Source organism: Actinoplanes subglobosus (assembly GCF_042650585.1).
Lineage (GTDB): Bacteria > Actinomycetota > Actinomycetes > Mycobacteriales > Micromonosporaceae > Actinoplanes > Actinoplanes subglobosus.
In genome coordinates, this window is sequence record NZ_JBHSBL010000032.1 from 93,753 (window position 1) to 136,300 (window position 42,548).

The 42,548-nt window shown below is 70.9% G+C and carries 39 protein-coding genes, 1 tRNA gene and 1 pseudogene (1 of these 41 only partly in view); 23 read left to right on the forward strand and 18 right to left on the reverse strand.

Annotation, left to right across the window (positions count from 1 at the left end; genetic code table 11):
* A protein-coding gene (locus ACFO0C_RS45330; protein ID WP_378073120.1) for a dTMP kinase crosses the window boundary here: on the forward strand, positions 1 to 480 show its 3' portion. 141 nt of this gene lie to the left of the window's left edge; the window shows 480 of its 621 coding nt (coding positions 142-621); the start codon falls outside the window, past its left edge; it ends in the stop codon at positions 478 to 480.
* A gap of 49 nt (positions 481 to 529) precedes the next feature.
* Here ACFO0C_RS45330 and ACFO0C_RS45335 read toward each other — a convergent pair whose 3' ends face one another.
* Positions 530 to 1,216, reverse strand: a complete 687-nt coding sequence (locus ACFO0C_RS45335; protein WP_378073121.1) for an SDR family NAD(P)-dependent oxidoreductase — start codon at positions 1,214 to 1,216, stop codon at positions 530 to 532.
* A gap of 529 nt (positions 1,217 to 1,745) precedes the next feature.
* On the opposite strand from ACFO0C_RS45335, the gene ACFO0C_RS45340 reads away from it, so the two are divergent.
* Positions 1,746 to 2,747 (forward strand): sigma-70 family RNA polymerase sigma factor, encoded by a 1,002-nt coding sequence (locus ACFO0C_RS45340; protein WP_378073082.1) that lies wholly within the window; start codon positions 1,746 to 1,748, stop codon positions 2,745 to 2,747.
* Positions 2,748 to 2,827: 80 nt separating this feature from the next.
* Here the strand turns inward: ACFO0C_RS45340 and ACFO0C_RS45345 are convergent, their stop codons facing one another.
* The 3 genes from ACFO0C_RS45345 to ACFO0C_RS45355 form a co-directional block, all read right to left on the reverse strand.
* A complete protein-coding gene (locus tag ACFO0C_RS45345) occupies positions 2,828 to 3,790 on the reverse strand; it encodes a C40 family peptidase (RefSeq protein ID WP_378073083.1) in 963 nt (320 codons plus the stop codon).
* 338 nt (positions 3,791 to 4,128) lie between these two features.
* Positions 4,129 to 4,446: a DUF3817 domain-containing protein gene (locus ACFO0C_RS45350; protein ID WP_378073084.1), complete on the reverse strand. Its 318-nt coding sequence runs from the start codon at positions 4,444 to 4,446 to the stop codon at positions 4,129 to 4,131.
* Positions 4,447 to 4,464: 18 nt separating this feature from the next.
* Positions 4,465 to 4,893: a hypothetical protein gene (locus tag ACFO0C_RS45355; RefSeq protein ID WP_378073085.1), complete on the reverse strand. Its 429-nt coding sequence runs from the start codon at positions 4,891 to 4,893 to the stop codon at positions 4,465 to 4,467.
* Here ACFO0C_RS45355 and ACFO0C_RS45360 point away from each other — a divergent pair.
* Together ACFO0C_RS45360 and ACFO0C_RS45365 are read left to right on the forward strand one after the other, a co-directional pair.
* Positions 4,855 to 5,232, forward strand: coding sequence for a DUF6158 family protein (locus ACFO0C_RS45360; RefSeq protein ID WP_378073086.1), 378 nt, complete (start codon positions 4,855 to 4,857; stop codon positions 5,230 to 5,232). The two genes, ACFO0C_RS45355 and ACFO0C_RS45360, sit on opposite strands and share 39 nt — an antisense overlap.
* A 376-nt stretch (positions 5,233 to 5,608) precedes the next feature.
* A complete protein-coding gene (locus ACFO0C_RS45365) occupies positions 5,609 to 6,427 on the forward strand; it encodes a GAF and ANTAR domain-containing protein (RefSeq protein ID WP_378073087.1) in 819 nt (272 codons plus the stop codon).
* Positions 6,428 to 6,499: 72 nt separating this feature from the next.
* On the opposite strand, the gene ACFO0C_RS45370 is transcribed toward ACFO0C_RS45365, so the two are convergent.
* The 5 genes from ACFO0C_RS45370 to ACFO0C_RS45390 are packed head-to-tail and all read right to left on the reverse strand — an operon-like array spanning position 6,500 to position 10,107.
* Positions 6,500 to 6,796: an antibiotic biosynthesis monooxygenase family protein gene (locus ACFO0C_RS45370; RefSeq protein ID WP_378073089.1), complete on the reverse strand. Its 297-nt coding sequence runs from the start codon at positions 6,794 to 6,796 to the stop codon at positions 6,500 to 6,502.
* 54 nt (positions 6,797 to 6,850) lie between these two features.
* Positions 6,851 to 8,485: an MDR family MFS transporter gene (locus ACFO0C_RS45375; protein WP_378073090.1), complete on the reverse strand. Its 1,635-nt coding sequence runs from the start codon at positions 8,483 to 8,485 to the stop codon at positions 6,851 to 6,853.
* Positions 8,482 to 8,955, reverse strand: a complete 474-nt coding sequence (locus ACFO0C_RS45380) for a MarR family winged helix-turn-helix transcriptional regulator (RefSeq protein ID WP_378073091.1) — start codon at positions 8,953 to 8,955, stop codon at positions 8,482 to 8,484. Before ACFO0C_RS45380 ends, ACFO0C_RS45375 begins: the two co-directional genes overlap by 4 nt.
* A gap of 42 nt (positions 8,956 to 8,997) precedes the next feature.
* Positions 8,998 to 9,600 carry a class I SAM-dependent methyltransferase gene (locus tag ACFO0C_RS45385; RefSeq protein ID WP_378073122.1) on the reverse strand — a complete coding sequence of 201 codons (603 nt, stop codon included), beginning with the start codon at positions 9,598 to 9,600 and terminating at the stop codon, positions 8,998 to 9,000.
* A 21-nt stretch (positions 9,601 to 9,621) separates the two neighbouring features.
* Positions 9,622 to 10,107 carry a hypothetical protein gene (locus tag ACFO0C_RS45390; RefSeq protein ID WP_378073092.1) on the reverse strand — a complete coding sequence of 162 codons (486 nt, stop codon included), beginning with the start codon at positions 10,105 to 10,107 and terminating at the stop codon, positions 9,622 to 9,624.
* Positions 10,108 to 10,314: 207 nt separating this feature from the next.
* On the opposite strand from ACFO0C_RS45390, the gene ACFO0C_RS45395 reads away from it, so the two are divergent.
* Complete coding sequence (locus ACFO0C_RS45395) at positions 10,315 to 10,989, forward strand: response regulator (protein WP_378073093.1); 675 nt, start codon at positions 10,315 to 10,317, stop codon at positions 10,987 to 10,989.
* 84 nt (positions 10,990 to 11,073) lie between these two features.
* Positions 11,074 to 12,720, forward strand: a complete 1,647-nt coding sequence (locus tag ACFO0C_RS45400) for a hypothetical protein (protein ID WP_378073094.1) — start codon at positions 11,074 to 11,076, stop codon at positions 12,718 to 12,720.
* A 49-nt stretch (positions 12,721 to 12,769) separates the two neighbouring features.
* Here the strand turns inward: ACFO0C_RS45400 and serA are convergent, their stop codons facing one another.
* The gene (gene serA / locus ACFO0C_RS45405; protein ID WP_378073095.1) at positions 12,770 to 13,984 is read right to left on the reverse strand and encodes a phosphoglycerate dehydrogenase; all 1,215 of its coding nucleotides are present in this window, start codon (positions 13,982 to 13,984) and stop codon (positions 12,770 to 12,772) included.
* A 192-nt stretch (positions 13,985 to 14,176) separates the two neighbouring features.
* Complete coding sequence (locus ACFO0C_RS45410) at positions 14,177 to 15,097, reverse strand: phosphotransferase (protein ID WP_378073096.1); 921 nt, start codon at positions 15,095 to 15,097, stop codon at positions 14,177 to 14,179.
* A 103-nt stretch (positions 15,098 to 15,200) separates the two neighbouring features.
* Between ACFO0C_RS45410 and ACFO0C_RS45415 the strand changes: the two genes are divergently transcribed.
* The gene (locus ACFO0C_RS45415) at positions 15,201 to 16,037 is read left to right on the forward strand and encodes a DMT family transporter (protein WP_378073097.1); all 837 of its coding nucleotides are present in this window, start codon (positions 15,201 to 15,203) and stop codon (positions 16,035 to 16,037) included.
* 99 nt (positions 16,038 to 16,136) lie between these two features.
* On the opposite strand, the gene ACFO0C_RS45420 is transcribed toward ACFO0C_RS45415, so the two are convergent.
* Positions 16,137 to 17,255 carry a sensor histidine kinase gene (locus ACFO0C_RS45420; RefSeq protein ID WP_378073098.1) on the reverse strand — a complete coding sequence of 373 codons (1,119 nt, stop codon included), beginning with the start codon at positions 17,253 to 17,255 and terminating at the stop codon, positions 16,137 to 16,139.
* Positions 17,252 to 17,908 carry a response regulator transcription factor gene (locus tag ACFO0C_RS45425; protein WP_378073099.1) on the reverse strand — a complete coding sequence of 219 codons (657 nt, stop codon included), beginning with the start codon at positions 17,906 to 17,908 and terminating at the stop codon, positions 17,252 to 17,254. The genes ACFO0C_RS45420 and ACFO0C_RS45425 overlap by 4 nt, the downstream gene beginning before the upstream one ends.
* A 123-nt stretch (positions 17,909 to 18,031) precedes the next feature.
* On the opposite strand from ACFO0C_RS45425, the gene ACFO0C_RS45430 reads away from it, so the two are divergent.
* The 5 genes from ACFO0C_RS45430 to ACFO0C_RS45450 all read left to right on the forward strand — a co-directional run bounded on the left by ACFO0C_RS45430 (position 18,032) and on the right by ACFO0C_RS45450 (position 22,541).
* A complete protein-coding gene (locus ACFO0C_RS45430) occupies positions 18,032 to 18,574 on the forward strand; it encodes a hypothetical protein (RefSeq protein WP_378073100.1) in 543 nt (180 codons plus the stop codon).
* The gene (locus ACFO0C_RS45435; RefSeq protein WP_378073101.1) at positions 18,575 to 19,633 is read left to right on the forward strand and encodes an efflux RND transporter periplasmic adaptor subunit; all 1,059 of its coding nucleotides are present in this window, start codon (positions 18,575 to 18,577) and stop codon (positions 19,631 to 19,633) included.
* Positions 19,630 to 20,289 (forward strand): ABC transporter ATP-binding protein, encoded by a 660-nt coding sequence (locus ACFO0C_RS45440; RefSeq protein WP_378073102.1) that lies wholly within the window; start codon positions 19,630 to 19,632, stop codon positions 20,287 to 20,289. Before ACFO0C_RS45435 ends, ACFO0C_RS45440 begins: the two co-directional genes overlap by 4 nt.
* A 1-nt stretch (position 20,290) precedes the next feature.
* On the forward strand, positions 20,291 to 21,475 hold the full coding sequence (locus ACFO0C_RS45445; RefSeq protein ID WP_378073103.1) for an ABC transporter permease: 1,185 nt from the start codon (positions 20,291 to 20,293) through the stop codon (positions 21,473 to 21,475).
* A 94-nt stretch (positions 21,476 to 21,569) separates the two neighbouring features.
* A complete protein-coding gene (locus ACFO0C_RS45450) occupies positions 21,570 to 22,541 on the forward strand; it encodes a hypothetical protein (protein WP_378073104.1) in 972 nt (323 codons plus the stop codon).
* A gap of 19 nt (positions 22,542 to 22,560) precedes the next feature.
* Here the strand turns inward: ACFO0C_RS45450 and ACFO0C_RS45455 are convergent, their stop codons facing one another.
* The 3 genes from ACFO0C_RS45455 to ACFO0C_RS45465 all read right to left on the reverse strand — a co-directional run bounded on the left by ACFO0C_RS45455 (position 22,561) and on the right by ACFO0C_RS45465 (position 24,721).
* Complete coding sequence (locus tag ACFO0C_RS45455; RefSeq protein ID WP_378073105.1) at positions 22,561 to 23,463, reverse strand: hypothetical protein; 903 nt, start codon at positions 23,461 to 23,463, stop codon at positions 22,561 to 22,563.
* An 84-nt stretch (positions 23,464 to 23,547) separates the two neighbouring features.
* Positions 23,548 to 23,620 (reverse strand) — tRNA-Arg (locus ACFO0C_RS45460).
* An 18-nt stretch (positions 23,621 to 23,638) separates the two neighbouring features.
* The gene (locus ACFO0C_RS45465) at positions 23,639 to 24,721 is read right to left on the reverse strand and encodes an alpha/beta hydrolase (protein ID WP_378073106.1); all 1,083 of its coding nucleotides are present in this window, start codon (positions 24,719 to 24,721) and stop codon (positions 23,639 to 23,641) included.
* Between the two features lie 171 nt (positions 24,722 to 24,892).
* Between ACFO0C_RS45465 and ACFO0C_RS45470 the strand changes: the two genes are divergently transcribed.
* The 9 genes from ACFO0C_RS45470 to ACFO0C_RS45510 all read left to right on the forward strand — a co-directional run bounded on the left by ACFO0C_RS45470 (position 24,893) and on the right by ACFO0C_RS45510 (position 35,646).
* On the forward strand, positions 24,893 to 25,585 hold the full coding sequence (locus ACFO0C_RS45470; protein WP_378073107.1) for a single-stranded DNA-binding protein: 693 nt from the start codon (positions 24,893 to 24,895) through the stop codon (positions 25,583 to 25,585).
* 294 nt (positions 25,586 to 25,879) lie between these two features.
* Positions 25,880 to 26,350, forward strand: a complete 471-nt coding sequence (locus ACFO0C_RS45475; RefSeq protein ID WP_378073108.1) for a hypothetical protein — start codon at positions 25,880 to 25,882, stop codon at positions 26,348 to 26,350.
* A gap of 1 nt (position 26,351) precedes the next feature.
* Positions 26,352 to 27,371, forward strand: a complete 1,020-nt coding sequence (locus ACFO0C_RS45480) for a cobalamin biosynthesis protein (RefSeq protein WP_378073109.1) — start codon at positions 26,352 to 26,354, stop codon at positions 27,369 to 27,371.
* Positions 27,368 to 28,894 carry a cobyric acid synthase gene (locus ACFO0C_RS45485; RefSeq protein WP_378073110.1) on the forward strand — a complete coding sequence of 509 codons (1,527 nt, stop codon included), beginning with the start codon at positions 27,368 to 27,370 and terminating at the stop codon, positions 28,892 to 28,894. Before ACFO0C_RS45480 ends, ACFO0C_RS45485 begins: the two co-directional genes overlap by 4 nt.
* A gap of 108 nt (positions 28,895 to 29,002) precedes the next feature.
* Positions 29,003 to 30,082 (forward strand): M48 family metallopeptidase, encoded by a 1,080-nt coding sequence (locus tag ACFO0C_RS45490; protein ID WP_378073111.1) that lies wholly within the window; start codon positions 29,003 to 29,005, stop codon positions 30,080 to 30,082.
* Positions 30,083 to 30,139: 57 nt separating this feature from the next.
* The gene (locus ACFO0C_RS45495) at positions 30,140 to 31,486 is read left to right on the forward strand and encodes a dipeptidase (protein WP_378073123.1); all 1,347 of its coding nucleotides are present in this window, start codon (positions 30,140 to 30,142) and stop codon (positions 31,484 to 31,486) included.
* A 15-nt stretch (positions 31,487 to 31,501) separates the two neighbouring features.
* The gene (locus ACFO0C_RS45500; protein ID WP_378073112.1) at positions 31,502 to 32,977 is read left to right on the forward strand and encodes an FAD-dependent monooxygenase; all 1,476 of its coding nucleotides are present in this window, start codon (positions 31,502 to 31,504) and stop codon (positions 32,975 to 32,977) included.
* 64 nt (positions 32,978 to 33,041) lie between these two features.
* On the forward strand, positions 33,042 to 33,455 hold the full coding sequence (locus ACFO0C_RS45505) for a hypothetical protein (RefSeq protein WP_378073113.1): 414 nt from the start codon (positions 33,042 to 33,044) through the stop codon (positions 33,453 to 33,455).
* Between the two features lie 61 nt (positions 33,456 to 33,516).
* A complete protein-coding gene (locus ACFO0C_RS45510; RefSeq protein ID WP_378073114.1) occupies positions 33,517 to 35,646 on the forward strand; it encodes an ATP-dependent DNA ligase in 2,130 nt (709 codons plus the stop codon).
* Between the two features lie 1,708 nt (positions 35,647 to 37,354).
* On the opposite strand, the gene ACFO0C_RS45515 is transcribed toward ACFO0C_RS45510, so the two are convergent.
* Together ACFO0C_RS45515 and ACFO0C_RS45520 are read right to left on the reverse strand one after the other, a co-directional pair.
* Positions 37,355 to 37,789, reverse strand: a complete 435-nt coding sequence (locus tag ACFO0C_RS45515; RefSeq protein ID WP_378073115.1) for a hypothetical protein — start codon at positions 37,787 to 37,789, stop codon at positions 37,355 to 37,357.
* A gap of 243 nt (positions 37,790 to 38,032) precedes the next feature.
* A pseudogene (locus ACFO0C_RS45520) lies at positions 38,033 to 38,842 on the reverse strand (SURF1 family cytochrome oxidase biogenesis protein); the annotation flags it as partial.
* Between the two features lie 138 nt (positions 38,843 to 38,980).
* Between ACFO0C_RS45520 and ACFO0C_RS45525 the strand changes: the two are divergent.
* Together ACFO0C_RS45525 and ACFO0C_RS45530 are read left to right on the forward strand one after the other, a co-directional pair.
* Positions 38,981 to 41,683 carry a cobyrinate a,c-diamide synthase gene (locus ACFO0C_RS45525; protein ID WP_378073116.1) on the forward strand — a complete coding sequence of 901 codons (2,703 nt, stop codon included), beginning with the start codon at positions 38,981 to 38,983 and terminating at the stop codon, positions 41,681 to 41,683.
* 111 nt (positions 41,684 to 41,794) lie between these two features.
* Positions 41,795 to 42,427: a TIGR03086 family metal-binding protein gene (locus tag ACFO0C_RS45530; protein WP_378073117.1), complete on the forward strand. Its 633-nt coding sequence runs from the start codon at positions 41,795 to 41,797 to the stop codon at positions 42,425 to 42,427.
* The last annotated feature ends 121 nt before the right edge of the window (positions 42,428 to 42,548 follow it).

Genomic DNA, 42,548 nt, shown 5'->3' on the forward strand with positions numbered 1-42,548 from the left:
ATCGCGGTGATGGTCGGCCGGGCCGACGCCGAGGATCTGTTCGGCCGCCGGGGCACGCTCGTCGTCGAGTCCGTGCTCCGCTGGCTCGCGATCGCCCGGACCCTGCTGCGGCGGGCGGTCCGGCGGGAGATCGCGGTGATGGACCGGTACGCGGTGTGTCAGTACGCGAGCCTCCGCGCCCACGGTGCCCGCCCGATCGCCGAGCGCCTGGCCCGTCTGGCCTACCGGTTGTTCCCGCGCCCGGACGTGACGTTCTTCCTGGCAGTCGACCCGGAGGTGGCGCAGGAGCGGATCGAGCGGCGTGGCTACGACACCGAGACCATGGACTACCTGCGGAGCGCGGACGGCGCCTACCGGTCGTTGCGGGAGTACCCCACGTTCGTGGTGATCGACGCCAACGGCGCCCCCGAGCAGGTCACCAAGGCGATCCTGGCCGAACTGGACACCTTCTCCCAGTCCGTCGCCCAGGCCTTGCCGTAAACCGGGATCAGGCCTGCTGTAACCGGGATCAGGCCTGCTGTGACCGGGATCAGGCCTTGCCGTAAACCGGGATCTGGGCGCCGCTGATCGGGGCGGACTCGTCGGAAGCCAGGAAGAGCACGGTCCCGGCGATCTCGGACGGGGTGACCCACCGGCCGTGGTCGGCGTCCGGCATGGCGACCCGGTTCGCCGGGGTGTCGATGACGCTGGGCAGGACGGTGTTGCAGCGCACACCCTTCTTGCGGTACTCGACGTCGACCGCGGCCGCGAAAGCCAGCACGGCCGCCTTGGCGGTCACGTAACCGGCCGCGCCGGGGAACGGGGCGACCGCCGCGCGCGACGAGACGCAGATCACCGAGCCGCCGCCGGCCTCCACCAGGTACGGCAGTGCCGCCGCCGTGACCAGGTAGGTGGGCCGCAGGTTGATCGCGAGCATCGCCTCGAAGTCGGCGACCGGGGTGTCCGCGATCAGGCCGGCCCCCGCGTAGCCGCCGACCAGGTTGACCACCGCCCGCAGCGGCGCCCCCGTGTCGCTCGCGGCCCGCTCGGCGGCGGCCCGCACGTCGGCCTCGACGGTCAGATCCGCCTCCACGGCGACGGCACCGGCGGGCAGCCGATCGGTCGTCCCGGGGCGCACCGGCGCCACCACTCGCCAGCCCGCGGCCAGGAAAGCGCTGATCGTGGCGGTGCCGAGTCCGCCGTTGCCGCCGGTGACCAGAGCCGTACGCGTCGAGATCATGGAGGCAGCTTGTCACACGGTGGTGAATGTGCTGTTCCTCACTTCGCCGGGAAACCTGTCTCCCACCTGGGAATGTTTCGCGCTTGCCGAGCGTCACCCGTGCGGGCGATCCAGATGTGGCGTGGTGAGGCGCATTGTGACCGATGGTCCCGTTCAGCCCCCCGGACGCGGGATCTTCGCTGAGGCGTTTGTTTCAGGCTTGTCGAAGCCCGGCCGATGCTGCACATGAACCCCAGGAGCACGAAACCCGTACTCGGGGGTGACGAGCATCGCGTAGCGCAGGGTGATGCCCGTCGCTGTGACGATGAGAGGCCGATGGTGTTATGAAGCGCGTAGAGGGTATCCGATCGTCTGCACGACGATCACCGAGATCCCGTATTCAGCTGACGCGCACTGGGTTCTCAGCTACCACCCAGACATTCGTGACACTTTCGACCCACCAGCCGGAATCAGCGCGGCCAGCAATTTGTTGTGTAGATGTCAGCAACCGCAATGCACGAGCTGCGGACGTTACGGGAGAGGGCTGATGGACGCAGGTAATGCCCGTAACAGGGTTAGCGATGGCAATGAGGGGACCGTGGGCAACGTGGAGAAGAACACCGTGATGCGTACCGACCAGGTCGCCGAGGAGCGCGACCTCGTTGGAGTCTACCTGCACGAGATCTCCCGGACGCCGTTGTTGGACGCCGCGCGGGAGGTCGAACTCTCCAAGGCAATCGAGGCGGGCCTCTACGCCGAGCACCTGCTCGAGACGGGCGAGGTCCGACGCGGCATCAGCAGGGAAGAGCTGGAGCGTGTGGTCACCGAGGGCCAGCGCGCGAAGGACCTGTTCATCCGGGCAAACCTTCGTCTGGTCGTCTCCATCGCACGCCGCTACGTCCGGTCCGGCATGCCGATGCTGGACCTCATCCAAGAGGGCAACACCGGCCTGGTCCGCGCGGTCGAGAAGTTCGACTACGAGCGCGGCTACAAGTTCTCGACCTACGCCACCTGGTGGGTGCGCCAGGCGATCAGCCGGGCCATCGCCCAGCAGGAGCGCACCGTCCGGCTCCCCGTCCACCTGGTCGAGGACGTCAACCGGATGCGCAACGTGACCCGTCAGCTGGTCCGTGAGCTGGGCGCCGACCCGGAGCCCGACCAGATCGCGGCGGCGCTCGGCGTCACCGTCGAGCGGGTCAACGAGCTCACCCGCTGGGCGCAGGACACCGTCTCGCTGGACACCCCTGTCGGCGATGACGGCGACACCAACCTCGGTGACCTGGTCGCCGACAGCGACGCCCCGAGCCCGGAGGAGATCGTCCTCAACGCGCTCGAGCGGCAGCGCATCGAGGGTCTGCTCAACCACCTCGACGACCGGTCGGCCGGCATCATGCGGGCGCGGTACGGGTTGGAGGACGGCCGGGAGCACTCGCTGACCGAGGTGGCGTCCCGCTTCTCGCTGAGCCGGGAGCGGATCCGCCAGCTGGAGATCCAGGCGCTCGGCCGGCTTCGCGAGCTGGCCCGGGCCGAGGGGCTCCAGGCCGCCTGACCAGCGGTTCACTGAAACGATCAAGGCCGGCGCCCCCGCGGAGGGGCGCCGGCCTTCTTGTTGTCTAGCCGCCGATCGGGCTACTTGACCCGGCCGTAGCCGTTCGGGGTCATGATGTCGATCGTTCGATGCAGCACGTCCCGGCCGGCCGACGGCGCGTCGATGATCTTGCCGCCTCCGACGTAGATCGCGACGTGGCCGTTGCTCCGGTAGAACACGAGGTCGCCCGGTTGCAGATCGGCACGGCTGATCCGGGCGGTGGCACTGTACTGCGCGGCGGCGTTGTGCGGCAGGGACTTGCCCGCCGCCGCCCAGGCCGCCGAGGTGAGACCGGAGCAGTCGTACGAGTTCGGGCCGGCGTCGCCGTAGCCGTACGGCTTGCCGATCTGGTTGAACGCGAACGTGACCGCCTTGCCGGCCGAACCCGGGATGTCGGGGATCGTGCCGGTGTAGGAGCCGCTGTTCTCGGTGGCGCTGCCGTAGGCGGCCTCGCGCATGTCGTACAGCTTCTCGAGGTCGCCCTCGATCTTCTTCTTGCGGTTGGCCAGCTCGGTGACCTGGGCGGACTGCTTGTCCTGGGTCACCTTGAGCGCGGCCTTGCGCTCGGCGAAGGTCGTGGTGGTCTCGGTGAACGTGTCGATGTCCTGCTGATTCGACTTGGTGATCTGGTCGAGCACCGCGAGGCGCTCCAGCAGGGTCTCCGAGTCGCCGCTCACCAGAACCGTCATCGCGCCGGTCCGGCCCTGCATGTAGGTGGTGGTGGCGATGGTCTGCACCTTGGCCGTGGCGTCGGCCAGCGCGGCCTGGGCCGGCTTGAGGGAGGCCTCCAGCTTGGCGGCGTCGGCCTTGGTGGCCTTCACGTCGAGCCGGAGCTTGTTGTACTGCTCGGTGACGTCCTCGAGCTTTTCCGAGGCCGCGTCGATCTTCTTCTTGATCTCACTCGCGGACGGCGCCGCATGGGCGGCCGTCCCTCCCGACGTGGTGATCGCGAACGCCGTCAGCGCGACCACGAGCGCCCGGAACCGGGTACGGGGGTGTGGCACTGGTCAGGGGCCTTTCTTCCGCTTGGCCGCCTACCGGGTCGGCGGGACCGTCGGGCTGGAAGAGAGACCCTGTCCGCGTATGTATCCGGTCCGGTTGCGACGTCCCCGCGCCCCTGGGGGTGGGAGCCGGATCGTCACGCGTGATGTGGCGGCGTTGGCCGGCGCCACCCGAGGGTTTGTGGCTGCGGACCGGACCAACCGCATTAACCTATCGGCGGAAGAAAAGAAATCAAGACCTGGGCGAGTGATTTCCACCAATGGCCGGACTTGCGAGAATAATCCCGATAACGGACCGTTATTTGATCGCCGCTCAGCGTTAATCCGGCCCGATAATCGGACTATTCGCTCAGCGCCGGCTCGGCGACGGGAACCCAATGGCGGGTCACGTGGCGCTCGGCCCAGAACGAGAAGAACGGGACCGTCCCGGCCAGCATCACGAGCAGCATCCGCTTGAACGGCCACGGCACCCGCCGGGACAGGTCGAAGGTGCAGACCAGGTAGACCATGTAGAGGAAGCCGTGGACCTGGCCCACCGTCTCGACCAGCGTGGCGTCGTCGGCCGGGCCGTATTTCAGCACCATGCCGACGGTCAGCGCGAGCAGGACCACGCCGACGATCCAGGCGATGATCCGGTAACGGGTGAGGGCTCCCTGCACGACGGGTGACTCCTTGCTTTATGTGGTGATGCGGCCGGGGTAGTCGGACGGGCGCGCGCCGGGGTGGGCGGCCAGCCAGGCCAGATAGTCGTTGTAGGCGTCCAGCTCCGGGTCGGGTGTGGCGCCCTCGGCCGGCTCGACCGTGACACGGACCGGGCGGCCCAGGGTGACCGGCGCGCCCGGGACGGCGGGGGACGGCGGGGCTGGGCGCTCCGCCGCGGTCAGCGGCTCGCCCGCGGCCTTGCGCTTGGCCAGCTGGACCTCACGCCACCAGATGAAGACGACGAAGCCACCGAAGACCGGCCACTGGAACATGTAGCCCCAGCTGATCGAATTGCCGTCGGCGGCCCGGCTGTATTGCCACCAGCCCAGGGCCAGGCACCCGGCGGCCAGGACGAGCGCCAGGAGATGACGGGCCATCCACGCCGGAGTCCACAGCCCTTTCATGCCCCTGAGCCTACCGGCGGGTTTGGCGGCGGCCCGCACGGGCAAGCGGTGCAATCGAGTGGAGCCGACACAGACGGGAGGCGCACGACGATGAACGCGCGGAACGACGAGGGGGCTTCGGTGATCTTCGACACCGGAATCGACCCGGCCGGCCTGACCGACGACGACCTCTTCCGGGAACTGGCCAGCCTCTACCGGACCCGGCTGCACACCCTCCGGCACGGCCCCGACGCGGCACTGGAGAACCACTTCCGGCGGACCGCCGAGCTGGAGACCGAGTACATGGCGCGCAACCCGGGCCGCGAGGTCGACCCGGACCGGCTCACCCGGGACTTCTGAGCCGCCGGTGTTTCGCCGAACCCGATGTGTAATCCAGGTCACACCTGCTCATGGAATCGCCGGGTGGTGCCGACGGTTGTGAACGGATGCCGGTGTGCCCAGTGTCCCCGGGCCTCACCCAACGCCTGCACGGAATACCGCGGCGGTCTGCTCCTCGCGTCAGCGGGGTGATCCGACCGCACGGCTGGAGCCGTGTTGAGCCACTCGCCGCGAGGCGACCTGCACACCGGCATCCGCGCCGCCTCCCGGACACCCGGGGGGCGGCGCAGTACTTTGCGGCCCGCGAAAAATTTCCAGCCGGTCTATCCAGGCAACACCCCCCGATCGTGGCACTTGATCGCGCACGTTTCCGGATAGACGTGGCAATATCCGTCGGGTGTCTGCCCCGAAACGTCGTGTCCCGGCCGCGCAGCGTGGCGCCCGGCTGACCCGGCGCACCCCCAAGAACGGCACGCCATCGCTGTCCTCGCCGCGTCGTGCCGCCCTGCACCCGGCTCCCGTCATCGACGTCGCGGCCGGCGGGCCACACCCGGTGGAACTGGCCGGTCTCCTGCACGAACTCACCGTCCGCCTGCTCTCGGCCGATTCCCTCGACCAGGCTCTCGACCGGCTCGCCACGATCGCGACGGCCGCCCTGCCGGGCGTCATCCGCTGCTCGGTGGTCCTGATCACCGAAGGCGGTCCGCTCACGGCCGCGGCGTCGGGCACCGCGGGCGAGACCTTCGACCATCTGCAGTACGCCGGAAGCACCGGCCCGGGCCTGGAGGCGGCCCGCACACGCACCCTGGTGACCGCCGACGACCTGCCCGCCGACGACCGCTGGCCCGATCTGAGGGACGCGGCCCGCGCCGACGGCCTGCGGGCGGTCGCCTCGATCCCGCTCGACGTGCGGCGGACGGCGGTGGGCGCGGTGAGCGTCTACCCCGACCACGCCGGAGACCTGAACCCGGAGGCCCTGGTCACCGCCATGGCGCTGGCCGGTCAGGCCGAGGTCCTGCTGGGCGAACTGCACCGCCGGGAGGCCCTGACCGAGGGCGCCGAGGTGGACCGGGCGGTGGGCGTGATAATCGCCCAGCGGGGCTGCGGGGTCCAGGAGGCCTACGCCGTCCTCCAGGAGAGCGCCCAGCGCCTGGGCCTGGACCGGGGCACCGTGGCCACCCGCCTGGTGGCGGCAGCGGCCAGAAACGCGATCTGACCGCCGTCACACCCGCATGCAGGACGCCGCCGTGTCACCGGCGGCGTCCCTGCCGCGAACCAGCCGGCTCACTCAGGCCGTCTGGATGACCTCGAACTCCAGAAGGCTGGCCCCGGAAGCCACCGGCTTGGCGCGCTCCCCGGCGTGCGCCTCCTTGGCGCTGCCGTTGGCCCAGTTCTGAAAGTCCTCCTCCGTCTCCCACCGCGTATACACGAAGTAGCGGGTCTCGCCGGCCACCGGCCGCAGGAGCTCGAACCCGAGGAATCCCGGAGAGTTCTCCACGGCGCCGTGACGCGCGGCGAACCGCTTCTCCAGCTCGGGCCCGGCCCCCTCGGGAACCTCAATCGCGTTGATCTTCACAACAGCCATGCGCTCACGCTACTGCCCGTTCCTGAAAGGACGTCGCGGGAAGCGCGGGGATTCTCAGCCCTTGGCCGCCGCCTCCTCGGCCCGGGCCTGTTGCGCTGAGCGCTGCGACAGGGGGATCTCCGGGAGGAAGAAGACCACGATGAGACCGAGGATCATCACGAAGAACGCGATCAGGTAGACCACGTGCACGCTGTCGGCGAAGCCGACCTTGAACGGGTGCGAGATCGGGTCGGCGAGCTTGCCGAGGAACGACGTGTCGGTGAGACCGGCGCCGCTCATCGCCACCTTCAGCGTCTCGGCCTGGGACGGGTCGGCGGCGAGCGCCTGCTGGAACCCGGCGGTGGGCTGTGCCGCGGTGTACGCCTTCTCGATGTTGCCGGGCAGCACGTTGAACAGCACCGACAGGAAGACGGCGGTGCCGAGGGTGCCACCCATCGAGCGGAAGAACGTGACCGCGCCGGTGGCCGTACCGATCTCGCGGGGGGAGACCGCGTTCTGCACGGCGGTGATCATCGGCTGCATGTTGCTGCCGAGGCCGAGGCCCATCAGGACCATCACCAGCATGACCCGCCACAGCGGGGTGTCCGCGCCGACCAGGGAGAACAGGTAGAGCGCCGTGACCATGAAGACGCTGCCGACGATCGGGAAGATGCGGTAGCGGCCGGTCCGGGAGATCAGCTGGCCGGAGATGATCGAGCCGGCCATGATGCCGACCACGAACGGGATCATCTGCAGGCCGGCCATGGTGGCCGAGGAGCCCTTGACGATCTGCAGGTACAGCGGGACGGTCATCAGGCCACCGAACATGGCCATGCCGAGGATGGTGCTGGCGGTGACGCCGACGGCGACGGTGCGCTTGCCGAGCAGGGCCAGCGGCAGCAGGGCCTCGTTCTTGTAGGCGCGTTCGGCCAGGATGAAGCCGATCAGGCCGAGCCCGCCGATCACGTAGCAGGCGATCGAGCGGCCGGAACCCCAGCCCCAGTCGCGGCCCTGCTCGGCGACGGTCAGCAGGGGCACCAGGGCGAGGATCAGGGTGACCGCGCCGGGCCAGTCGATGCGGTGGTCGACGCGGTGGTGCGGCAGGTGCAGAACGCGGGCGACGACGGCCATCGCGGCCAGGCCGATCGGCACGTTGAGGTAGAACACCCAGCGCCAGCCGTCGGTGCCGAGGATGGTGTCGGCGCCGGCGAAGAAGCCGCCCAGGATCGGGCCGAGGACGCTCGCGGTGCCGAAGACGGCGAGGAAGAAGCCCTGGTACTTGGCGCGCTCGCGGGGCGGGACGATGTCGCCGATGATGGCCAGTGCGAGTGACATCAGGCCGCCGGCGCCGAGGCCCTGGATGGCCCGGAACGCGGCGAGCTGCCACATGTTGTCGGAGAGGCCGCACAGGAACGAGCCGACGATGAAGATGCCGATGGCCAGCAGGAAGAACGGGCGCCGGCCGTAGATGTCGGACAACTTGCCGTACAGCGGGGTGGAGATCGTCGAGGTGATCAGGAAGGCCGTGGTGGCCCAGGCCTGCAGGTCGAAACCCTGCAGGTCGTCGGCGATGGTCCGGGTCGCGGTGGCCATGATCGTCTGATCCAGCGCGGCGAGGAACATGCCCATCATCAGGCCGCCGAGGATCGTCAGGATCTGGCGGTGGGTGAATTCCACCGGCGCCGGCGCCGATGGGGCTGGGTGGCTCACGCAGTCTCCCGTGGGGGTGATGCCGGGTCGGAGCGCAGGTGCGCCTCGACCGCGTTGTTGAACTCTTCGAAAAGATCCGTGAAGGCGGCGACCCGGTCGGCGGGCCAGTCGGCCAGGACCTGGGCGAGCATGTCCACCCGGGCCTGGCGCACCCGCTCGCAGGCGGCCGCGCCGGCGTCGGTGACGGCCAGGCGGGAGGCACGGCCGTCCGCCGGATCCGCCTCACGACGGGCCAGGCCCGCCTTGACCAGCTGGGCGGCCTGGCGGCTGACCGTCGACGGATCGGCTCCCTTGACCTCGGCGAGGTCGGTGACCCGCATCGGGCCCATCGCGCGCAACGGTGGCAGCAGCATCAGTGCGGAGAACTCGGCGCCGAGATCTCCGGTCTTGAGCATGCCCCGGAATCGCGCGCCCATCCGGACCAACCGCGTGATTTCGTCGGCCAGCCGGGTGGATTCCTGTTCGTGCACGGGCGTCGTTCCTCCGGATCAAGATTTGCGTGTAGCCTACAACTAGTTGCGTGATGAACGCATCCGCCATACGCCTGTGGTGAGCGTCTCGGTGTCCTCCAGCGCGGCGGGGACCGGGACGACGTATTCCGCCACCAGGTCGAAGAGCCGCTCCGGGAAGAAGCCGCGCCCCGGGTCACCGACCAGCACCTCGGCACCCCGGTTCCGGGCCGCGCGCATCAGGGTGACCATCTTCGGGGCGACCACGGGGCTGTAGAAGACGTCGCCGGCCAGGAGCACCTCGGGATCGTCCAGATGACCCACCAGGGACAGGCCGTTCGCCGACGCGTTGCGGTGCGCCGCCTCGACCGCCGCCGGATCGATGTCGGAACACGCCACGGCGGCCGCACCGGCGTAGGCGGCGGCGATCGCGGCCACCCCGGAACCGGTCGCCACGTCCAGCACGCGGCGCCCGGCGACCTCGATCGGGTGATCCAGCAGAAAACGTGCGAGAGCCTGACCGCCCGCCCAGGCGAACGCCCAGAACGGTGGCGGCTGGTCACTGCGGAACTCGCCGCCGGTCAGGTCGAAGAGGCCGACCGGCTGGGTGACGAGGTGCAGGGAGAGTTCCGGGGCCAGAGGCACCGGCGACAGGGTGGTGGGCAGCACCCCGTGATTGAACCCGACTCAGCCGATCGGCTGCGGGTCGCTCGCCATGATCAGTTTGGCGCGGTACTCGGCGCGGGCCTCGGCGGCCCACGGGGCGTCCTCGTCCTCCAGCAGCGGGCGCGACGCCAGGAAGGCGGCGGCCGCCAGCGGGCGGGCCGCACGGGCCGGCGGACGGTCCGCGGCCAGGGCCACGAGCTGGTCGAACGTGGCGGTGTCGACATGCACGCGATCGGGGGCCAGACTGACACGACCGCGGTGCGACGTGATCACCGAGTCGCGGTGACGCACCCCCGGCTCCAGCCTGTCGCGCAGGATCCCGAGGTCGTCCTTGACCGTCGAGAGGGGGACGCCCAGCGTGTCGGCCAGCTCCACAAGCGACCACTCGCCCCGCAACGCCAGCAGGGCGAGGAGGTGACGCGGGCGGGCGCCGCCGAAGTCTTCCCCGGAAAGGCGGATGCCACGGGTACGGACCTCGAGAACGCCGAAGAGCTGGATGTCGTGCATGATCGAGAACTCTGCTGTTTCAGCGGTCCACGCGGCAAGCCCCAAAGCGAGGGGGTCGGGTTGACCGAAAGACTGGCCATCGGGTCCGCTCGGAGGCATCCGGGCGTCGGGCGTACGGGTGGGCAGCCTGTTGGTAGGGAAGGCAGTCCGTCGGGTAATCCTTAGACTGCGCGGAGCCCGTCGGGGGCACATCGAGGAAGGTGACGTATGGACAGCGGCGACACGATCACTGTGCTCGTCGTCGACGGTCACCAGACCTTCGCCGAGCTTCTGGGACATGCTCTTGCAGGTCAGGCCGACCTTCAATGGGTCGGGCACGCGCGCACGGGCGCGGAGGCGTTACGTCTCGCGGCCGAGTTGCTGCCCGATGTGATCGTGATGGACCCGGAACTGTCCGATGCCGACGGCATCGCCATCGCCGAACTCATTCGGGTAAGACAGCCCGCCTCACGTGTGGTGATCCTCACTGCCAGCGAGGACCAGGCGCTCGTGCGACGGGCCACCACCGCGGGCGCCGCCGGCTTCCTGTCGAAGAACGGTGCGCTCGGTGACGTGCTGAACGCGTTGCGCACCGCCCACCGCGGCAGCATGACCGTCTCCACCGACATCCTCGCCCGCCTGCTGCGCAGCACCACCCCGGCCGTCGCCGGCCCGCGCGGCAATGGCCTCACCGCCGGTGGGCTCACCCAGCGCGAGGACGAGGTGCTGCAGCTGATGGCGGCCGGTCTCGACGCCCGCGCGGTGGCCCGGCGACTCGGTATCAGCGTGCACACCTGCCGCGGATATCAGAAGGCGGTGCTCGCCAAACTGGGCGCCCACAGCCAGCTGGAGGCGGTCGCGATCGCCACCCGGCGCGGACTTGTTCGACCTGACCCGCGGTAAACATTCCGGTCACTCATCCGGAAGAGCGGTTCCTTACGTACTGCTTACGGGGGACATCGTGGGTGCGCTGCGCAGGGAGGAATCGTGGACCGTACCGCTCCGGCCGGAGTGCCGGGGGAGGGGAACTCGGCCGAGCGCCTGCCGTCTCGACGGCGGCAGCCGGTTCGAGATCCGGAGGCCGAGGGCAACGACAAGCCGCTCGGATGGTTCGGGGATCCCAAACCGTCCGAATCAGGGTCGATCTCATCGCCGGTAACCGCTCCGGGCTCGCCGGCCGTTCCGTCGCCGAGGCGTTCGCCGGGGTCCTCCGACGAGGGCACACCGTCGCCGCCGGAGTTCGGGCCGGCATCACCCGGTGGGCCGGGCCGGGTCTCGTTCGGGTTCAGTGACGGGCCGATCGGCGGGGTGCGGCCCTCGCGGGGCCGTGTGTCGGACGACACCGGTGGTCTGCGGCGCGTCTCCGATGACACCGGTGGTCTGCGGCGCGTCTCGGACGACACGGGTGGTCTGCGGCGCGTCTCGGACGACACGGGTGGTCTGCGCCGTGTGTCGGACGACACCGGTGGCCTGCGACGGGTCTCCGACGATGACGACGGTGGTCTGCCGCAGCGCAAGCGGGGCGATGTCGCCGACCTGTCGCGCCGTGGCCGGTCCGCCCGGGACGCCGCCGAAGACCTGCCGATCATCCGGACGACGGGCAACGGGACCGAAACGCCGTCGTGGAGCGATCCCGACCCGTTCAGCGTCGGGATCGGCTCGCTGCCGGCCGACGCCGGGAACGCCCCGTGGCCGGAGTCGTTCGACGCCGGGCCCGCCGCCCCCGACACCAAGCCCCTGTGGTCCGACAGCGCCGCCACGACACCCGCCGGCGGTGGCTGGGAGCGCCGTGACGAGCCCGTCATGTGGGCCGGGGCCGCACAGGCGCCGTCCGCCCCGTCGACGCTGTCCAACGGGCCCGTGTCGGCGCCTCCGGCGATGCGGCCGCCCCGCCGGCCGTCGCGGTTCGTCACCGCCGGCATGACGCTGCTCGGCCTCGTGGCACTGGCGGCCGTCGCGCTCACCGGGGTCGTCTACTACTCAGGCGACAGCAACCAGATCACCGACATCATCGGCGGTGGCAGCGACCAGCGGGTCGTCAGCGGGCCGCTGGAGGACCGGACCATCGCGACGTTCGAGTTGCTCGCCGCGACCGACCGGGTGCAGTTGCGGCTCGCCGACCTGGGCGACGACCTCTACCGGATCAGCGCGCCCGAGGGCGCCGGCATCAAACCCAGCGCGGAGGTCCGCGACGACCGGCTGCGGGTCGACGTGACCCGCGACGACGCCGCGGTCGGCGGTGAGGTGGAGGTGGTACTGGCCGCGAAGGTGCGGTGGATCATCCGCTTCTCCGGCTACTCGGCCGAACGGATCGTCGACCTGAGCGCCGGACGGGTCCGGGGCATCGAGATCGTCGGCGGCACCCGGCGGGCCGAACTGACCCTGGCGCAGGCGGCCGGCACGGTGCCCATGAAGATCACCGGCGGGATGGAGGAGCTGATCCTGCGGGCGCCCAACGGCAGCCCGGTACGGATCAAGGTCGGTGGTGGTGCCGGCTCGGTGACGGCCGGCTCGCGGACACTGCGGGACGTGGCGCCCGGCTCGACGCTCACCCCGAAGGACTGGACCACCGGCAACCGTTACGACGTCGACGCGGTCGCCCCGGTGACCCTCCTCACGGTCGAGACCACCTGACCTTCCCGGTCAGGTGGTCCCGGCCGCCACCACCTCGGTTCAGGGCACCTCAGTTCAGGACACGCAGCCGGACCGTCTGCTCCATGTCACGCAGCTGGTCCAGCACCTCGTCGGGGTAGCCGCGGGCGATGTCGGTGATCAGGTAGCCGTACTCCCCGCGGGTGCTCAGCATCTGGCCCTCGACGTTGACGTGGTGGTCGGCGAGGATCCGGTTGACCTGCGCCAGCACACCTGGCGTGTTCTTGTGCATGTGCACGATCCGGTGCATGCCGGGCAGCTCGGGCAGCGTGACACCGGGCAGGTTGACGCTGAGCGACGTGTTGCCCTCGGTCACGAACTTGGCCAGCTTGTTCGCCACGAAGCCGCCGATGTCGGACTGGGCCTCCTCGGTCGAACCGCCGATGTGCGGGGTGAGGATCACGTTCGGCAGGCCGCGCAGCTCGGACAGGAACTCGTCGCCGCGGCCCTTCGGCTCGGTCGGGAACACGTCGACGGCGGCACCGGCCAGGCGGCCGCTCTTCAGCGCGTCACGCAGCGCCAGGTGGTCGACGACGATGCCGCGCGACAGGTTGAGGAACAGGCTGCCGGGACGCATCTTGGCGAACTGCTCGGCACCGAAGAAGCCGGCGTTACCGGGACGGCCGTCGACGTGCATGGTGACGATGTCGCTGGACTCCAGCAGCTCGTCGAGGCTCGCACAGCGGTGGGCGTTGCTCAGCGCCAGCTTGTCCGACGTGTCGTAGAACGACACTGACATACCCAGGTTCTCCGCCAGGACCGACAGCTGGGTGCCGATGTTGCCGTAGCCGATGATGCCGAGCCGGCGGCCGCGGATCTCGTGGGCGCCGTCGGCCGACTTGTCCCACACGCCGGCGTGCATCAGCGTGTTCTTCTCGGTCAGGCGGCGGGTCAGCGAGATGATCTCGGCGATCGCCAGCTCCACCACCGAACGGGTGTTGGAGAACGGGGCGTTGAACACCGCGACACCACCGGCCGACGCGGCGGCCAGGTCGATCTGGTCGGTGCCGATGCAGAACGCGCCGATGCCGACGAGCTTGTCGGCGGCCTCCAGCACCTTCGCCGTCACCTGCGTCTTGGACCGGATGCCGAGCAGGTTGACTCCGGAGATGCGCTCGATCAGCTCGACCTCGTCGAGGGCGTTGCGCAGGGACTCGACCTGGAAGCCGTCCTCCTCGAGGCGGGAAACCGCGTCGGGGTGGATGCTCTCCAGAAGCAGGACTCGCACCTTGGGCTGCTCGGTCATCGTTTTCCGTTCCATGATTCGGTTGGGCGCCCGGGCCGCCACGCCGAAGCCCAGTTCACGGGCGTCAAGCCTAGTCTCCCGGCGTACCGGGCCCGGTGCGGTGTGCTGGAGGTCCCACCTACCGGTCAACCCCGTAACTGTTACGAGTCGGCAGCGGGTGTGGTTCAGCCCCGTTTCGGTGATTACGGCCGGTCAGTCCCCGAGCGCGTCGCGCAGCCACGGCAGCAGGCCGTCACCCTGGAAACGCTGGAACTCCCGGAGCGTCGGGAGCCCCGGCGGCGCCGGATGGCGGGCACGGTTCAGGAAGTAGCCGGCGGCTCCGGCGATGACACCGGCCGCGGCCCGCGGGTCGGCACCGGCCAGCAGCGGGCCGGGATCGCCGCCGTGCACCACCACGTTGATCGCCAGCAGGACGGCGTCCAGCCAGGCCGGGCCGGTGCAGCCCCACGGCCAGTCGATGAACACGAACCGGCCGTCCGGGCGGATCAGGATGTTGTCGGCCCGCAGGTCGGTGTGCACGACGGTGTCGCCGGTGGAGACGGCGGCGATGCCCCGGCCCGCGGCCGCGCACAGCACGTCCAGCCGCTGGGCGGCCCACGGATCGAGGTCGCCCGGCGGGTCGGCGGCGATGTCCGCCCAGCCGCCGAACGCGGGCGCGAGGCGGTCGGCCGCCCGGGGCAGGCCGGGGATCGGCGCCGGCGTGAGCGCCGCGGCCAGGTCCCTCAGCGCGGCCGCGGCGCCGCGGATCTCACCCTCGACCCAGGGGGTACGCGGATGCGCGCCCTCGACGTCCTCGAGGACCAGCACCACCCACTCGCCGTCGTCGAAACCACCGAGGACACCGGGCACCGGCGCGCCCACCGGCATCGCGGCGCTGATCCGCAGCTCGGCCCGGGCCATCGCGGCCGAGTCGGCGTTGAGGGCCGGGCTGACCGCCTTCACGAACGCCCGCCGCCCGTCGGCGGTGCAGACCCGGTCGGCGGTGCCGGGGGAGAAACCACCGGCCTGGGACTCGGCCGTCACCACGGGCCCGCCGACGATCCGCTCGATCTCGTGCCGGACCGGGACGGGCAGGTCCGCCCAGCCGATCCGGATGCCGCTCGCCGCCACCATGCCGGTGATCGTGGCAGGGAGCGGACGTGGCGCCCAAACGGATTTCCGGCGCACCGGGCTCGGTATCGTCGATTGCAGGGGCCGGATCTTTCAGGTGGGGGCGATGGGATCGCTGGGGTGGGCAGTCGTGCTCTCCCTGCTGTCGGTCGCCGCCTACGCGGCCGCCGCCGTCGCCCAGGAGCGGCTCGCCGGGCGCGGGCACCGCGGCTGGTCCCGCTGGGCGGCGGCGCTGCTGCTCACCGGCACCGGTGCCGGCCTGCACGTGCTGGCGCTCAACTTCGGGACGGTCGCCGTCGTGCAGTCACTCGGCACGCTCACGCTGCTGTTCGCGTTGCCCATCGAGGTGGTGCGGTACCGGACACCGATCAGTGCGGCGTCGTGGCGGGACGCGGTGGCGACGGTGGCCGGTCTCGCGCTGATCCTGTCGCTGTCGGTGGAACCGGACACCCCGGCACTGCTGACCGGGCCGGTCACCCGGCGGCTGGGGCTGATCACCGCCGGTGCGGTGTTCCTCTGTTCGCTGGGTGCCTGGCGCGCCGGGCCACGGGTCCGGGCGGTACTGCTGGCCGCCGGCGCCGGTACCGCGTTCGGAATGTCGTCGGTCCTGTCGAAAGCGGTGCTGACCTCGTTCACGACCGGCGGGCCGGGCGCGGTGTCGATGTCGGCGGCGACGCTGGTGGCGGCGTTCGCGGTGTGCGGCTACCTGCTCGGGCAGCTGTCCTACCGAGGTGCCGGGCTGGCCGCGCCGCTGGCCACGGTCAGTGTCACGAACCCGCTGGTCGCCGGCGTCGCGGGAGTGGTCCTGTTCGACGAGGGCGTCCGCTTCGGGGCGGCCGGGATCACGGTGGTCGCGGTGGCGGCGCTGGTCATGGCTTGGGGCGTGGTGGGGCTGGCACGGCGCAGCGCGGCCTCGTCGACTACGGAGGCCCTGGCACGGTGACCAGCGGCTCCAGCCCGGTGGACGCGTTTCGGCCGGGACTGTCGCCTGCGTCGCGGGGGAGCCACGGGACCCTGCGTGGCCGTACCAGAAAAGGGTCTTTCAGGGCGCCCGGGGCAGGAGAACGGTGACCGTCAGGCCTCCCTCGTCGCGGGCGTCGGCCCGCAGCCGTCCCTGATGGGCGCCGACGACGGCCCGCACGATGGACAGGCCGAGGCCGGCGCCGGAAGCGGCCAGACGGTCCCGGTGGTAGCGGCGGAACGGCTCGAACAGGCCGGCGACCTCGTAGCGGGGAACGACCGGCCCGGAGTTGCTGACCTGCAGCTCCACCCAGCCGTCGGGGCGGGTCCGGGTGGTGACCCGCACCCAGGCGCCGTCCGGCACGTTGTGGCGGACACCGTTCTCCACCAGGTTCTGCACCAGCCGTTCCAGCAGCACCGGATCACCGAGGACGGCGGCCTCCTCCGGCTCGGCGATGACCTTGACGGTGTCCGACTCCGCGACGTGATCGACGATGTCGGCCAGATCGACGTAGGACCGCTCGGTCACCTCCCGCTCCGACCGGGCCAGCAGCAGCAGACCGTCGATCAGCCGGCCGTGCCGGTCGTTGATGGCCAGCAGCGTCGCGCCGAGCTGCCGCACCTCGGGGGAGGTCGTCTCCGGTTCGAGCGCCACCTCCAGCAGCGTCCGGTTGAGGGTGAGCGGCGTCCGCAGCTCGTGCGACGCGTTCGCGATGAACCGGCGCTGCGAGTCCAGCGACTGGTCCAGCCGCGCCAGCATCAGGTCGAACGTGTCGGCCAGCTGTTTGAGCTCGTCGTTCGGACCGTCCAGGGCGATCCGCTCGGGCAGCCCGCGATCGGCCAGCGGCGACTCGGCGATACGCCGGGCCGTGTCGGTGATCCGGTGCAGCGGCTGCAGCATCCGCCCGGCGATCAGCCAGCCCAGCGCGATCGTCGCCGCACTCACCACCACCAGCGCGATCGCACCCTGGGTGAGCATGCTGTGCAGGGCGTCGGCCAGCGTGTTGTCGGCCACCTTCTGGATGAACATCGCCCCCTCGGCCTCCTGCGGCGGCGGCTCGGCGCTCAGGCCCGCCACACCGGCCGTCATCGGCCCGTTGCGTTCCACCAGCACGTAGATGGCGCCCAGCAGCACCAGGCCGGCCGACACGAACAGGCCGCCGTAGACGGCGGTGAGCCGGGCACGCACGGTCAGCCTCATAGGATCCGGTACCCCACTCCCGGTTCGGTCAGCACCACCGGCGGATCACCGAGCTTGCGCCGCAGTTTCAGGATCGTCATCCGCACCGCATGGGTGAACGGGTCGGCGTTCTCGTCCCACGCCTTCTCCAGCAGGGTCTCCGCCGACACCGCGGTCCCGTCGGCACGCAGCAGCTCGGCCAGCACCGCGAACTCCTTGCGTGACAGTGGCACGTAACGGCCGTCGCGGTGCACCTCCCGCCGGTACGGGTCGAGGCTGATCCCGGCCCGCCGCAGCACCGGCGGGGCGGCCGGACGAGCCCGGCGGCCGAGGGCGGCGACCCGGGCCGACAGCTCCCGGAACGCGAACGGCTTCGGCAGATAGTCGTCGGCGCCCAGAGCCAGACCGGTGACCCGGTCGTCGATCCCGGCGGCCGCCGTCAGCATCAGCACCCGGATGCCGGCCTTGCGCTCGGCCAGCACCTGGCACACCTTGTCGCCGTGCACCACCGGCACATCCCGGTCCAGCACCACCACGTCGTAGTCGTTGACGTCGATGCGCTCCAGCGCCGACCCGCCGTCGTAGACGACGTCGACCGCGTGCGCCTCGTGCCGCAACCCCTGCGCCACCGCATCGGCGAGCAGCGGCTCGTCCTCCACCACCAGGATCCGCATGCCTCCATCTTGAACCCGGCCGGTGTCAACCCGGCGTCACCGTTTTCCGTGACGCCGGGGATACACCGCTGTCGCTCTACTTCGGTGCGTGGCGGCCGTCCGGCCGCCCCCGGAGGAGCCGAGATGAGAAAACTGATGATCACCGGCCTGCTGCTGCTCAGTGTCACCGCCTGCGCCCGGACCACGACCAGCGAGCCGACCGTCGCCAGCGCCCAGAAGGGGACCGCGGCACCCTCGGCGTCGGCGTCGGCGTCCTTCGACCCGGACGCCCCCCTCAAACACGCCAAATGCATGCGCGAGCACGGGATGACCTGGTTCCCCGACCCGCCGCCGCCCGGACAGGGACAGGCCCTGGAGATCCCCGCCGGCACCGACCACGAGGACTTCGACGCCGCCATGAAGGCCTGCGAGCAGTACCTGGGCAACGCCGTCGACAAGGGCGGGCCGGACGCCGAGGACATCGAACGGCTCCGCGACTTCGCCAAATGCATGCGCGACAACGGCGTGCCCGACTTCCCTGACCCGAAACCCGACGGCACCTCGCAGATCCAGCTCGACCCGGAGGACCCGAACTTCGCCAAGGCCGAAAAGGCCTGTGAGCAGTACCAACCCGAAGGCACGCGCCGGCACGTCGCCGGCGGGCCGCAACAGGCTGGAGGCAACTAGATGAGACGCCGATGGACGACCGCCGCCGTGGCGGTGGCCCTGACCGCCGGCGGCGTGGCCGCGTTCCTGCTCACCGGTGGCCTCCCCGAAACCGAAGGCACCGGCGCCCAGGCCGCCGGAACCCAGCCCGCCGCGACCGCCGACATCACCCGGCAGACCCTCATCGACAAGGAGAGCCACGGCGGCTCCCTCGGATTCGGCGACACCGCCGCTCTCACCACCCGGCTGTCCGGCACCGTCACCGCCCTGCCCGCCGTCGACGCCACCGTCAAACGCGGCGGCGCCCTCTACCGGGTCGACAACGACCCGGTCGTGCTGCTCTACGGCTCGCTGCCCGCCTACCGGGCACTGACACCCGGCGACGAGGGCGCCGACGTCACCCAGTTCGAGAAGAACCTGTGGGCGCTCGGCTACCGCGGCTTCACCGTCGACGACGAATACACCTCCGCCACCGCCGACGCCGTCGAGGACTGGCAGGACGACCTCGGCCTCACCGAGACCGGCACCGTCGAACTGGGCCGCGTCGTCTACGCCACCGGGCCCGTCCGCGTCGCCTCCCGCAGCGTCGAACCCGGCGCCGCCGTCCAGCCCGGCGCCGAACTGCTCACCACCAGCGCCACCGGCCGCGTCGCCACCGTCGAACTCGACATCGACGACCAGCGGCTCGCGAAAAAAGGCGCCAAGGTCGACGTGACCCTGCCCGACGGCACCACCGTCGACGGAAAGATCACCGCGGTGGTGACGACCGTCGAACAGGCCGAGAACCCCGGACAGCAGGACACCACCACCATCCAGGTGACGGTCGGATTCGACAAGGCGCCCCAGGGCCTCGACGACGCCGCCGTGGACGTCGCCTTCGTCTCCTCGCGGCGGGAGAACGTGCTGACCGTACCCGTGAACGCCCTCCTCGCCCTCGCCGAAGGCGGATACGGACTCCAGGTCGTCGACGGCACGGCCACCCGCATCGTCGCCGTCGAGACCGGGCTCTTCGCCTCCGGACGGGTCGAGGTCACCGGCGACGGGCTCGCCGCCGGCCAGAAAGTGGGCATCCCGACATGACCGCCGTCATCGAACTCCACCAGGTCACCAAGAGCTACCCCGGCGGCGTCACCGCGCTGCGCGACGTCGACCTGAACGTCGAACCCGGCGAACTGATCGCCATCGTCGGCCCGTCCGGCTCCGGCAAGTCGACGATGCTCAACCTGATCGGCACCCTCGACCGGCCCACCTCCGGCCGGGTCCGCATCGACGGCCACGACATCGCCACCCTGACCGACCGGCAGCTGTCCGCCCTCCGGGCCCGCCGGATCGGATTCGTCTTCCAGTCGTTCCACCTCGCCCCCGGCCGCGACGCCCTCGCCAACGTCGCCGACGGCCTGCTCTACACCGGGCTGCCCAGACGCGAACGCGAACGCCGGGCCGGACAGGCACTCACCCGGGTCGGCCTCGGCGACCGGCTCGGACACCGGCCCCACCAGCTGTCCGGCGGCGAACGCCAGCGCGTCGCCGTCGCCCGCGCCGTCGCCGGCGACCCGGCCGTGCTCCTCGCCGACGAACCCACCGGCAACCTCGACTCGGCCTCCGGCACCGGCGTCATGGACCTGCTCCGCGAACTCAACACCGCCGGAACCACCGTCCTCGTGATCACCCACGACCACGAGATCGCCGGGTCCCTGCCACGGCAGGTGCCGATGCTCGACGGGCAGGTGATCTGACATGGCCTCCCTCAGCCCGGCGAGGCTGCGCCTCTCCGACCTACTGCGCCTCGGTGGGTACGGCCTCCGCTCCCGCCCGCTGCGAGCCGTCCTGTCCGCCCTCGGGATAGCCATCGGCATCGCCGCCATGGTCGCCGTCGTCGGCATCTCCACCAGCGGACAGGCCGACCTCGACGAGCAACTCGACGCCCTCGGCACCAACATGCTCACCGTCGCGCCCGGCCGCACCATGTTCGGCGACGACGCCACCCTGCCCGACGACGCCCTCTCCATGATCAAACGGATCGGGCCGGTCACCGCGGCGACCGCCGTCGGCACCGTCGGCGACACCTCCGTCTACCGCACCGACCGGATCCCCGAAGGCGAGACCGGCGGCCTCGCCGTCGTCGCCGCCCAACTCGACCTGCCCGGCACCGTCAACGCCCGGCTCGCCGGCGGCACCTGGCTCAACGCCGCCACCGCCCGCTACCCCGCCGTCGTCCTCGGCGCCGCCGCCGCACGCCGGCTCGGTGACGTACCCGCCGTCTGGATCGGCGGACGCCACTACTCCGTCATCGGCGTCCTCGACAGCGTCGCGCTCGCCCCCGAACTCGACACCGCCGTCCTCATCGGCTGGGACGCCGCGAAGTCCTACCTCGACTTCGACGGACACGCCACCCGCGTCTACACCCGGTCCGTCGAAACCCAGGTCGAAGCCGTCCGCGGAGTCCTCGCCGCCACCGCCAACCCGCAGAACCCCGACCAGGTCGACGTCTCCAACCCGTCCGACGCCCTCATCGCCCAGCGTGCCGCCAGCCAGACCTTCAACTCACTGCTCCTCGGGCTCGGCGCCGTCGCCCTGCTCGTCGGCGGCATCGGCGTCGCCAACACCATGGTCATCTCGGTCCTCGAACGCCGCGCCGAAATCGGGCTGCGCCGCTCCCTCGGCGCCACCCGCGGCCAGGTCCGCACCCAGTTCGTCGCCGAATCCCTGCTGCTGTCACTGCTCGGCGGGCTCGGCGGCGTACTCGGCGGATACACCGTCACCGTCATCTACGCCGGCACACAGCAGTGGCCGCCGGTCGTACCCCTGTGGGCGGTCGCCGGTGGACTCGGCGCCACCCTGCTCATCGGCGCTGTCGCCGGCCTGTACCCGGCCATCCGCGCGGCACGCCTCGCACCCACCGAAGCCCTCGGCGCCGCCTGACCCAATCTTCTTCCCCGCCGCATTGATCCAACCTGGGAGCGTTCCCGTATCGATCGTCGTAGGGTTCCATCGGGATCGGGAAAGCAGCAGGCCAATGCACCGGAAACTCGTCATCACCGTCGGGCTCGCCGTGACCATGGCGGGTGCCGGGATCGGCATCGCGTCGGCCGCACAGGCGGCCGTGCCCACCGTCAACTGCCCGCAGGTCTACATCACCGTCAACGTGCCCGCCCAGGCACAGGCGGAGGTCGACAGCAACCTGCGGCAGATCGACCAGCAGATCAACGAGGCCAACAACCGCATCGCCGCCACCCAGGGCCAGGGCGGCAACAACTTCATCCAGAACGCGATCCTCGGCCCGCTGAAGGACAAGCGGTTCGCCGCGATCAACCGGATCGAGACCGCGATCTCCCGGTTCGCGGCCCGGCCCAACCTCAACGCCGAGCGCATCGCCACCTGCACCCTCAACCAGAACGGCGGCGCACCCGCGGTCACCACCCCGGCCGCCGCCCAGCCCGGCAACAACCTCGGCATCCTCACCAACAGCTGCGACACCAGCCAGCTCGAGGACCACGACGGTTTCCAGAAGGGCAACCGGTGCGTCTCCACCGAATTCGGTGAAGTCGGCAACGCAGCCAACAACCCGACCCTGCTGATCACCAACGCGCCCCGGCAGGTCAACCGGAACCAGCCGTTCACGATCCAGGTCAGCACCCGCAACCTGATCCGCGACCGGTTCCTCGCGGCCGGCCAGGGCGGCTACTACGTGGAATCCAGCGTCCTGCAGGGCGGCCTGGTCCGCGGCCACTTCCACACCGCCTGCCGGATCCTCGACAGCCAGCAGCAGGCCCCCGCGCCCGACCCGGTCCCCGGCTTCTTCGTCGCCACCGAGGACAGCCGCGGCAACGCCACCCCCGACACCATCGCCATCCAGGTCCCCGGCCTCGCCCAGTCCGGCACCTTCCAGTGCTCTGCCTGGGCCGGCGACGGCTCCCACCGCATCCCGATGATGGAACGCGCCAACCAGACGCCCGCCCTCGACTCCGTCCGGGTCCGCGTCCGCTAGCGACGGCCCCCTGGCCCGCTCAGTCCGCCTGGACCGGGCGGGTCAGGGACACCGCACCACCCATGCACAGACCCGGCTCCTTGCCCAGCTTCTCCGCGATCTGCAGGCAACGGGCCACCTGATCGACACTCGCGTCGGTCCGGGTGATCTCCGCCCGGGTCTTCGCGTTCGCCTTGTCGATCTCCAGGTTGCGGGCCTCCAGGATCTTCTGGCCGTACGCGGCGATCGCCTGCGTCGTCGGCTCGTCGTACCGCGGCGACTCGAACGCCACCGACTTCACCACGATCTCGTCACCCAGCTCCGCGTTCAGCGCCGTGACCAGCGTGTCCTTGAACGACTTGTTCAGATCCGGCGCCGGCGCGTCACCACTCGCCGGATCCACCGCACCCAGCGGATCAAACGACGCAAAGATCGACGTCATCGCACCGTTGATCTGCGGATTCACCCGGCGCTCCACGAACACCTCGAACCGGGACTTGTCACCCACCTCCCGGTAGGCCGCCCAGTTCTCCGGCGCCTTCTCCGCCTGCGCCGACCACTCGATCTGCACCGGGATACACGCCCGCCGCTGCGCCGCGATCGTCACCCACACACACTGGTCACCCAGATGGGCGTACGTCTGACCCGACGCGTCCCACTCGTCGATCCCCTGCCACGGCAACGTCCACTGAAGGCCCGCGCCCGTGGTCCGGCCGGTCGGCTTGTTCCAGCTTGTGACGATGCCGACATTCCGCGTCGGCACCACCGTGATCGACGCCGTCACGATCGACGCCACCGCCAGGAACAGGCTGATCGAGAACGTCGCCAACGCCGGGCGGCGCACCTTGTCGGTCTTGCCGAGAACACCCGCCAGCAGCGCGAACAACGCCACACCGGCGAGAAGAATGCCGAAGACGAACAACGAAATCAGAACTCCTGACAACGACCCGATGGCACATCGACGGTCACCACCAGAACGGTGATCACGCTGTGACGATAAGCCAACAGATCAACTGAACAGGGTTTGCGCGCCCGGCAGGATTCGAACCTGCGACCGACGGATTAGAAGTCCGTTGCTCTATCCGCTGAGCTACGAGCGCTGGCCTAGCCAGCACATACTAGGCGGTCGTGCCGGACTTGTCGTCCGCCTCGTCCGCGGCGGCACGTTCCACCGCCGCCTCGGCCTCCTCGACAACGGCGGCTATGCCCGGTTGATCCTCCGGTGCGGGCGGAATCTCCGCCTCCGGAACACCCGGCGCCGGCATGAAACCGTCCACCCAGCGTCCCAACTCGCGGAACACCTCGACCCGCACATCCTTGCCCGACAGCGTCAGATCGTGCATGCCGCCGTCGAACTGCGAGATCGTCACCTGCGGACCCAGTCCCGGCGCCCAGCGGACGATGTGCTCGACATCCAGCACCGTGTCGGTCACCCGGACATCCTCGTGCCAGTCACGGCCCCGGAACGTCCGCGTCGAACACGCCACCAGCACCGGAACATCGATCGCCAGCCCCGAACGCAGCTTGCTCTGCCCCCGGCGGATCGCCCCCAGCCAGCCCATCGTCACCGGAAAACCGAGAATCGGCTTCCACGCCAGGTCGTAACTCCACTCACCGCGATGGTCACTGTGCAGACTCTGGCCATACAGACCGAGAGAGGCGACAGGCATCTTCTTGTACGGCGACCGGCCGCTCAACGACAGCACCAGCGACATCAGCGGCCGGCGCATCAGCCACGGCAGATTGAAGTCGAAGAACGGGCTGTTCAGGAACAGACCGTCGACCTTGCCCTGGCCACGACGCGAATGCGACCACAACGCGGTGATCAGGCCGCCCGTCGAGTGACCCGTCACCAGCAACTGGTCATGACCGTCCTGCTCGCGGATGATCCGGACCGCCTCGTCCAGCTCCGGGAAGTAGTCGGCCAGGCTGCGAGCGAAGTTCGGCGTCTGATGCGGCAGCAGGCTCCGCCCGTACTTCCGCAGATCGAGCGCGTAGAAATCCCAGCCCCGCTCGGCGAAGAAGTCGGCCATGTGGGTCTGGAAGAAGTAGTCCACGAAGCCGTGGACATGCAGCACGGCCCGCCGCGACGGCGTCTCCGCCCGGCGGCGCACCAGCGTCGCCACCACCGGGCCCTCGTCGTCACTGCCCAGCTCGATGGTGTGCCGCTCGTACGGCCATCCGAGGACGTCGGTCTCCACGCCCACAGGTTACCCATGGGTATGGCACCTCGCGCTATATCAGATCTGTGATCGCCCGTACCCGTCATCCACAATCCGGCGCCGTCCACAATCCGTCACCGCAAGATCATCGCCGGTGACGCAATCTCGAACCCGACCGCAGCACCCACCCCTCAGAAGGGCAGCAACGTCGTGTTCGAAACCAACCTCGTAGTCGTCGGCAACGTCCTCACCACCCCCGAATGGCGGCGCACCAACACCGGCAACGCCCTCGTCGCCAACTTCCGCATCGCCTCCACCGCCCGGCGCTTCGACCGCGAGACCGGCCGCTGGACCGACGGCAACAGCCTCCGCGTCCGCGTCACCGCCTGGCGCCGCCTCGCCGAAGGCGTCGCCTCCTCCATCGCCGTCGGCGACCCGATCGTCGCCTACGGGCGCATCTACACCCGCGACTGGGTCGACGACGACAACAACAACCGCGTCTCCTACGAGATGGAAGCCTTCGCCATCGGCCACGACCTCGCCCGCGGCCGCGCCCGCTTCTACCGCAACAAACCCGCCGCCAACAGCATGATCGAAAGCCCCGACGCCGACGCCATGGTCCGCGGCGAGGCCACCGTCGCCCTCGTCGGCGACGAGATCCCGGTCGTCTTCGGCGACGGCCTCCCCGAGCGCAACCCCGACGAGGAGGGTCCCACCTTCCTCGAAGTCGTCGCCGGCCTCACCGACGAGGTCGCCCTCACTCTCCCCGGGGCCGCCATCCCCGAGACCGAGACCGAGTCCGAGACCGAACCCGACGGCGACCAGACGCCCACCGACGAGGAGCCGCCGGTGGACACCCGCCGGACCCGTCGCGCCGGACGCCGCGAGCCCATCGCCGCCTGAGACCTTCCCGGGAACCGCCGACGCCGGACACCGAATCCCTGCGGATGACCGGCACGGCGGCACCCGGCGGCCCGGCCGGCACCCGGGGTCACGGTCCCCCCACCCCCGCCCGGTGACGGGGACCACCGGCCGGGCCGCCGCGGTGACGCGGTACCCCGAACGAGGGAAAAGACAAGGTCCACTCGAAACCATGGATTCCATCTATCGGGATAGGCCGATCGGACCGACCGAAACGGCCACCAGTCGGAGCGGCCCGGCTGGGCTTCCCGCAACACCAACCGGCAGACTGAACCCGTGCTGCTGAAGGACATCCGCGCCATCGCGACCGAGACGATGGTGCTATCGCCGGAGGACCAGTCGGCCGAGGACGCCAACACCAGCTGGTTCGGCGCCCCGCCGCACGAGCGCATGGGCCTGTCCGCGGACGAGGTCGTCACCGCGTTCGAGGAGACCGCGGTCGGCCTCCGTAAACAGATCGCCGACCTCGGCCACCGGGGCACCGCCACCTTCTACGTCTGGCACGACGCCGTCGCCGGGCAGATCCGCTGCTCCGCCGGCACGTGCAAACCCAGCGACCTGCCGTTCACCAGCGCCTACCAGGTGACCGACGACCTGCGAGCCATCGTCGTCGAATTCCTCGAGGACCGGGCACCCGGCTCCATCGTCTGGGGCGAGCTCGAACCCGTGCCCTACCCCGACGACACCGAGGACGAACCCCACGCCCTGGCCGTCTGGGCGTTCGACCTCACCCCGTTCGGCCGCTGACGTGCCACCACGCTGGGCCGCCGACGCGGCCGGCCTCCTCGCCGGATACCTGCTCGACGCCGCCGTCGGAGACCCACGACGACTGCACCCGGTCGCCGGCTACGGCACCGCCGCCGGCGCCCTCGAACGGCGCATCCACCGGCCGCACCGCACCGCCGGAACACTCTTCACCGCCATCGCCGTCGGCGCGCCCGTCCTCGCCGGGCTCGCCGCCGGACGAGCCACCCGCAACCACCCGGCCGCACGATTCGCCCTCACCGCCGCCGCCACCTGGACCGTCCTCGGCGGGCGCACCCTGCGCCGCGAAGCCCGCACCATGGCCCGCCACCTCGACGCCGGCGACCTCCCGGCCGCCCGAGGCCGGCTCAACCACCTGTGCGGCCGCGACCCGTCCGCACTCGACGAACCCGAACTAGCCCGCGCCACCGTCGAATCCGTCGCCGAGAACACCTCCGACGCGGTCGTCGCCCCGCTCCTCTGGGGCGCGCTGCTCGGACCGGCCGGCCTCCTCGGATATCGGGCCGCCAACACGCTCGACGCCATGGTCGGGCACCGGTCGCCGCGGTACGCCAGATTCGGGACACCGTCGGCCCGGCTCGACGACCTGCTCAACCTCGGGCCGTCACGGCTCACCGGGCTGATCACCGTGGCGGTCTCGCCGATCGCCGGCGGCACACCGCGGGAGACGCTGCGGGTCTGGCGGCGTGACCGCAACGATCATCCGTCGCCCAACGCCGGACAGTGCGAGAGCGCCATGGCCGGGGCACTGGGGGTGCGGCTGGGCGGGCGGAACGTGTATTTCGGGCGCAGTGAGACGCGGGCGTTTCTCGGGGACGGGCCGCGGCCGTCCGCGGTGCACCTGCGGCGGGCGGCCCGGGTATCGGGGGCGGTGGGTGCTGTTGCTGTGGTGCTGGCGGCCGGGGTCGCCGCGGTGCGAGGTTTGATCACGGCCGGTGGAGGCGGCGGGGGCGGGGCGGGGCCCGAAGGGCCGACAAGACACCGCGTGTGGCGTCGATCATGATCGGCGGCCTCCTGATCGCCGGCACCACCTCCGACGCCGGCAAGAGCGTCCTGACCGCCGGCATCTGCCGCTGGCTGCACCGCCGGCACGTCCGGGTGGCCCCCTACAAGGCCCAGAACATGTCCAACAACTCGGTCGTCGTGGTCACCCCCGACGGCCGGGGCGGCGAGATCGGCCGGGCCCAGGCCATGCAGGCGGCGGCGTGTGGCATCGCCCCCGACCTCCGGTTCAACCCGGTGCTGCTCAAGCCCGGCAGCGATCGCTCCAGCCAGGTCGTCCTGCTGGGCGAGGCCGTCGACACGGTGACCGCCGGTAACTACCGCACGTTGCGGCCCCGGCTGGCTGAGACCGCGCACGCCGCACTGGAGGATCTGCGCACCGACTACGACGTCGTGATCTGTGAGGGTGCCGGCAGCCCCACCGAGATCAACCTGCGTGACGGTGACTTCGTCAACATGGGCCTGGCCCGGCGGTTCGGCCTGCCGACGGTGGTGGTCGGCGACATCGACCGGGGCGGTGTGTTCGCCGCGTTCTTCGGCACGCTGGCGCTGCTGTCGCGGGAGGACCAGGACCTGGTGTCCGCGTTCGTGATCAACAAGTTCCGTGGTGACCTGGGGATTCTCCGCCCAGGGCTGGACATGATCACCGCGGCGACCGGGCGGCCGGTGCACGGCGTACTCCCGTTCGATCTCGATGTCTGGCTCGACGCGGAGGACTCGCTCGCGTACGGCAGAGTCCTCGGTCGTCCGGGACCGCCTCGCGGGACCGCCTGGTTGCGCGTCGCGGTGATCCGGGTGCCGCGGATCTCGAATGCCACCGACGCCGAGGCGCTGGCTGCCGAACCGGGTGTGCAGGTGCGGCTGACTGTCGAGCCGGCCGAGATCGCCGACGCCGACCTGGTGGTTATCCCCGGCTCGAAGGCTACCGTGAGTGACCTCGCCTGGCTGCGGGAGACGGGCCTGGCCGAGGCGATCAGCGTGCACGCGGCGGCGGGCAAGCCGCTGCTGGGCATCTGCGGTGGTTTTCAGATGCTCGCCGGGAGCATTCACGACGAGGTGGAGAGCGGCCGCGGGACGGTGCCCGGTCTGGGACTGCTGCCGGTCGAGATCACCTTCGCGGCACGCAAGACGCTGGCCAGGTCGTCCGGCTCGGCGATGGGCGCTCCGGCGCACGGCTACGAGATCCATCACGGGTACGTGTCAGCCGGCACCCCCGAGCCGTTGTTGCGCTACGACGATGGCCGCCCGGAGGGTGCCGTGGCCGGGAACGTCTTCGGCACGCACTGGCACGGGGCGTTCGAGTCCGACGAGTTCCGCCGCCGGTTCCTGACCGAGGCGGCCCGCCTGGCCGGGCGGCACGGTTTCGAGGTGGCGCCGGACACCCGGTATGCGCAGGTCCGCGAGCGTGCCCTGGATGTGCTCGGCGATCTCGTCGAGGAGCATCTGGACACCGGCGCCCTGTTGCGGCTGATCGAGAAAGGCCCCACCCCCGGCCTCCCGTTTCTGCCCCCAGGCGCCCCGTAGGGGTCTTCTCCGGGTCGCTGCCAGGGGACATACGTTGCGTCGTCGGCGTACGTTGGGCGCGGAAGCGCGGCCCGGCGCCGCGGTGGCGGCGAGAACGGGGTGAGGCAGATGACGACCGAGGATGACAACCGGCCGGCACGCCGTCGCGTGACCCTGACCGGGATCAGTTCGCGGGCGTGGGAGCACCCGGCCGACCGTGGCGCGCTGTCGGCGCTGCGCGAGCTGCGGGGCTTCGACGACGTGGTGAAGACCTTTTTCGGCATGTGGAACGAGCGCGGGTTCCGGCTCATGTTCCTGGCCGGCGCGATCCGCGTCGACCACCGGCAGTATCCGAGGGTCTACCAGCTGTTCGCCGAGGCGGCCAGCACGCTGGACGTGGCGGAGCTCCCGGAGCTCTACGTGACGCAGGACCCGCGGATCAACGGGCAGGCGATCGGCCTGGACCGGCCGTTCATCGTGATCACCACGGGTGCGGTCGACAAGCTCGACGACGAGGAGCTGCGCGCCCTGCTCGGGCACGAGATCGGGCATGTGCGCAGCGGGCACGCCGTCTACAAGACGATCATGCAGATCCTGACCGGCTGGATCGCCAACGTCAGCTGGCTGCCGGTGGGTGTGTTCGCGCTGCGGGCGATCATCGCGGCGATGCTGGAGTGGTGGCGCAAGGCCGAGCTCTCCGCCGACCGGGCCGGCCTGCTCGCCGGCCAGGACCCGGCCGCGTCGCTGCGCCTGCTGATGAAACTGGCCGGTGGCGGCGACCTGTCACAGATCGACACGGCGGCGTTCCTGGAGCAGGCCGCGGAGTATGAGAGCGGCGGCGACCTGCGCGACAGCATCCACAAGATCGGCCTGACCGCGTGGAGCAGCCACCCGGTTCCGGTCGCCCGGGCCGCCGAGCTGCGCAAATGGATCGACTCGGGGGAGTACGGGCAGATCCTCGCCGGGGAGTACCCGCGTCGTGACTCCGACGGTGACGCGTCGGTCAGTGAGGATGTGAAGGCGGCGGCCAAGGCGTACCGCGAAGACTTCGCCAACTCGCAGGATCCGCTGGTCGGGCTGGTGCGGCGGTTCGGCGGCGGCGCCGCCGACCTCGCCGGGGCGGCCGCGGGCAAGGCATATGGCTGGGCCAGTGACGCGGCCCGGCGTGGGCGCCGCGACGACAGCGGAGAGGGTACGCCACCGGCGTGATCCACCGGTCGGGCCGGAAACCTGTCACATCTCCGGCCTACGATCGGCGGCATGAGCCTGAGTGAATCCGATCTGCGCGCCGCGATCCGGCGTGAGATGCCCGGTGTCCGTGCCGACCTGGAACGGTTGGTGCGGATCCCGGGTGTCGCCTTCGAGGGTTTCGACCACTCGCACGTGGAGCGGTCCGCGGAGGCGGTCGCCGAGCTGTTGCGAGGGTGCGGGCTCGACACCGAGATCGTCCGTCACGGCGGCCAGCCTGCGGTGATCGGCCGCCGAGCCGCCCCGGCCGGCGCACCGACCGTCCTGCTCTACGCGCACCACGACGTGCAGCCGGCCGGCGACCCCGCCCTGTGGACGAGTGATCCGTTCGAGCCGGTCGAGCGTGACGGCCGCCTCTACGGGCGCGGCGCGGCCGACGACAAGGCAGGTGTGATGGCGCACGTCGCGGCGTTGCGCGCGTTCGGCGACCAGCTCCCGGTCGGCGTCGTCGTGTTCGTCGAGGGCGAGGAGGAGTATGGCTCCGACTCCCTCGACACGATCATCCAGGAGCACCTGGAGGAGCTGCGTTCCGACGTGATCGTGATCGCCGACTCTGGTAACTGGGACATCGGCCAGCCCGCGCTGACCACCTCTCTGCGCGGTCTGGTCAACCTGTTCGCCGAGGTCAAGGTGCTGAAGAATGCTGTGCACAGTGGCATGTTCGGTGGTCCGGTGCCGGATGCGCTGATCACCCTGGCGCGGCTGCTGGCGACCCTGCACGACGATGACGGCGAGGTCGCGGTGGCCGGTCTGGTCGGCCGTGAGGGCGCCAGCGTCGACTATCCGGCCGACCGGTTCCGGCACGAGGCCGGCATCCTCGACGGCGTCGAGCTGATCGGCAAGGGCACGATCACCGACCGCATCTGGACCAAGCCGTCGGTCTCGGTGCTGGGCATCGACGCGCCGCGCACCCTGGAGGCGGCGAACGCGTTGCAGCCCAGCGCCAAGGCGAAGATCAGCGTACGGCTGGCGCCCGGTGAGGACCCGAAATCGGCGTTCGAGGCGATTCGTGCCCACTTGGAGAAGAATGTTCCGTGGGGAGCGAGCCTGGAGGTCACGCTCGAGAGCGACGGTTCGCCGTGCGTGATCGACGCGACCGGTCCGGTGTATGACGCGGCCCGCGCCGCCTTCCGCGACGCGTGGGACGGCACCGAGCCGGTGGACATGGGTGTGGGCGGGTCGATCCCGTTCATCGCCACCTTCCAGGAGCTGTTCCCCGGCGCCGCGATCCTGGTGACCGGTGTCGAGGACCCCCACGCGGGGGCCCACGGGCCGGACGAGAGCCTGCACCTGGGCGAGTTCGAGCGGGTCTGTGTCGCCGAGGCCCTGCTGTTGAAGAACGTTGCGGAGACGCTGACGACGTAGGAGACGGGGTGGCCGATGGCCGAGCTGACGTGTGAGGTCCTCGTGGTGGGCGCCGGCCCGACCGGGCTGATGCTCGCCAACTGGCTGACCAGGCTCGGGGTGCACGTGATGGTCGCGGACGGCAAGGACGGTCCGACGGCCGAGTCCCGTGCGCTCGTCGTCCAGGCGCGCAGTCTGGAGATCTACGACCAGCTCGGCATCGGCGACCAGGTTCTGGAGGCCGCGCACCGGGCCGAGGCGCTAGCGCCCGGTTTCGGTGCGCGGGCCTTCGGGCGCATCCCGCTCGGCCCGCTCGGTGCGCGCCTGACGCCCTACCCGTTCATCGAGGTGCTGGAGCAGAGTCGCAACGAGGAGATCCTCTACGACAACCTGCGGAAACTCGGCGGCGACGTGTTCTGGGAGGCGCCGGTGACCGCGGTCTCGCAGACCGACGACGGCGTCGAGGCGAAAGTCGGCAATCACACCGTGCGGGCCCGGTTCTGCGTCGGCTGCGACGGGGCGAACTCGGTGGTCCGCCGGGCCCGCCGGATCGACTTCGAGGGCGTCACCAACCCGCACCGTTTCTTCGTGCTGGACGCGGCGGGCGTGCGCGGCCTGGTGCCGGGCGCGGTGAACGTGCGGCCCGAGCGCGCCGATTTCCTGCTCGGCTTCCCGATGCGCGGCGACGGCAACTGGCGCTTGATCGGCCTCGTCCGTGAGGCGACCGGGGCCGGGGAGCTGGACGAGGAGGACGCCCGCGAGCGGATGCTCCGCACCTACGGCGTCACCTACGACCGGTCCCGCTGGTTCGCCACCTACCGGGTGCATCACCGGGTCGCCGCCGCCTTCCGGGACGGCCCGTTCTTCCTGGCCGGCGACGCCGCCCACGTGCATTCGCCGGTCGGCGGGCAGGGTATGAACACGGGCCTCCAGGACGCCCACAACCTGGCCTTCAAACTCGCCGATGTGCTGCGCGGCACCCGCCGGGACGGCTGGCTGGACCGGTACGAGGCGGAACGCCGGCCGGTCGCCCGCAAGCTCGTCGTCACCACCGACCGGGTGTTCGGGCTGATCACCTCGACCCGGTTTCCGATCAGGGTGCTGCGGCGGGTCGCGATCCCGCTGATCGCGCCGATCGCGGTGCGCCTGCTCCCCGGTTCGTCCGGCGGTTCCCGCCTGTTCCAGTACGTGTCGCAGATCCGCATCCACTACCGCCTCGACCCGGACGCGCGGCCGATGAGCCTCCGCGATCCGGTGATCGGCCGCCGCCTGCCCTGGTCCGGCGACAACCACGCGGCACTGCGCGCCGCCTGCTGGCAGATCCATGGGTACGGCGATGTCACCGCGGCCGGCGCGCCCGACCTCGGGATCCCGGTGCACGTCTTCCCGGCGGCACCCGGGACGACCCTGCGTCCCGGCCTGTTCTACCTGGTCCGGCCGGATGGATTCGTCGCTGCGACCGCCGCGCCGGCCGAGGCCGACACGCTGTTCCGGCATGCCATGGCCCGGTGACATCGGGGCGTCCACAGGGTGGATCAGCCCTGGCGGAGGCGATCATTCCTGTTAGGATTCGAACATGCGTTCGATTGCCTCGCCTGCACCGAACATGCCGATGACCACCATGCCGGTGACCACCGCGCCTGCCACCAACAGGCCGGCCTCTCCCAGGCCCGCCACGCAGCTCTCCGCTGCGCTGGCCGGTCGCGCGGCCCGGGTGACCCCCGCCGGCCCACGCGACTCGCTCGACCGCCTCCGCACCCGCGAGCGGATCGAGTCGATCGCCCGGCTCCGTGCCGCGGCCCGTGCCCTCGGCGCCGTCGACGTCTCCGGGTGGGACGACGCGACCCTCACCGATCACCTGGACGATCTGTCCAAGGCCCTCTGCACCTTCGACGCCGAGCTGGCCCGCATCGCCGACGCGGTCCGCGCCCGGGGTTTCCGCATTTCGGAGCCAAGAGCAACAGACAACTTCCCGGGGGGTACGGGGTGAGCGAGCCACACCAGAGCATTAGCAGGCCACGGGGCACCGGATGACGTGATCGGCTGCCAGGATGGAGAGCGTGCGGTTCCTCGACATTGCAGCCACCTCGGCAGCCGTCGCCGCGACCTCGGGCCGTAAGGCCAAGATCGAGCTGCTCGCCGAGGCGTTGCGACGCCTCGGCCCCGGCGAGATCGTTGCCGGGGCCGCCTACCTGGCCGGTGAGCTGCGCCAGCGCCAGACAGGTGTCGGCTATGCCTCGCTGCGGGAGCGGCCCGCCCCCGCAGTCGAGGCGACCCTGAGCGTGGCCGCTGTCGACACGGCGATCGCGGAAATCTCCACAGTCTCCGGGGCCGGTTCGCAGGCCCGGCGTAAGCAGCTACTCGGCGCCCTGTTCGGCGCGGCCACCGAGGCGGAGCAGGCGCTGCTCATCGGCCTGTTCAGCGGCGAGCTGCGGCAGGGCGCACAGGCCGGCCTGCTGGCCGAGGCGATCGCGGCCGCCGCCGCGGTGCCGGCCGCCACGGTCCGGCGGGCCCTGCTGCTCGCCGGCGATCTGAAACTGGTCGCCGAGGCCGCCCTGACCGGTGGCGCACCCGCGCTGGCCCAGATCCACCTGCGCGTCGGTACCCCGTTGAGCCCGATGCTGGCTAGCAGCGCCCCCGACGTCGCGGCCGCCCTCCTCGCCACCGGTTCACCGGCGGTCGTCGACACGAAACTCGACGGCATCCGCATCCAGGTGCACCGTTCCGGCGACGACGTGGCCGTCTACACCCGCAGCCTCGACGACATCACCGCCCGCCTACCGGAGGTGGTCGCCCAGGTCCGCGCGCTGCCCGTGCGGGAGGCGATCCTCGACGGCGAGGCGATGCTGCTCGACGAGTCCGGCCGTCCCCGCCCGTTCCAGGAGACCTCGAGCCGGGCCGCGACCCGGGTCGCCGCCAGGCCCCGGGCCAAACCCTGGGCCGCGGCCGGCGCCGACGTTCCTGCTGCGGCCGGCCGGGCCGCGGCTGCTGCTGAGGGTCCTGCTGGGGTGGATCGGGCCTCGGCCGGTGCCGACGGTCTTACTGGGGTGGATCGGGCCCCGGCCGGTGCCGACGGTCTTACTGGGGTGGGCCGGGCCGCGGCTGGTGCTGATGGTCCTGCTGCGGCCGGCCGGGTCGCGCCTGCTGCTGAGGGTCCTGCTGGGGTGGATCGGGCTGCGGCCGGCGCTGACGGTCTTGCTGGGGTGGGCCGGGCTGCGGCTGGTGCTGAGGGTCTTGCTGGGGTGGGCCGGGCTGCGGCTGGCGCTGACGGTCTTGCTGGGGTGGGCCGGGCCGTGGCTGGTGCGGATGGTTCTGTTGGGGTGGATCGGGGCGCGGCTGGTGCTGGCGGTCCTGATGCCGCGGACCGGGGCGCGGCTCTTGCGGAGGGCGACGGTGTCTCCGCGACGGGTCCGGGCGCGCCCGCCGTTGACGCTGGTGCCGCGGACGCCCATGACGTTACCGCCGGTGGAGGCGTCTCACGGGGCGGCCGTGAGGGTGGGGGCTCGGCGAGTGGCCTCCGGCCGTACTTCTTCGATCTGTTGCATCTCGATGGTGTCGACCTGCTCGACGAGCCCGGCCGGATCCGGTGGGACGCGCTTGCCCAGGCCGTTCCCGCGGATCTCCTGGTCGGCCGGTCCGTCGCCGAGACGGAGGAGCAGGCGGCGGCCGCCTTCGCCGCGGCTCTGGCGGCCGGCCAGGAAGGCGTCGTGATCAAGAACCCGGAGGCGCCCTACGACGTCGGCCGTCGTGGCGCCGCCTGGGTGAAAGTGAAACCCCGGCACACCCTCGACCTGGTCGTACTGGCCGTCGAGTGGGGTCACGGCCGCCGCCGAGGCTGGTTGTCCAACCTGCACCTCGGCGCCCGCGACCCGCAGACCGGCGGCTTCGTCATGCTCGGCAAGACCTTCAAAGGCCTCACCGACGAACTGTTACGCTGGCAGACCGAGCGATTCCAGCAGCTGGCCCTGGCCGACAACGGCTGGGTGGTGACGGTGCGGCCCGAGCAGGTGGTGGAGATCGCCTTCGACGGCGTCCAGACCTCACCGCGCTATCCGGGCGGTGTGGCGCTGCGTTTCGCCCGGGTCCTGCGCTACCGGGACGACAAGTCGGCCGACGAGGCCGACACCATCGACACTGTCCGTTCCATCGGCGGCGGCCACCCATCCCCACCACCGGCCTGAACCGGCGTCACCTGCCCGGCTTTAGCGACCCGCTTGCTTCAGCACCGGCCTGGACCGGCGTCGCCTGCCCGGCTTTAGCGACCCGCTTGCTTCAGCACCGGCCTGGACCGGCGTCACCTGCCCGGCTTTAGCGACCCGCCTGTTTCAGCACCGGCCTGGACCGGCGTCGCCTGCCCGGCTTTAGCGACCCGCCTGTTTCAGCACCGGCCTGGACCGGCGTCGCCTGCCCGGCTTTAGCGACCCCTCTGTTTCAGCACCGGCCTGGCCTTCGCTTGGCCGCTGGCGGTGCGGCGCTACCGCCGTAAGCGCCGAGGCTCGTGGTTGGCGACGATGGGTGCATACGATCGGCGCTCGTGTGTACTGGCCGTACCTATCGCGCAATGCCGCGCGGTTGATCCTTTGCGTGTCCTGTCATTCCGCCTGGCGACGTCCCTTCGGGTGGTGGCCTGTGGTCCGATCTGAACCCTTGCTGTCCACGCGGATCGCCGCCGTCGGCACTGTGGTCACTTGTGGCTCGATGCGAGCCGTATCTGTCCACGCAGGTTGTCGTCGGCGGCAGTGTGGTCACTTGTGGCTTGATGCGAGCCGTGGCCGTGCAGGCGAATGCCGGGCTCGACGGCGTGGGGACCTTCGGCTCTGAGTCTTCACCACCGGGGGTTGATTGCGCGGGGCGGTGAAACCTGCGGTCCGGTCGCGGTTGTCGCTGGTCGAGACGAGCGGTTGTCGCTGGTCGGGGCGAGGAGGGTGGCCTGGTGTGCGAACGACTTCTCGGTGGGGGTGTCCTGTCGGCACCCGGAGCCGGATGCGGGTGCCGTCACCGCCCTCCTGGGGGCGGTGATCGCACCCAGACCCGATGACGGGTACATCCGACGCCCTGTCGAAGGACGGCACGCGCACCCGACCCGGCGATGGGTGCGCTTGGCGTCCTGTCGGAGGGCTGTCCGGGTGCTCGGTGCGGTGTTGGGTGTGTCTGGCGTTCTGTCGGAGGGCTGTCCGGGTGCTCGGTGCGGTGTTGGGTGCGCTTGGCGTTCTGTCGGAGGGCTGTCCGGGTGCTCGGTGCGGTGTTGGGTGCGCTTGGCGTTCTGTCGGAGGGCTGTCCGTGTGCCCGGTGCGGTGTTGGGTGCGCTTGGCGTCCTGTCGAAGGGCCGCCCGGGTGCCCGGTCTGGCGTTGGGTGCGCCTGGCGTCTGGTCGAAGGACGGCACGCGCACCCGACCCGGCAACGGGCGCTTCAGACGGTCCTCGTCACGGGGGCGATCCTTGACGAGTCGACACGAACAGACAGGATGCGAAGTTCACCGGTGAACGCCCGCCCCGGCCTCTGAGTCTTCACCACCCGGAGTTGATCACGCGGGGCATGGAACCCGCGTCATGGCCGCGGTTGCCGCCGGTCGGCGTGACGAGGATGGCCGGGCATGTCACGACGCCTCCCCATCGGGGATGGCGAGTGCGGCTGCCGGGACGCCCCCCTTCCCGACGACCCATCCGCAGTATCGCCGCCCCGACCCGGATCCGGTCCGCCGGGCAGTTCCCTGTGTCCACAGTTGGGGTCGGTTTCCGGTCAGGACTGGTGCACCGTCGTGAAGCCTCAACCGCGTGGCCTTGCCCTGTCGCGGTGGTGAGGTCGCAGGATTCGGGTGCTGTGAACGTCAATCGTCGCCTCGGCGGCGGGAAACTCCGCTGACAGCCATGCCCCCGTCTGACCGCGTGTTACAGGGCGGCGAGGCTCCGCACGTAGTTGACCTGCTGGTTGATAGCGGTCACGTCGTCCTCGGTCCGGACCGGGACGCGTGACACGTACTGATGCTGGCCGCTCGTCACCGTCACGTTCACGGTTCCCTGCGCGACCGGCTCCTTGAACAGCAGGAAGAACAGGCTCAGGCCGCCGGTGAAGCAGATGCCGGCGAACGCGACGATCTTCGCCCACGTCGGGGTGCGCCGCTGACTGAGCCATTGGTCGGTGACCAGCCAGCGCGAGCCGGCGAGCGGCAGGTCACCGACCGGCGTACGCACCAGTGTGGAGGTGATCTGCATCTCTGCGATCTCCACGATCACCGGCCCGGACGGCTCCGGCGAACCCGGGGTGTCGGGCACGGATGCGGGCGGGGGCGGTGCGCCCCACGGATCACCCGACGGGAAGGTCATGCCGCGACACTAATCGGCGTCGCCCTCTGTCGCGAGGCGACGCTCGCTTCCCTCCACACGCTCTGTGGTGACGGTCGCCGGCGCGCCCGTCTCCGAAGCCCGCCGATCCGCCTCCGCAACCCGATCCCGAGCATCGGCCGACGCCACCCGGTCGCGGGCAGGACGGGTGTCGGCATCCGCCACCCGGTCGCGGGCAAGACGGGCGTCAGCGGCCGCCACCCGGTCGCCGGAAAGACGAGCGTCAGCGTCAGCGACCCGATCCCGGGGCCGGGCCGCGGGCTTGGCGGGCCGGACACCACCGGACGCCTCCTGCGCCTCCTTCCGCGCCTGCCAGCCGAACAGGACGTAGACCATGCCCGCGAAGATCCACCATTGGACGGCGTAGCCCCCGTTCTGCCAGGAGTCCTCGTGCGGAATGGGGATCGTCACGAACGCCGGATCGGCGACCGGAGTCTGCTCGGTCAAGAGGACGTATGCCCCGTACACCGGGAAAGGCAACTCGGTCGCCAGGCGCGGCAGGCTGATCCGCCGGGTGTCCAGGCGGCCGTCACGACGTTCCACCGGAGCGGGTCGGCTTTCCGACAGGTGTACCTGACCGACGACCGTGACCCGGCCGGTCGGGGCGGGTGGAACCACGGGTGATTCGAGTGCCCCGCCGTCCGGCGCGGGCACCCAGCCTCGGTCCACGAGAACGGCGGTCCCGTCGTCGAGGATCAGCGGGGTGAGAATCTCGAAACCGACCTTGCTGCCGACCGTCCGGCCGCGGGCCTGGATCTCGTTGGTCGGGTCGTAGCGACCGCTGACGGTCACCTTTGTCCAGGCCACGCCCTCGCCGGGGTCGGGACCGGGCGTGCCGGCCGCGGTCGGGGCCGCGAGTTTCGAGGTCAGCGGAACGGCGTCGACGATACTCGCGTCGTCGATCCGGGTATTGATGCCGGTCCGTTCCCTATAACGATCCAGCTGCCAATTACCGAGCATGACCATGACCACTGAGGCGACGATCGTGAGCGCGGCGGCACCCAGCCAGCGCGGGGTCAGCAGGAACCGGTACACCCCCTGAGGCTACCTGGCGAAGCGGTGGCTCCCTCCGCAGCCAGGTAGTCTGCGACATCCGGCAGTCGATAGAACACGTGGCGGCCGCCTGCGGAAACCTCGGGGGACCCATTGATCACCGCCCAGCCTCGTCTGGTCGTGAGCGCGCCGTCATCGGGCCACGGCAAGACGGCCATCGCCGTGGGGCTGCTCGCCGCCCTCAGCGGCCGGGGCATCCCGACCGCGGGTTTCAAGGTCGGCCCGGATCACACCGACGCCGCGTACCTGGGACTTGCCGCCGGCCGGCCCGGCCGCAACCTGGACCCACGCCTGGTCGGCGCGCAGCGTGTCGCGCCGCTCTTCGCCCACGGCGCCTCCGGCTCCCAGCTCGCCGTCATCGAGGGCGCGATGGGCCTGTTCGACAGCCTGACCGGCCAGCCGGAGATCGACGGCACCGCCTCGGTCGCCGCCGCCCTGCGCGCACCCGTCGTCCTGGTCGTCGACGTCGCCGCGATGGGCCACTCGCTGGCCGCGCTGGTGCACGGCTTCCGGATGTTCGACGAGATGGTCCACCTCGGCGGCGTGATCCTGAACCGGGTCGCCTCCGACCGGCACGAGCAGATGCTGCGCAGCGCCATGGACGACATCGGCATGCCGGTCCTCGGCGCCCTGCACCGTGGTGACCTGCCCAACACCCTCCCGGCCCGCACGCACGGCCTGGTCCCGGTGGCGCACCGGACCGTCGAGGCCGGGCGCGCGGTGCGGCGGCTCGGCGAGGCGGTCGCCGGTTCCCTCGACGTCGAGCGCCTGATGGCGCTGGCCTCCTCGGCGCCGCCGATCCCTGGCCCGATCTGGACACCGGCCGAAGCCGCCGGGGACGTGCAGTTCGATCACCGGCCGGTGATCGCCCTGGCCGGCGGCCAGGGCGCCCCCTACACCTATGTGGAGACCGCGGAGCTGCTCACCGCCGCGGGTGCGGACGTCGCGGTCGTCGATCCGCTCCGCGACGAGGCACTGCCGCCGGGCACGCGCGGGTTGGTGGTGGGCGCGGGACTTCCCGAGGGGTACGCGGAGGAGCTCTCCGCCAACCGCCGGCTCTGCGCGGCCGTCGCCCAGTTCGCTCGGGACGGCTGGCCGGTGATCGCCGAGGGTGTCGCCCTGCCCTGGCTCGGTCACGAACTGGACGGCCGGCCGATGTGCGGTGTCCTCGACGCGACCGCGACCACCGCCGAGCAGACCGTCGCCGGCTACCGCGAGGCCACCGCCCCCGGCACGTCGGTGCTGGCCCCGGCCGGTGCCCGGATCACCGGCTACAAGCAGCATCGTGCCGTCGTCACCCCGCGTGCCGGCGCCAACCCGGCGTGGACGTGGTCGGGCGGCAACCCGGAGGGTTTCGTGTGGCGCCAGGTGCACGCCTCACAGCTGGGCCTGCACTGGGCCGCCGCTCCGGAGATAGCCCGCCGGCTGGTCGCCGCGGCCCACGCCGGCCCGCACGGTGCCGCCGGCTCCGGTTCGCAGGGCGGCCCGCACAGCGGTTCCGGCTCCCAGAACGCCCCACACGGCGGCTCCGGTTCGCCGGGTCAGTCCGGCCCGCACGGGGGACCGGGTTCGCAGGGGCAGCCCGGTTCGCCGAGCGGACCCGGCCAGCCGCAGGGCATGCCGCCGTCCCAGCCGATGGGCGCTCCGTCCCAGCCGATGGGTATGCCGCCGGTGCCGCCTCCCGGTATGCCGTCCGGCCCTCCGCCGGGCGGGCCGTCCGGCCAGCCCGCCGGCATGCCGCCGCAGGGTGTCCCGGTCGGCCAGGGAATGGCCCCCGGCCAGGGTTCCCCCGGCGTCCCGCTGAACCCGCAGTCCGGCCTGAACCCGCAGTCCGGGATGCTGCCCGAGCCGGGCGCCATGCCCCCGGGCCAGCCGATGCCGGGCTCGGGAATTCCAGGCTCCGGGGTCCCCGGCGGAGGCGGTCCGGGTTCGGGCATCCCCGCATCCGGTTCCTCCCATTCCGGGTACGGTCCTCCCGCCCAGCCGACGCCCCAGGGCATGGCCGCCGGCCCCGGCAGTGGCATGCCGGATCAGCAGGCCGCAGCGGGCCAGCCGTTGTCGGGTCAGGTGCTGCCCCCGCTCCCGGGCTATCACGGCCATGCGTCGACGGACAGCCAGCCACCGTTGACCGGTCAGGTGCTGCCGCCTCTGCCGGACTACCACCCGCACGCTGACTTCCGCGCCCAGCCGGATTTCCAGGACTCCCAGGACTTCCGTGGTCGGCAGGACTTCCCGGACGATCAGGATTTCCAGGGCCGGCCGGACTTCCGCGGGCGCCAGGACCTCCCCGGCCATCAGGACTTCCCGGGCCAGGATTTCCCGGCCCCGCAGGATTTCCGTGACCAGCAGGATTTCCGTGGTCAGCAGGATTTCCCTGGTCAGCCCGGCGGCCCCGGCCAGCCCGATTACCCCGGTCCCGCCGACTTCCACGGTCAGGACTTCGCCGGCCAGCAGGACTTCGCGACTCACCAGGACCAGCGCGGCCAGCAGGATCCGCGCGGTCCGCAAGATTTCCGTGGCCAGCAGGATTTCCGCGGTCCGCAGGATTTCCGCGGTCCGCAGGATTTCCACGGTCAGCAGGATTTCCACGGTCAGCAGGATTTCCACGGTCAGCAGGATTTCCACGGCCAGCCCGGTAATCACGGTCCGGCCGGCAGCCATGGACCATCGGGGATCCACGGTTCGGCCGGTAACCAGGGACACTCGGATTTCCAGGGTCAGCCCGGTAACCACGGCCCCGGAATGCCGCCCGGTCAGCACCCCGCCCCGGGTTCGCACGGTGGCCCGGATGGTCACACGGCGGACCTCTCCGTGCACACCTGACCGATCCTGGTCGCCGGAAGCGGCCCAGCGTGCGAAAGGTCGTTTCGGCTCCTGCGAAAGTGTCGTACCCCCCTCGTACCGTGAGGTCTACGACAACCGAAGGAGGAGACCGTGGCCGACCGAGTGCCGCTGGATTTCGACCCGCCGGTTCGTCAGATCAGAGCGTTGCTGCTGGGCGTCGACGACCGTGATTTCGTCGCGCCGACCCCCTGCCCGGGCTGGACGGTCGCGGCCTTGCTCGATCATCTGATGGGCCTGTCCGTCGCCTTCACGATGGCCGCCCGCAAGCGCGCGGGGGTGCCCGGCACCGACGGCCCACCACCGCAGCCCTCAGCCGAGCACCTGTCACCACACTGGCGCAGCAGGCTCCCGGTGCTGCTGGCCGACCTCAGCATCGCCTGGCGAGATCCGGCCGCCTGGACGGGCACGGCGCAGGCCGGTGGCGTCACGCTCCCGGCCACGGCGATGGGCGCCGTCGCGATGAACGAGTTGGTGATGCACGGGTGGGATCTCGCGCGCGCCACCGAGCAGGACTACGCGGCCGATCCCCGGGCTTTGGAGGTCCTGGTCGAATTCCTCGGTCAGGGTCCCGCCGACGGCACTCCGGGCCTGTTCGGCCCACGGGTCCCGGTCGATCCCGAGGAGGATCTCCTGGCCAGAGCCGTCGGCCTGGCCGGCCGGGACCCATCGTGGCGACCACCCCGTCGCCGCCCGGTCCCGACCCACGCCGCAACCAGCGACTGAAGCACCGCCGACACCCGCTCACCGAGGCCGCCGCGCGCGGGCCTGGTTGGTGGCGGGCTGTCACGAAGCGTTGGTCGCGTGTGAGGGGGCTGGTGGGTGGCGGGTCCGGAGCGGTGGTCGC

Coding starts and splice junctions, on each gene's coding strand:
- ACFO0C_RS45390 (WP_378073092.1), bottom strand. CDS start 10,107: ATGCACGACATCCAGCTCTTCGGCGTTCTCGAGGTCCGTACCCGTGGC.
- ACFO0C_RS45435 (WP_378073101.1), top strand. CDS start 18,575: ATGAGACGCCGATGGACGACCGCCGCCGTGGCGGTGGCCCTGACCGCC.
- ACFO0C_RS45410 (WP_378073096.1), bottom strand. CDS start 15,097: ATGGTGGCGGCGAGCGGCATCCGGATCGGCTGGGCGGACCTGCCCGTC.
- ACFO0C_RS45425 (WP_378073099.1), bottom strand. CDS start 17,908: ATGCGGATCCTGGTGGTGGAGGACGAGCCGCTGCTCGCCGATGCGGTG.
- ACFO0C_RS45430 (WP_378073100.1), top strand. CDS start 18,032: ATGAGAAAACTGATGATCACCGGCCTGCTGCTGCTCAGTGTCACCGCC.
- ACFO0C_RS45440 (WP_378073102.1), top strand. CDS start 19,630: ATGACCGCCGTCATCGAACTCCACCAGGTCACCAAGAGCTACCCCGGC.
- ACFO0C_RS45415 (WP_378073097.1), top strand. CDS start 15,201: ATGGGATCGCTGGGGTGGGCAGTCGTGCTCTCCCTGCTGTCGGTCGCC.
- ACFO0C_RS45510 (WP_378073114.1), top strand. CDS start 33,517: ATGGAGAGCGTGCGGTTCCTCGACATTGCAGCCACCTCGGCAGCCGTC.
- ACFO0C_RS45420 (WP_378073098.1), bottom strand. CDS start 17,255: ATGAGGCTGACCGTGCGTGCCCGGCTCACCGCCGTCTACGGCGGCCTG.
- ACFO0C_RS45485 (WP_378073110.1), top strand. CDS start 27,368: ATGATCGGCGGCCTCCTGATCGCCGGCACCACCTCCGACGCCGGCAAG.
- ACFO0C_RS45395 (WP_378073093.1), top strand. CDS start 10,315: ATGGACAGCGGCGACACGATCACTGTGCTCGTCGTCGACGGTCACCAG.
- ACFO0C_RS45490 (WP_378073111.1), top strand. CDS start 29,003: ATGACGACCGAGGATGACAACCGGCCGGCACGCCGTCGCGTGACCCTG.
- ACFO0C_RS45370 (WP_378073089.1), bottom strand. CDS start 6,796: ATGGCTGTTGTGAAGATCAACGCGATTGAGGTTCCCGAGGGGGCCGGG.
- ACFO0C_RS45515 (WP_378073115.1), bottom strand. CDS start 37,789: ATGACCTTCCCGTCGGGTGATCCGTGGGGCGCACCGCCCCCGCCCGCA.
- ACFO0C_RS45450 (WP_378073104.1), top strand. CDS start 21,570: ATGCACCGGAAACTCGTCATCACCGTCGGGCTCGCCGTGACCATGGCG.
- ACFO0C_RS45355 (WP_378073085.1), bottom strand. CDS start 4,893: ATGAAAGGGCTGTGGACTCCGGCGTGGATGGCCCGTCATCTCCTGGCG.
- ACFO0C_RS45500 (WP_378073112.1), top strand. CDS start 31,502: ATGGCCGAGCTGACGTGTGAGGTCCTCGTGGTGGGCGCCGGCCCGACC.
- ACFO0C_RS45340 (WP_378073082.1), top strand. CDS start 1,746: ATGGACGCAGGTAATGCCCGTAACAGGGTTAGCGATGGCAATGAGGGG.
- ACFO0C_RS45360 (WP_378073086.1), top strand. CDS start 4,855: ATGACGGGCCATCCACGCCGGAGTCCACAGCCCTTTCATGCCCCTGAG.
- ACFO0C_RS45445 (WP_378073103.1), top strand. CDS start 20,291: ATGGCCTCCCTCAGCCCGGCGAGGCTGCGCCTCTCCGACCTACTGCGC.
- serA (WP_378073095.1), bottom strand. CDS start 13,984: ATGACCGAGCAGCCCAAGGTGCGAGTCCTGCTTCTGGAGAGCATCCAC.
- ACFO0C_RS45505 (WP_378073113.1), top strand. CDS start 33,042: ATGCGTTCGATTGCCTCGCCTGCACCGAACATGCCGATGACCACCATG.